Origin of the sequence: Bradyrhizobium sp. 159, from assembly GCF_023073795.1 — a bacterium.
Lineage (GTDB): Bacteria > Pseudomonadota > Alphaproteobacteria > Rhizobiales > Xanthobacteraceae > Bradyrhizobium.
Genome location: NZ_JADPKE010000032.1, coordinates 1 through 55686 on the forward strand (window position 1 = coordinate 1; position 55686 = coordinate 55686).

55 protein-coding genes and 8 pseudogenes are annotated in these 55686 nt (G+C 64.0%); 41 read left to right on the forward strand and 22 right to left on the reverse strand.

Going from position 1 to position 55686, the window contains the following annotated elements; genetic code table 11:
- A partial coding sequence (locus IVA96_RS07020; protein WP_247416347.1) for a tyrosine-type recombinase/integrase occupies nt 1–1192 on the forward strand: 1192 nt, incomplete at its 5' end.
- A gap of 220 nt (nt 1193–1412) precedes the next feature.
- Here the strand turns inward: IVA96_RS07020 and IVA96_RS07025 are convergent.
- The gene (locus IVA96_RS07025) at nt 1413–1634 is read right to left on the reverse strand and encodes a hypothetical protein (RefSeq protein WP_247416349.1); all 222 of its coding nucleotides are present in this window, start codon (nt 1632–1634) and stop codon (nt 1413–1415) included.
- Nucleotides 1635–1707: 73 nt separating this feature from the next.
- Between IVA96_RS07025 and IVA96_RS07030 the strand changes: the two genes are divergently transcribed.
- Nucleotides 1708–1869 carry a hypothetical protein gene (locus tag IVA96_RS07030; RefSeq protein ID WP_247416351.1) on the forward strand — a complete coding sequence of 54 codons (162 nt, stop codon included), beginning with the start codon at nt 1708–1710 and terminating at the stop codon, nt 1867–1869.
- A 164-nt stretch (nt 1870–2033) separates the two neighbouring features.
- On the opposite strand, the gene IVA96_RS07035 is transcribed toward IVA96_RS07030, so the two are convergent.
- From IVA96_RS07035 to IVA96_RS07050, 4 genes are read right to left on the reverse strand one after another with little or no spacing between them, the layout of a single operon-like run.
- Nucleotides 2034–2234, reverse strand: coding sequence for a hypothetical protein (locus IVA96_RS07035; protein ID WP_247416353.1), 201 nt, complete (start codon nt 2232–2234; stop codon nt 2034–2036).
- A 2-nt stretch (nt 2235–2236) separates the two neighbouring features.
- Nucleotides 2237–2461, reverse strand: a complete 225-nt coding sequence (locus IVA96_RS07040) for a hypothetical protein (RefSeq protein ID WP_247416355.1) — start codon at nt 2459–2461, stop codon at nt 2237–2239.
- Entirely contained in the window at nt 2461–2667 is a 207-nt protein-coding gene (locus tag IVA96_RS07045; RefSeq protein ID WP_247416356.1) for a hypothetical protein, read from the reverse strand. The genes IVA96_RS07040 and IVA96_RS07045 overlap by 1 nt, the downstream gene beginning before the upstream one ends.
- Nucleotides 2667–3068 carry a hypothetical protein gene (locus IVA96_RS07050; protein ID WP_247416358.1) on the reverse strand — a complete coding sequence of 134 codons (402 nt, stop codon included), beginning with the start codon at nt 3066–3068 and terminating at the stop codon, nt 2667–2669. The genes IVA96_RS07045 and IVA96_RS07050 overlap by 1 nt, the downstream gene beginning before the upstream one ends.
- A 726-nt stretch (nt 3069–3794) precedes the next feature.
- On the opposite strand from IVA96_RS07050, the gene IVA96_RS07055 reads away from it, so the two are divergent.
- The 4 genes and pseudogenes from IVA96_RS07055 (at nt 3795) to IVA96_RS07075 (ending at nt 6961) form a co-directional block, all read left to right on the forward strand.
- Nucleotides 3795–4163, forward strand: coding sequence for a hypothetical protein (locus IVA96_RS07055; protein ID WP_247416359.1), 369 nt, complete (start codon nt 3795–3797; stop codon nt 4161–4163).
- A gap of 2 nt (nt 4164–4165) precedes the next feature.
- Nucleotides 4166–4887 (forward strand): annotated as a pseudogene (locus tag IVA96_RS07060) (SOS response-associated peptidase).
- 127 nt (nt 4888–5014) lie between these two features.
- Nucleotides 5015–5287 (forward strand): hypothetical protein, encoded by a 273-nt coding sequence (locus IVA96_RS07070; protein WP_247416366.1) that lies wholly within the window; start codon nt 5015–5017, stop codon nt 5285–5287.
- 210 nt (nt 5288–5497) lie between these two features.
- A complete protein-coding gene (locus IVA96_RS07075) occupies nt 5498–6961 on the forward strand; it encodes an ATP-binding protein (protein WP_247416584.1) in 1464 nt (487 codons plus the stop codon).
- Nucleotides 6962–6967: 6 nt separating this feature from the next.
- Here IVA96_RS07075 and IVA96_RS07080 read toward each other — a convergent pair.
- Nucleotides 6968–7896 (reverse strand): annotated as a pseudogene (locus tag IVA96_RS07080) (Ku protein).
- Between the two features lie 251 nt (nt 7897–8147).
- Here IVA96_RS07080 and IVA96_RS07085 point away from each other — a divergent pair.
- Nucleotides 8148–9013 (forward strand): annotated as a pseudogene (locus IVA96_RS07085) (3'-5' exonuclease).
- Between the two features lie 149 nt (nt 9014–9162).
- Here the strand turns inward: IVA96_RS07085 and IVA96_RS07090 are convergent.
- From IVA96_RS07090 to IVA96_RS07120, 7 genes are all read right to left on the reverse strand, one after another.
- The gene (locus tag IVA96_RS07090) at nt 9163–9426 is read right to left on the reverse strand and encodes a DUF1330 domain-containing protein (RefSeq protein WP_247416368.1); all 264 of its coding nucleotides are present in this window, start codon (nt 9424–9426) and stop codon (nt 9163–9165) included.
- Between the two features lie 135 nt (nt 9427–9561).
- Nucleotides 9562–10032, reverse strand: a complete 471-nt coding sequence (locus tag IVA96_RS07095; protein ID WP_247416371.1) for a putative quinol monooxygenase — start codon at nt 10030–10032, stop codon at nt 9562–9564.
- A gap of 83 nt (nt 10033–10115) precedes the next feature.
- Entirely contained in the window at nt 10116–10883 is a 768-nt protein-coding gene (locus IVA96_RS07100) for a glucose 1-dehydrogenase (RefSeq protein ID WP_247416374.1), read from the reverse strand.
- Between the two features lie 77 nt (nt 10884–10960).
- Nucleotides 10961–11356: a cupin domain-containing protein gene (locus IVA96_RS07105; protein ID WP_247416586.1), complete on the reverse strand. Its 396-nt coding sequence runs from the start codon at nt 11354–11356 to the stop codon at nt 10961–10963.
- Nucleotides 11357–11472: 116 nt separating this feature from the next.
- Entirely contained in the window at nt 11473–12252 is a 780-nt protein-coding gene (locus tag IVA96_RS07110; protein ID WP_247416376.1) for a carboxymuconolactone decarboxylase family protein, read from the reverse strand.
- Nucleotides 12249–13457, reverse strand: coding sequence for an arabinose transporter (locus IVA96_RS07115; protein ID WP_247416379.1), 1209 nt, complete (start codon nt 13455–13457; stop codon nt 12249–12251). Before IVA96_RS07115 ends, IVA96_RS07110 begins: the two co-directional genes overlap by 4 nt.
- A 3-nt stretch (nt 13458–13460) precedes the next feature.
- Nucleotides 13461–13607: a hypothetical protein gene (locus IVA96_RS07120; protein WP_247416382.1), complete on the reverse strand. Its 147-nt coding sequence runs from the start codon at nt 13605–13607 to the stop codon at nt 13461–13463.
- 109 nt (nt 13608–13716) lie between these two features.
- On the opposite strand from IVA96_RS07120, the gene IVA96_RS07125 reads away from it, so the two are divergent.
- The 4 genes from IVA96_RS07125 (at nt 13717) to IVA96_RS07140 (ending at nt 17300) form a co-directional block, all read left to right on the forward strand.
- Nucleotides 13717–14616, forward strand: a complete 900-nt coding sequence (locus IVA96_RS07125) for a LysR family transcriptional regulator (RefSeq protein WP_247416384.1) — start codon at nt 13717–13719, stop codon at nt 14614–14616.
- Nucleotides 14617–14853: 237 nt separating this feature from the next.
- Entirely contained in the window at nt 14854–15054 is a 201-nt protein-coding gene (locus tag IVA96_RS07130) for a hypothetical protein (RefSeq protein WP_247416386.1), read from the forward strand.
- Nucleotides 15055–16737: a DNA polymerase/3'-5' exonuclease PolX gene (locus IVA96_RS07135; RefSeq protein ID WP_247416388.1), complete on the forward strand. Its 1683-nt coding sequence runs from the start codon at nt 15055–15057 to the stop codon at nt 16735–16737.
- Nucleotides 16737–17300 carry an MOSC domain-containing protein gene (locus IVA96_RS07140; RefSeq protein WP_247416389.1) on the forward strand — a complete coding sequence of 188 codons (564 nt, stop codon included), beginning with the start codon at nt 16737–16739 and terminating at the stop codon, nt 17298–17300. Before IVA96_RS07135 ends, IVA96_RS07140 begins: the two co-directional genes overlap by 1 nt.
- 180 nt (nt 17301–17480) lie before the next feature.
- On the opposite strand, the gene IVA96_RS07145 is transcribed toward IVA96_RS07140, so the two are convergent.
- A complete protein-coding gene (locus tag IVA96_RS07145) occupies nt 17481–17897 on the reverse strand; it encodes a hypothetical protein (protein ID WP_247416391.1) in 417 nt (138 codons plus the stop codon).
- A 13-nt stretch (nt 17898–17910) separates the two neighbouring features.
- Nucleotides 17911–18111 carry a hypothetical protein gene (locus IVA96_RS07150; RefSeq protein ID WP_247416393.1) on the reverse strand — a complete coding sequence of 67 codons (201 nt, stop codon included), beginning with the start codon at nt 18109–18111 and terminating at the stop codon, nt 17911–17913.
- A gap of 542 nt (nt 18112–18653) precedes the next feature.
- On the opposite strand from IVA96_RS07150, the gene IVA96_RS07155 reads away from it, so the two are divergent.
- The gene (locus IVA96_RS07155; protein ID WP_247416395.1) at nt 18654–18950 is read left to right on the forward strand and encodes a hypothetical protein; all 297 of its coding nucleotides are present in this window, start codon (nt 18654–18656) and stop codon (nt 18948–18950) included.
- 280 nt (nt 18951–19230) lie between these two features.
- Nucleotides 19231–20346, forward strand: coding sequence for a GGDEF domain-containing protein (locus IVA96_RS07160; protein ID WP_247416396.1), 1116 nt, complete (start codon nt 19231–19233; stop codon nt 20344–20346).
- Nucleotides 20347–20362: 16 nt separating this feature from the next.
- Here IVA96_RS07160 and IVA96_RS07165 read toward each other — a convergent pair whose 3' ends face one another.
- Together IVA96_RS07165 and IVA96_RS07170 are read right to left on the reverse strand one after the other, a co-directional pair.
- Nucleotides 20363–20614: a nuclear transport factor 2 family protein gene (locus IVA96_RS07165; RefSeq protein ID WP_247416588.1), complete on the reverse strand. Its 252-nt coding sequence runs from the start codon at nt 20612–20614 to the stop codon at nt 20363–20365.
- Nucleotides 20615–20957: 343 nt separating this feature from the next.
- The gene (locus tag IVA96_RS07170) at nt 20958–21431 is read right to left on the reverse strand and encodes a hypothetical protein (RefSeq protein WP_247416399.1); all 474 of its coding nucleotides are present in this window, start codon (nt 21429–21431) and stop codon (nt 20958–20960) included.
- Here IVA96_RS07170 and IVA96_RS07175 point away from each other — a divergent pair.
- The 18 genes and pseudogenes from IVA96_RS07175 (at nt 21421) to IVA96_RS07260 (ending at nt 40677) form a co-directional block, all read left to right on the forward strand.
- Nucleotides 21421–21864 carry a hypothetical protein gene (locus IVA96_RS07175; protein WP_247416402.1) on the forward strand — a complete coding sequence of 148 codons (444 nt, stop codon included), beginning with the start codon at nt 21421–21423 and terminating at the stop codon, nt 21862–21864. The genes IVA96_RS07170 and IVA96_RS07175 overlap by 11 nt on opposite strands.
- Entirely contained in the window at nt 21861–22415 is a 555-nt protein-coding gene (locus tag IVA96_RS07180; protein ID WP_247416589.1) for a sigma-70 family RNA polymerase sigma factor, read from the forward strand. Before IVA96_RS07175 ends, IVA96_RS07180 begins: the two co-directional genes overlap by 4 nt.
- On the forward strand, nt 22412–23053 hold the full coding sequence (locus IVA96_RS07185) for a DUF1109 domain-containing protein (RefSeq protein WP_247416403.1): 642 nt from the start codon (nt 22412–22414) through the stop codon (nt 23051–23053). The genes IVA96_RS07180 and IVA96_RS07185 overlap by 4 nt, the downstream gene beginning before the upstream one ends.
- A 461-nt stretch (nt 23054–23514) precedes the next feature.
- Complete coding sequence (locus tag IVA96_RS07190) at nt 23515–24012, forward strand: DUF411 domain-containing protein (protein ID WP_247416405.1); 498 nt, start codon at nt 23515–23517, stop codon at nt 24010–24012.
- 91 nt (nt 24013–24103) lie between these two features.
- Entirely contained in the window at nt 24104–24460 is a 357-nt protein-coding gene (locus IVA96_RS07195; RefSeq protein WP_247416408.1) for a hypothetical protein, read from the forward strand.
- A gap of 93 nt (nt 24461–24553) precedes the next feature.
- Entirely contained in the window at nt 24554–24961 is a 408-nt protein-coding gene (locus tag IVA96_RS07200) for a FixH family protein (RefSeq protein ID WP_247416410.1), read from the forward strand.
- The gene (locus IVA96_RS07205) at nt 24958–26394 is read left to right on the forward strand and encodes an efflux RND transporter periplasmic adaptor subunit (RefSeq protein WP_247416415.1); all 1437 of its coding nucleotides are present in this window, start codon (nt 24958–24960) and stop codon (nt 26392–26394) included. The genes IVA96_RS07200 and IVA96_RS07205 overlap by 4 nt, the downstream gene beginning before the upstream one ends.
- Nucleotides 26391–29576: a CusA/CzcA family heavy metal efflux RND transporter gene (locus IVA96_RS07210; protein WP_247416417.1), complete on the forward strand. Its 3186-nt coding sequence runs from the start codon at nt 26391–26393 to the stop codon at nt 29574–29576. The genes IVA96_RS07205 and IVA96_RS07210 overlap by 4 nt, the downstream gene beginning before the upstream one ends.
- Before the next feature lie 140 nt (nt 29577–29716).
- A complete protein-coding gene (locus IVA96_RS07215) occupies nt 29717–30436 on the forward strand; it encodes a cytochrome c family protein (protein WP_247416419.1) in 720 nt (239 codons plus the stop codon).
- 96 nt (nt 30437–30532) lie between these two features.
- Complete coding sequence (locus IVA96_RS07220) at nt 30533–31144, forward strand: class I SAM-dependent methyltransferase (protein ID WP_247416421.1); 612 nt, start codon at nt 30533–30535, stop codon at nt 31142–31144.
- A 285-nt stretch (nt 31145–31429) separates the two neighbouring features.
- Complete coding sequence (locus tag IVA96_RS07225) at nt 31430–31765, forward strand: hypothetical protein (RefSeq protein WP_247416423.1); 336 nt, start codon at nt 31430–31432, stop codon at nt 31763–31765.
- 58 nt (nt 31766–31823) lie between these two features.
- Complete coding sequence (ihpA, locus tag IVA96_RS07230) at nt 31824–33095, forward strand: divalent metal ion exporter subunit IhpA (RefSeq protein WP_247416425.1); 1272 nt, start codon at nt 31824–31826, stop codon at nt 33093–33095.
- Nucleotides 33092–34042 carry a divalent metal ion exporter adaptor subunit IhpB gene (gene ihpB, locus IVA96_RS07235; RefSeq protein ID WP_247416428.1) on the forward strand — a complete coding sequence of 317 codons (951 nt, stop codon included), beginning with the start codon at nt 33092–33094 and terminating at the stop codon, nt 34040–34042. The genes ihpA and ihpB overlap by 4 nt, the downstream gene beginning before the upstream one ends.
- On the forward strand, nt 34035–37244 hold the full coding sequence (locus tag IVA96_RS07240; RefSeq protein WP_247416430.1) for a CusA/CzcA family heavy metal efflux RND transporter: 3210 nt from the start codon (nt 34035–34037) through the stop codon (nt 37242–37244). Before ihpB ends, IVA96_RS07240 begins: the two co-directional genes overlap by 8 nt.
- Nucleotides 37241–37612, forward strand: a complete 372-nt coding sequence (locus IVA96_RS07245) for a hypothetical protein (RefSeq protein ID WP_247416432.1) — start codon at nt 37241–37243, stop codon at nt 37610–37612. The genes IVA96_RS07240 and IVA96_RS07245 overlap by 4 nt, the downstream gene beginning before the upstream one ends.
- Nucleotides 37613–37624: 12 nt before the next feature.
- Nucleotides 37625–38013, forward strand: a pseudogene (locus IVA96_RS07250) (hypothetical protein).
- 44 nt (nt 38014–38057) lie between these two features.
- The gene (locus tag IVA96_RS07255) at nt 38058–40211 is read left to right on the forward strand and encodes a heavy metal translocating P-type ATPase (RefSeq protein WP_247416591.1); all 2154 of its coding nucleotides are present in this window, start codon (nt 38058–38060) and stop codon (nt 40209–40211) included.
- Between the two features lie 61 nt (nt 40212–40272).
- Nucleotides 40273–40677, forward strand: coding sequence for a hypothetical protein (locus IVA96_RS07260; protein WP_247416435.1), 405 nt, complete (start codon nt 40273–40275; stop codon nt 40675–40677).
- An 84-nt stretch (nt 40678–40761) separates the two neighbouring features.
- Here IVA96_RS07260 and IVA96_RS07265 read toward each other — a convergent pair whose 3' ends face one another.
- Entirely contained in the window at nt 40762–40905 is a 144-nt protein-coding gene (locus IVA96_RS07265) for a hypothetical protein (RefSeq protein ID WP_247416438.1), read from the reverse strand.
- Between the two features lie 715 nt (nt 40906–41620).
- Here IVA96_RS07265 and kdpA point away from each other — a divergent pair.
- The 5 genes and pseudogenes from kdpA (at nt 41621) to IVA96_RS07290 (ending at nt 49690) form a co-directional block, all read left to right on the forward strand.
- Nucleotides 41621–43325, forward strand: a pseudogene (gene kdpA, locus IVA96_RS07270) (potassium-transporting ATPase subunit KdpA).
- 18 nt (nt 43326–43343) lie between these two features.
- Complete coding sequence (gene kdpB, locus IVA96_RS07275) at nt 43344–45458, forward strand: potassium-transporting ATPase subunit KdpB (protein WP_247416441.1); 2115 nt, start codon at nt 43344–43346, stop codon at nt 45456–45458.
- A 174-nt stretch (nt 45459–45632) separates the two neighbouring features.
- Complete coding sequence (locus tag IVA96_RS07280; protein ID WP_247416444.1) at nt 45633–46238, forward strand: K(+)-transporting ATPase subunit C; 606 nt, start codon at nt 45633–45635, stop codon at nt 46236–46238.
- Nucleotides 46239–46278: 40 nt separating this feature from the next.
- Nucleotides 46279–49001 (forward strand): annotated as a pseudogene (locus IVA96_RS07285) (sensor histidine kinase KdpD).
- The gene (locus IVA96_RS07290) at nt 48998–49690 is read left to right on the forward strand and encodes a response regulator transcription factor (protein WP_247416447.1); all 693 of its coding nucleotides are present in this window, start codon (nt 48998–49000) and stop codon (nt 49688–49690) included. The pseudogene IVA96_RS07285 and the gene IVA96_RS07290 overlap by 4 nt, the downstream one beginning before the upstream one ends.
- A gap of 655 nt (nt 49691–50345) precedes the next feature.
- Here IVA96_RS07290 and IVA96_RS07295 read toward each other — a convergent pair.
- Both IVA96_RS07295 and IVA96_RS07300 read right to left on the reverse strand, forming a co-directional pair.
- On the reverse strand, nt 50346–50810 hold the full coding sequence (locus IVA96_RS07295) for a hypothetical protein (protein ID WP_247416450.1): 465 nt from the start codon (nt 50808–50810) through the stop codon (nt 50346–50348).
- Nucleotides 50756–51415, reverse strand: coding sequence for an FAD-dependent oxidoreductase (locus IVA96_RS07300; protein WP_346347892.1), 660 nt, complete (start codon nt 51413–51415; stop codon nt 50756–50758). The genes IVA96_RS07295 and IVA96_RS07300 overlap by 55 nt, the downstream gene beginning before the upstream one ends.
- A 49-nt stretch (nt 51416–51464) precedes the next feature.
- On the opposite strand from IVA96_RS07300, the gene IVA96_RS07305 reads away from it, so the two are divergent.
- Nucleotides 51465–51668 carry a hypothetical protein gene (locus IVA96_RS07305; protein ID WP_247416608.1) on the forward strand — a complete coding sequence of 68 codons (204 nt, stop codon included), beginning with the start codon at nt 51465–51467 and terminating at the stop codon, nt 51666–51668.
- A gap of 684 nt (nt 51669–52352) precedes the next feature.
- On the opposite strand, the gene IVA96_RS07310 is transcribed toward IVA96_RS07305, so the two are convergent.
- Nucleotides 52353–52874 (reverse strand): phosphoribosylanthranilate isomerase, encoded by a 522-nt coding sequence (locus IVA96_RS07310; protein ID WP_247416453.1) that lies wholly within the window; start codon nt 52872–52874, stop codon nt 52353–52355.
- A 48-nt stretch (nt 52875–52922) separates the two neighbouring features.
- Between IVA96_RS07310 and IVA96_RS07315 the strand changes: the two are divergent.
- A pseudogene (locus IVA96_RS07315) lies at nt 52923–53237 on the forward strand (transposase); the annotation flags it as partial.
- Nucleotides 53238–54101: 864 nt separating this feature from the next.
- Here IVA96_RS07315 and IVA96_RS07320 read toward each other — a convergent pair.
- Complete coding sequence (locus IVA96_RS07320; RefSeq protein ID WP_247416457.1) at nt 54102–54338, reverse strand: hypothetical protein; 237 nt, start codon at nt 54336–54338, stop codon at nt 54102–54104.
- Nucleotides 54339–54366: 28 nt separating this feature from the next.
- Here IVA96_RS07320 and IVA96_RS07325 point away from each other — a divergent pair.
- The 3 genes and pseudogenes from IVA96_RS07325 to IVA96_RS07335 form a co-directional block, all read left to right on the forward strand.
- Nucleotides 54367–54660, forward strand: a pseudogene (locus tag IVA96_RS07325) (formaldehyde dehydrogenase, glutathione-independent); the annotation flags it as partial.
- A gap of 27 nt (nt 54661–54687) precedes the next feature.
- Complete coding sequence (locus IVA96_RS07330) at nt 54688–55167, forward strand: DUF305 domain-containing protein (RefSeq protein ID WP_247416459.1); 480 nt, start codon at nt 54688–54690, stop codon at nt 55165–55167.
- Nucleotides 55168–55226: 59 nt separating this feature from the next.
- The gene (locus tag IVA96_RS07335; RefSeq protein WP_346347888.1) at nt 55227–55589 is read left to right on the forward strand and encodes a carboxymuconolactone decarboxylase family protein; all 363 of its coding nucleotides are present in this window, start codon (nt 55227–55229) and stop codon (nt 55587–55589) included.
- Nucleotides 55590–55686 lie beyond the last annotated feature (97 nt).

Here is a 55686-nt window from a genome sequence, read left to right on the forward strand (position 1 = left end):
TCACTGGGACGAGAAGACGCAGCGGCAGGCCAAAAGCATCGCCAAACTGTTCGTCAAGTTCATGGTTCAGGATCAACGCATTCACGATCTGAACCTCGTGGGTCAGACGCAGGTCGGCAAGTTCGCCGATTTCCTCCGTCTCGAAATCTACAAGCACTACGGCAAATCGGTGCGGGACGAAGAGCGCACGATCGAAGAGCTGCGGGCGAAAGGACGATCGGTCGAGCCGAACAAGCGCGGCATCGGCGCCGATACCCTCAATCGGCACTGGACCTTCATCGGCCAGATCTTCGACTACGCGATTGCGCGAGGCTATGAGTGCCTTGAGGCGATCGACCTGACGAAGTTGCGCGCTAAGGGGCGCAACAAGAACACGCGGGCGCGCGACGAGAGGAAGAAGTTGCCGATCGAGCGCGCGACCTCGATCTTTCAAACGGCACCGTTCATCAACTGCGCCGGTTGGGACGATCTCGGCAAATGGGGCGAGGAGGGCGCCGCACGGGTGTTTCACTGCGCGTTGTATTTCGTTCCGATCCTCATCTACTACACCGGCGCGCGGCGCGAGGAGCTCTGTGGTGCGATGGCGGACGACGTCATCTTCGATCGTGAAGGCTGCAGATCCTACATTCACATCGCCGCCAATGAGCAGCGGCGCATTAAGAATCCGCAATCCAAGCGCAACATCCCGCTCCATCCGGAGCTGATCCGATTGGGCTTCCTCGACTATGTCCGCAAGATCAAGGCGCTCGGATACAAGCTGCTCTTCCCGGACCTCTACTCTCCCAGCAGCCGTTCACCGCTGGGCAATCGCTTTTACAAACTGTTCAAGCCCATCCTCCTCGCTGCCGAAATCACCGAGGAGGGGCTCGGCGCCCATGCCGTGCGGCATCTTTTTGGTGCGCAACTGAAGAAGAAACGGCTGACGAAGGAGGATCGTGCGGATCTCCTGGGGCACGGCGGCGACAGCGAAACCAGCGAGCGCTACTGCGAACCGCATGAGCTCGAAACGTTGTTCGAATTCATCATGAAGCTCGAAGTGATCACCGGCGGTCTCAAGCCGCACGCCATCAATCTCATTCCCTGGGTCGAGGCGAAGGAGGTCGCGCCGTTCTCTCAGCCGTCTCGATCGAAATCGGCTCTCAGTCGTGACTCGTCTTTACCGCGCTCCGCCGTTAGAGCACGGGAATCATAATCCTGGGGTCGGGGGTTCGAGTCCCTCCCTCGCTACCAACCTTTCCATGAATGAATTCAGACTCTTGCGCGTAATCGGCAAGGGCCTCTTTCTTGCCCGCAGCGGCCCGAAATCTCTCCTGTACCCACTTCTGTACCCAAGGATTCGCCGGCCGCCGTCGATACGAATTCCTACACCTGCGGTGCCGTGGATGCGGATTTCTCCACCTCGATGCGGATTTTTACACCTTGCGCTTCGGCAAGCGCCGGCCGCGCAGGAAGCCGCGCGACGCCTTGGCGTAGACGTCGGCGAGCTCGCGCTCGAGCATCGCGTTCGCGACGATCAGCGCGCGCACCGCGTCGACCGGATCTCCGCCGCACGCCTCGATCGCCTGGGCGACGGCGGCCTCCAACTCGGCGGCTTCATCGACGACGGGTTGTTGCTGCTCGACGGGCGCGGCCATGGCGAAGGATTCCTGATTGACGGAGAAACCATCTTGTTCTCTATTTGTTCTCTGGTCAAATGGAGTCTGAGTAGTGGCCGGAAGAAGGTGTGCGGAATGGCGGTTTCCGACCGCGAAGCAGCAGCGCGTGGAGGAGACGGCGCGCCGCCTTGCGGACGCGCAGCGGCGCCGCGTTTCCGTCGACGACGACGAGGCCTGGTGGCAGGCGGTGATCCGTGAAGCGGAGGAGCGCTAGACAGCGCCTTCCATGGCGCGCGCCATCGCTCGGAACACGTTTCCGTCGACGACAAACATCCACTCCATGTCGCGGCGGCTTGATCCTTTGATCTGCGGGTACGGCGGCGTGAGGTATCTGCAGGTCGACGGGCCAAGGAATGATGATGAAGCCCTGAGAGCAGATCAGTTCGGCGTACCTCTTGCCCCAGCCCTCGCGTCGGCGCCGGCGTTCGCGGCGGCGTGGCGGGCTGCGTCGAGCGTCAGGTCTTCGTCCGTGAAGTCGAGATCGCACTTCTTGCAGCGATAGACAGGAAGTCCGTTGCTGGCGTCGTGCAGAGAGGTCGTGTCGAACTCGTCGTGGTCGCAGAGACAGTCTTCGGTCATGATCAGACCCTGAAGTGCCAGTGGGGCAGTAGCGTGTAGGCGACGGTGTCGCCCATGGTCAGCGGCGGACCATCGTACGGAAACATGTCCAGCATGCGCTTCCTGGCTTCGATGATCGCCTTCCGGCGTTCGATGACGTCGTCGACCGTGCACGTCACGGCGTCGATCTCCGGCGCGGGCGGCGGCGTCATGGAGCTGCTGTCGAACAGGCGGCGGTCGGCGGGCATCAGGCGGTCTCTCCTTCTCCGTTGGGGCCGACCAGATAGAACCAGCCGTGTTCTTCCTCGCCATCCCAGGTCTCGTCGTACGACATCTCCAAGTCGGCGCCGCAGCTTCCACACTGGAAGGTCTCTCCCAGCTTCTGGAAATCGCCACCGCTATCGATGCCGGACGCCTTGCGGCAGATAGGACAGCTCAGTCCCTTCAGAGCCATCACCGCGCCCCCACCATCCGCTTGCCGGTCTCGCTCTTGAGCATCTTCGCCATCATCCAGCAGCTACCGGCCGTCGTGGCCGCGACGTAGACGATCGCGGCGGCGGCGATCAGGCCGTAGGTGCCGCTCTCGATCGCCTCCCAGACGCTCGAATAGATCAGGATCTGCGTCGCGAACCAGACGCCGTTGCTGGCGACCGACCACTTCGCGTGATGCGCCACGTCGCCGCTATTGCGCGAGCGGCTGACGGCGGTGAAGGCCGCGTTCTGGATGAAGGACACGGCCGCCAGGGCGGCGGAGCGCGCCGAAGGGTCGGCCTCCTTGAACTTCGGCGCCCACGCGCGAACTGCGTCCGTAATCTCGAACGGCTTGTCTTCCTCTTCCCAGCATCCCAGGCACATGTTTCCCTCCGTTTGAAACGCGGGCACCGTCCCCATACGGAAGACGGCGCCCGCGATTGGCCCCGACCTACCTGGTCGGCTTGGCCGTCACCTTGCGGTGCCGGCGGCGGACTCGACCCCGCGCTTCTCACCTGATCTCGGCCAGCGAGGAGGAATTGAACCTCACCACCGAGCGGAATCATCGCCGCCGCTCCGGCAAAGACGAAGCGCAAATCTGCTCGGGCCGTCGAAAATTTTTCGGAGGGCGCTGACGGAAGCCTGCAGTGAATGGGAAGCTAAGCCGTCATACGTATCCTACGGCGCCTGCCACTGGGTCTCGGTGAGCACCGCGACCCGCGCGCCGCCGAGCGCTTCGGAGACCGCGCGCTCGATCTGAGCCAACGTGTTCCGCATCATTCCTCGTCTTTGGACGACGATAACTAGCTGACCATTCACGACTTCTGAGTGAACGATTTTCACTGAATGCGCGTTCATTCGGTTTCGATCCCGTCGATGCCGATCTCGTCGCCGCGCTGCCGTCGAGATCCAGAAGGTCGACGCGGTCCGGCTGTACGGTCCGGACGCGATCTGGAAGGACGTCGGCCAGCGCCTGCTGGACAACACCTGCACGAACCGGACCGGCCGTCATGAGGAAGACGGCTGCTGGCCGCAATTAAGCACCACCCGACCCCCTTGTCCGGAGGCGACCGCAAGGCCCTCGCCAAAGAACTCGGTCGCGCTCGCGCCATGACTTCGATCCTTGCGGCGCAGTCCGCCGAGGCCCGGGCCAAGGGCGAGGCCTTGATCCGCCAAGCCGACAAGCTCCTGTGCGAATCTTGGAACGAGCGGATTTGGAGCGACGGCGAGCCGATCGACCCGTCGCCGACGATCGATCAGGCACTGAATGGTGGCTACCCATGGATCGAGATCGAGTGCTCCCGCTGCAGGACCAAGCGGGACGTCGACTTGGCCGCGCTGCGCCATCCGCCGACCACCTTCGTCCACGACTTGGCGAGCCGGCTCCGCTGCAGCAAGTGCGCCAAGGCCAATCGCCGACCTGCTGCCACGCTGCTACACTTGGCGCAGCGCCCACGCCAGGCCGCTCCGGAGACCTGACGATGTGCAATCTGTATTCGATCACCGCCAACCAGGCCGCGATCAGCGCGCTGTTTCGCGTCGTCAACCGCTACGTCGGCAACCTCGCGCCGATGCCCGGCGTCTTCCCGGACTACAAGGCGCCAATCATCCGGGCCGGCGCCGACGGCCGTGAGCTCGCGCTCGCCCGATGGGGCCATGCCATCGTCGTCGAAGGCGTTGATGGACGCGACGAAGAAGCGCGCCGAGAAACTGCAGGCCAAGGGCAAGCCGGTGGATTTCAAGGAATGCTACGGATGGAGCCGGACGGCGGCACGACGAACATCCGCAACGTGAAGAGCAAGCACTGGACGCGGTGGCTCGGTCCGGAGCACCGCTGCGTGGTGCCGTTCAACAGCTTCAGCGAATTCAACAAGGCCGAGGGCGGCGACATCTGGTTCGCGCTCGATGAGACCCGTCCGCTCGCCTGTTTTGCCGGCATCTGGGCCAACTGGACGTCGGTCCAAAAGGTCAAGGAAGGAGAGACCACGAACGACCTCTACGCGTTTCTGACGACGGAGCCGAACGCCGAAGTCGGCGCGATCCATCGAAGGCGATGCCGGTAATCCTGACGACGCCCGAAGAGGTCGAGACCTGGATGACCGCGCCCGTAGAGGAAGCCTTGAAGCTGCAGCGGCCGCTTCCGGACGGGGCCCTGCGGATCGTCGCGCGGGGAGTGAAGGAAGACGCCGCGCCGAGCGCCTAGCATTCTCCACAGGCCCGCGGAACAGGTGGACAAGCTCGAGCCCTGCCGATTGCGAATCCCTGACCCGTGCTAACCGCCCGGAACGAGCAGGTGGGCGGAAGGATTCGTCCGGGCAGGAGCTATCTCGATGCTGATGATCAAGGACCGACGGCCCGCGATCCGGACGCTACGCGGCTGGGCGATCGGCGTGCTGCAGGAGGCTGGTGCCATCCACGAATGCGAGGAGCACGGCTGGGCCAAGGATCGGGCCGATCCGCACGCACGCGAGCGCGCTATCGCTATCGCCCGTCAGGATCATCCGGAAGGAATCTCCGCCGCCGCAGCAGTGGCAGAAGTCCGCGACGTCCTCGACTCGATCGGCGACACCTGTCCCGAGTGCCCGCCTCCCCCGGCGGAATAGCGGCTGCGTCGTCTCCGCGCCGATCCGCGATCTTGCGCGACTCGGACATCCTCCGTAGCAACGGAGGCCAACCATAATTCATAAACACCGGGATCGGGCCGCCGCTTCTCAGGTCGCGGCTGGTGCGACTTGGCGGTCCCGCGCGCGGGGGAGGGGAGCGTGGCCAAAAAGCGGAATCTTTCCGACGCCGAGATCGGCATTGTGAAGGCGATGCTCCGCAGGGGGTGGCGGAACGACGTCATCCACTTCCATTTCAACAAGCCGGATCGCTTGATCAGCTCCGGACGCATCACCCAGATCAAGAAAGGAGTATACGGGGCTTCCGTCGAGGAAGCCCAGCCCGAAGAGCTTGAGGCCTTCCTCGCTGCCCGGCATGATGCGGATGCCAAGTCGCCTCCTGCCCCGTCCCCTATCGAGGTAAGGGTTCTTCGCTCTCTGTTCGTCCGCGACACCGGCACTTGGCGGCTGGTCGGCGGCGAGACCGACCGGATCGAGTGCAAGGCAGGTTTTCGCCTTCAGCCGGAGGACCGGTTCTCGAAGGCGCTCCGCGCGATCGCGGGTTTGGCCAACAACAAGGGCGGCTATCTCCTGTTCGGCATCACTGACGCGACCTACCAGGCGGACGGACTTTCGGACGACGTCTTCACGAAGTCGGACATCTCGCTTCTCAACAGAATCCTGGCGGGGGCGCTCGATCCCGTTCCTCACGTCACAAAGGGCCTCATCGAGCTCGGCGGCAAGCAGGTCGGTGTACTCTACGTGGAGAAGCACGATCATGGACCCGTCATCGCGATCAAGAACGTCGGCCAAGACGTCAAGGAAGGAGGAATCTATTTCCGGTACGTCGGAGAGACGCGCCTGATCAAGCCGGGAGAGCTCAGGCAGATCATCGCCGCGCGCGAACAACGGGCCATCGCCGAGTTCAGCGCCCGCATGAACCGCGTGGCCATCGGCAAGGAAGCCACTATCGATCTCGATACCGGAGAAGTGGCCGGTACCAGCGGCAAATTCCTCATCGACAAATCCCTCCTCCCGAGCATCCAGTTCGTGCGCGAGGGCGAGTTCGACGAGAAGAAGGGCGCCCCGGCGCTCAGACTCATTGGCGACGTCGAGCCGGTTTCGGAGGTGGAAAGGGAGCGAACGCGGATCATCCGCGAGAACGTGACCCCCGACGCGGTCGTCCGCAACTTCCTGCGGAATGAAAAGGTCGCGGAGCCGATGCAGTACATCCACTCCCAAGCTCATGCCCAGCGGAAGTGGTTTCCCGTCTGGTTCTACATCGATCAGACCCAGTCGACGACGGCCGATGTCGCGGAGGACCTGCGCAAGCAGGTTGCCACCTATCCATCATCCCGCGACGCGTTGGTCGACCGGCTCGCGGGAAAGGAATCGGCCTTTCGGCAATCAACCGGAAAGGCCGAAGCCCTACGGGCGAAACTGGCGCGAAGCGAAATCAAGGCGCCGACCGACATCGACGAGGACGTCGTTTTCGCGGGCGCGGTTCAAGCGCTGTCTGCGACTGTGAAGACGAAGGATCTCGAGAGTATCAGGACGATCCTCCTGGGATGTCTCGATCGAGCTCAAGGGAATGACTCTCGCAGCAGCAATCGTCGCGGAGCAATCTATCGGGCCGCATGCCGCCTCGACGAGTTGCTCTACTCGAAGAAAAAGTGATGGGCATCAAGCGGATTTTCGCGATTTCGCGGAGATCTTCTTCACCGGCGCCTCTTTGGCGGCCGCCTTCTTGCCTGCGATCGGCATCAGCATCTCTTCTGACCCGCAACGGCTTTCTTCGCCTTCTTGGCCGGCTTCTTCGCAGCCTTGCTCTCCGCCGCAGCGCCTCCGACGCTCTGCCGCAGCGCCTCCATCAGATCGACCACGTTCTCACCGCGGGGACGCTCCTTCGGCACGATCGGCTTGCCGGCCCGCTTCTGGTTGATCAGTTCGACCAGGGCGCTTTCGTACTGGTCCTCGAACTTGCCGGGCTCGAACGAGCCGGACTTCTGGTCCACGATGTGCCGGGCGAGATCCAGCATGTCCTCGGTGACTTTGACGTCCTGTATCTCGTCAAAATATTCCTTCGGATCCCGCACTTCGTACGGGTACCGCAGCAGCGTGCCCATGAGGCCCTTGTCCAGCGGCTCCATCGCGATGATGTGCTCGCGATTGGTCAGCACCAGGCGTCCGATCGCAACCTTGTCCATCTCCCGAATCGTGTCCCGGATTACCGCGAAGGCGTCATGGCTGACCTTGCCATCCGGACGCAGATAATAGGGGCGGATCAGATATCTCGGGTCGATGTCGCTGCGGTCGACGAACTCGTCGATCTCGATGGTCCGCGTCGATTCGAGGGCCACGTTCTCGAGCTCTTCCTTCGTCACCTCGATGAACGTGTCGGTGTCGACTTTGTAGCCCTTGACGATGTCCTCGTTGGGCACCTCGTCGCCGGTGTCCGCGTCGACCTTCAGGTACTTGATGCGGTGACCGGTGGACCGGTTGAGCTGGTTGAAGCTGATCTTCTCGGACTCGGACGTCGCCGGGTATAGCGCCACCGGGCAGGTGACCAGGGACAGCCGAAGAAAACCTTTCCAGTTGGCGCGGGGGGCCATGCACGCGGAACTCCAAAGCGAGCTAGTCGGATTCAAGACGAACGGGGCCTGCCGGTTCCGACATAGGCCTAGCCGACCAACAGGAAAATCGACCAACGGCCCGCAGCGCCCCCAGACACCTCCGAAAACGTCGTGAATCGCTTGTTTTATAGGTACCTCGTGGAGATTTTGACCGGTATCATGGATCCATGGACGCGCTGACCCAGCCCCTTAGAACCGCGCTGCTTCAGGATCCGGCAGATTTGGCTGAAATGGCGGACGCGCTGGCCCGCTCGCCCGACTACCGGGTCCTGCGGCGCCTGGTTGCCCGACCGACCTACATCCCGACTGCAGGACTGGAGGTCAGGACCGGCATTCTGCTCGACACCGAGACGACCGGCCTCGACCACGCCAAGGACGAGATCATCGAACTCGCAATGGTCAAATTCGACTACACGCTTGAGGGACGGATCGTCGGCGTCCGTGACACGTTCTCCGCCTTCAACGAGCCGAGCGCGCCGATCTCCGCGGAAGTGACGGCGCTCACAGGCATCACCGACGAAATGGTCGCGGGACACAAATTCGATGATGCCGCCGTCACGGCCTTCGTCGAAAGCGCAGTCATCACGATCGCGCACAACAGCGGCTTCGACAGAAAATTCGCCGAACGCTACTGGCCCGTGTTCGAGCACAAGGCCTGGGCTGCAGCATGAGTGAGGTCGACTGGCGCAAACACGGCTTCGCGGGCACCCAACTCGCCTACCTGCTGCACGGAGCCGGTTATTTCCACCAGGCCCACAGGGCCGTGGACGACTGCCACGCGTTGCTGGAGATACTGGACTTCACGCTGCCGCCGACAGGATCGTCGGCGCTCGCGGCCCTACTTGACACGGCACGCCGGAAGACCGTCCGCATCTGGGCGGAGCAGTCACCCTTCGAGCTGAAGGATTCCTTGAAACGGCGAGGTTATCGGTGGAGCGACGGCACGGACGGCCGTCCGAAAAGCTGGTACATCGACGTCTGCGAGACCGCGCTGGACGCCGAGCTCGCGTTCCTGAAGGCGGAGATCTACCTGCGCGACGTCGAGCTGCGCCTGCAGACGCTGACCGCCTTCACTCGCTTTTCTTGCAGGGCATGAAGCCGGCCACTGTACCGATAAGCGTCGGCCTTCGAAGTCACGTTCGCTGCAACTGAAAGTGAGGTGGACCTGACATACACGCCGACAACAAGGGCGGCTGCTGTGCTGAACTGCGATGCGGAAGTCAGTTGAAATTGTCCGTTGTGGGATCACTGCGGCACGCCATCGACTGCGAAGATACGAAAACGCCCAAACCTTTCGCCGACGGCACGGGCAGCAGTGTATTCCGACGAATGCCGCCACTTCATCATTTGTTCGACCGAGTCCCAGCGAACGAGAACGACACGTCCCTTCGGCGGATCTCCGTCGATTGAGACCCCACTGCCGCCCCCAAGATAGTGTCCTCCATATGTCTTGAGGCTCTCGCGCGCCAGAGGAGCGAATTCGTTGGCGAATGAGGCGGGATCGATCACCGTATTGTCTTATCATATAGACGGGGGGCTTCGACTGCGCATGAAGTGCGTGAACGCCAAAGCTTCCAATGCCGATCCCCGCTGTGAGCGCGGCGGCCACCGCCAATGAATCCTTCATGATACGTTCTCCTCGTCTCACGTCGTTTGGGCCCCGAGCATGATCGGCGTCGTCTGGATTAGCTTGAGCGATCTAACCATCTTCTCGACCGTGGCCTTGTATTTCCTGAAATGATCCGATGCGAGGTGAGCTTCGTAGGCGGCCCTGTTTCGATAGATCTCAAAGACCTTCACGTTCGTAGGATTGTCCTTCTCGGATACAGCGTACAGAACCAGGACGCCGGGCTCTTTGCGAATTGCCGCATCGATCTGCTCCTGCACCGCAGCCCTATATGCATCCAATTGGACGGGATCGACCTCGATCTCCGCCATCTGGACGTAACGTTCGTCGGCCTGCTGGGCGACGGCACCGCCGGCGAGCGTCGAGGCCAGTATGGATGCGCCGAGAACAAATAGGTGCTTTACAGTCATCGTCTCCTCCTCGAAGGACGCCTTTCTGAACTTCAATCCGTTTACGTCATAAGTCGACTTCGTTCGCGTCGCGCTCATGATCTTAATCGTCGCGCCGCGCCGTCTCTGACCTCGCATCGAGGCCCCTCGGCCAGAAGGTGGCATCCTCACGCTCTCCGCGGTCAGTGAGCAGTGAACCCGCCGTCCACCGGCAGACCGACGCCGATGACGAAACTCGCGGCCGGGCTGCACAGCCAGAGCACCGCCGCGGCGACTTCCTCAGGACGACCGAGGCGCCCGATCGACTGCTGCTTCATGATTTCGGCCATCGCCTCGGACTGACCGTGCAGCATGTCCGCGACCATCGGCGTGTCGATGGTCCCCGGACAAACAGCGTTGATCCGAATTCCACGGGGCGCATATTCCACGGCAGCGCTTTTGGTCATGCCGAGCACTGCATGCTTGGTCCCGTGATAGGCCGCCCGCTGAGGCAAGCCGACGAGCCCTCCGAGCGAGGAGCAATTCACGATCGCCCCCGAGCCCTGTTCGCGCATGATCCGGAGTTCATGCTTCATGCAAGTCCAGACGCCGCGCTGATTGACGGCGACCACCCGATCGAACTGTTCGATCGGCTCGTCCGCGGCGTCGGACGGGGGCACCTGGATCCCCGCGTTGTTGAACGCCATATCCAGCCGCCCGTATTCGGTAACCGCTCGGTCGACGGCCCCCGCGACCTGGGATTCGTCGGCGACATCACACTGCAATCCGATCGCCAAGCCTCCGCCGCGCACGATATGATCCGCTTCTTCTGCAGCCAAATCGCCGTTCAGATCGCAAAGGACGACGGAGGCACCGCCGTCGGCGAACATACGCGCGGTCGTCAGTCCCATGCCCATAGCAGCGCCTGTAACGAACGCGACCTGGCCCTTGAAATCGTAGCGGGGGTTCATCACGCTCTCCTCTCTTGCAGTCGGGCGGGCTCGAGCCCATCGCGGACAGTCAACGGATTCTTCCCAGGCCTAGGCGGTCAATTGCGATATTGCTCATCTGTGACTTTCTCCATCCAGTCGACGTTCTTGCCCCCGACGGATTCCTGGATCGCGATGTGCGTCATCGCCGTTGTCGGCGAGGCACCGTGCCAGTGCTTCAGTCCAGGCGGAAACCAGACCACGTCCCCTGGACGAATTTCTTCGACAGGTCCGCCCTCGCGCTGTACCCACCCGAGCCCCGCGGTCACGATCAGCGTCTGTCCAAGCGGATGCGTATGCCAGGCGGTGCGGGCGCCGGGTTCGAAGGTCACCTGGCCGGCGCCGACGCGGCCCGGATCCGGCGCCTGAAACAGAGGGTCGACGCGCACGTTCCCGGTAAACCAATCGCTTGAGCCCTTCTGGGAAGGACGGGATCCATTCCGTTTGATATCGATGTCCATTTTCGTGTCCTTGTGATCGGGGGCAGCCGCTGAGGTGCCAGCAGTCTTCATCGATGCGGCAATACCTGCGATGAGTAAGGCCCGGCGAGAGATCATTGCGCGCCCCCAGCTCAGTGCGGACGCTTTTCGATGACGTCCTTGATGACGGGCGCCGCGGAAAATGCGTTGGGCCAGCCGGCGTAGAACGCCAAGTGCCCAAGCACCTCGCCGGCCTCCTCCTTCGTCAGTCCGTTGTCCATCGCGCGGTTCAGATGGTAGGTGATCTGCGCGACCTGACCAGTCGCGATGAGAGCGCTGACGGTGACGAGGCTGCGGTCGCGCGGCGCGAGCGCCGGCCTTAGCCATAGATCGCGGAACAACGCGTCCGTCGTGTACTGGACAAGGCTCGGGGTGATCTGGCCGAACTGCTCTCCGACCCGCGTGGCCCGCTGCTTCTCGGCGGCTTCGTCCAGCGGGAGCTGCGGCCCCGAGGCTGGCGGGAGCTGATCGGCTCCGACGTTGCGCCCCTTGAACACCTCGCGCGCCGCCGGAATCGCGTCCATGGCATTCCCCCAGCCGGTATAGAAGGCCAGATGGGTAATGATTTCCGATATCTCCGACGGCTTCACGCCGTTGTCGAGAGCGAGGTTCAGATAGTACGGCATTTCGACGGTTTGGTCGCGGGCGATCAGCGCGGCAACGGTCACGATACCGCGGTCACGGCGGGATAGTCCCTGTCGCTTCCACAAATCTTCGACGACGAATTTCTGCGCATAAGCTTCGAGGGCCGGCGCGACCGCGCGGACGTCTTCGGGCTTGAGCATGGCATTGGCTCCTTGGTTAGACGGCTGCGCTCCGGCCGCGCCGGCGAACAAGCAGAGTGAGATCATGATCGCTGCGAGAGTTCTCATTGCGATGGTCCTTCCGGTGATGAGGGGTTCGCGATCAGCCACCAGGCGACGAACGAAGCGCATAGCACCGTGGCCGAACTGACGAGAAACAGGGCGTTCAGTCTCGCGCCCGCTGCGATCAGTCCGAGCGCGGGGCTGGCGAGGCCTTGGGCCAGATCGAGGAACGCTGTGTAGGCGCCCATGGCGAGACCCCGGCTCTGTGCCGGCACGCGACGGACCGCTTCGACGCCGAAGCCAGGATAGACCAGCGAGAAGCCGAAGCCCGTAAGCGCTGCGCCGGCGAGCGCCATCTCGGGGCGGACGGCAAGCCAGATCAGCGCCTGGCCGAGGGCTTCGATCGCCGCGCAGACCAGCGCGATCTTCGCGCCGCCGATCTTATCGGCGAGATGACTGAAGAACACTCGCGCCATGATGAAGGCGACCGCGTAGGCCGTGTAGGCGGACCACCCGTTAGCCCAGCCTCTGGTCGCGAACAGCAGAGCGACGAACGTGGTCACGGCACCGAAGCCCACCGAGCCGAGCGCGGATCCAAGGCCCGGCACCCAGACGGCACCGACCACTTCGACGAAAGAGGAGCGGGCGTGCTTCGCCGGCGTCACGGCCGGCAGAAGAGCGACCAGCGGCAGCGCAACGAGCGGAGCCAGCGTGGTCGCCAGCGAAATCGCGGCGAAGCCGTGGGCCGCATACAGAGCGGAGCCAGCCGGCGCACCGATCGCGAAGGCCGCGAACATGGCCGATCCCACCCAGGCGATGACCTTTCCTGTGTTCCGGGAAGGGGCGAGCGCCAATCCCCAGCTGACCGCGGCCGTGATGATGAAGCTCTCCGCTCCGCCGAGCAGGGCCCGGCCCGAAAGGAGGACGGCTACCGAGACCAGCGGGAATCCGCTGAAGGCGAGCGATAGCAGATAGAGCAGTCCCGCGGCGGCCGCCGCCAGCAAGCCGGCTACGACCCCGCGCTTCGCTCCACGCGCATCGGAGAAGTGGCCGGCCCACGGACGGGAGATCAACGATGCGGCGAATTGGCTGCCGGCCACCAGACCCACCACGAAGGTGCCGAAGCCCAACCCGTCGTGCACATGCAGAGGGAGTACAGGCATCGCGAACCCGATGACGAGGAATGCGGCGAACACCAAGCCCATGATGGGCAGCAGGGTGGCGGTGATGCCGTGGGCAGAGACTGGCTCCTGCATGGCGGCGATCGACATGACTCAGAGCTCCTGGTTCGTCGGTCGGTAGAGAATCTCGTTGATGTTGACTTCCGGAGGTTGGTTCAGCGCGAACGCGACGACCCCCGCGAACGCCTCGGCAGGCACGGCGACCTGACCGTAGAACGACCGGATAATTCCTTGCGTCATAGGTTCGTGCCTTCTGGAGCCTCCGCCCGATGCTGATCAGAACCTAAGCCTTCCTAGCCTCCCCGATTAGGTGATAAATTGTGAATGCAGTCATTAGCGGGCCTTATGGATGAAGCGGGACGACGCCAGCGATCTCATCGCCTTCCTCGCGGTCGCGAGAGAGCGCAACTTCACCCGGGCTGCGGCCAAGCTCGGCATGACGCAATCCGCGCTAAGCCAGATCGTGCGGGGTCTCGAGGAGCGCCTCGGAGTTCGATTGTTGAACCGCACGACCCGCAGCGTCACGCCGACCCAGGCCGGTGAACGCCTGTTCTCCAGCGTGGGGCCGAAGTTCACCGCGATGGATGCCGATCTAGCCGAGCTGAGCAAGTTGCGCGAGAAACCCGCCGGAACCATTCGGTTGACGGCTACGGAGTACGCCGCCGCCGAAATCCTTCTCCCGGCTCTCGGGCACTTCCTGCCCAAGTACCCCGAGGTCCATGTCGAGGTGATCATCGACTACGGGCTCACCAACATCGTCGCGCAGCAGGTCGATGCCGGCATTCGGCCGGGGGAACTCGTCGCGAAGGACATGATCGCAGTGCGCATCAGCCCCGATCTCCGGATGGCCGTCGTCGGATCGCCGTCCTACTTCGCCGCCCGCAAACGGCCGAAGACGCCGCAGGACCTGACGCAGCACAACTGTCTCAACCTCCGCCTGCCGACGCACGGCGGCAGCCTCTACGCGTGGGAGTTCGAGAAGAACGGACGGGAGCTCAACGTGCGGGTCGACGGGCAGCTGGTGTTCAACAGCGCCGGCCTTCTCCTGGACGGAGCGCTGAAGGGTCTCGGTCTCGCCTACCTCACGGAGGGACAGGTTCATCCACACGTATCGGAAGGTCGGCTCGTCCGCGTGCTGGCGGATTGGTGTCCGCCGTTCTCCGGGTACCACCTTTACTACCCCAGCCGGCGGCAGCCATCGCCGGCTTTCACGCTACTGGTGGAGGCGCTGAGATATCGGAGAAAATAGAGAGTTACTTCGCTCTTCCGAGAGAAAGGCGTTTTGAGGCCACTCTTGCCAGGATTGAAGCGGGCGACGCCTTGAGGTCCCTAATGGGACATCCGAGCGGACCTCGATCCCGGCCGACGTCAACCGAACCATGGGCGGAAGTCGGCGTTTACCTGTATCATGTCAGACGCATTCGACCATTTCCGGGCGTACGCCGTCCAAGCTCTCTGCAAGGCGCGGTCTATGCCGAAGGGCCGGATGAAGCACGTGCAGCTTGTGGTCAGCCGGATCTATAACCTCCTCAAGAAGGAGGCTGCTTACGGCCCCAATATCCAGCACCTGGACGACTTTCGCGCAGCCCAGAAGCTGGAGAGCTCTCTCGATCGCCCGTCAAGTGACCGCTCCGCAGATCACCTTGGTCCGGCGGCGCAGCAAAGCGCGCACCGGGAGGCCCGCTGAATGCCTTCGCTCGACGCTCGCCGCGTGGCAAGTCTCCTGCGTGAGTACGCGCAGCGCACCGCGTTGCGAGGCGGCAATCCCTACCGGGCGAAAGCCTACTCTCGAGCCGCCGACAGCCTGGCGACCCTTGCCGTTCCTCTGAACGTGCTAGTCGCCGAGGATCGTCTTAGGGAGGTCCCGGGGATCGGCGAGGCTATCGCCGACATCGTCGCCAAGCTTCACAAGACGGGCAGTCATCCCAGCCTCGAAAAGCTGCGGAAGGAGATTCCTGAGGGTGTGCTCGAGATGCTCTCCGTGCCCGGTCTCCGCCCCGAGAAGGTGCTGCGTCTCTACGAGGATCTCGGCATCACGTCCCTTGCCGAATTGCAGGCCGCGGCGAAGGACGACCGCATCAAGAAGGCCAAGGGACTGGGTGCATCACTTCAGACGAAGATTCTGCAGAATCTGGCCATTGCAAAAAGCGGAGAAGGCCGCCTCCATCTGCACCGGGCCGCCGCCCTGCTGGCGCACGCCAAGGAGTCGATCCGCAAGTCGTGGCCCGAGCTGAAGCGCGTCACCATCGCCGGCGACTTCCGGCGGGGCTGCGAACTCGTCGGCGATCTCTCGATCGTTGCTGAGGCCCCAAAGGCCGGCAAGGCGGCGAAGCCGTCTCCGACGGACGGCCTGCAGATCCACCTGTCTGACCGCAAGCACTTTGGCGCCGCGCTCATGTTCGCGACGGGCTCCGCCGCCCACATCGAGCAGGTGCAGACGCTGGCGGCCGAAAAGGAGATGCGTTTGGAAGCCGACGGCTTGCACAAGGGGCGCACCCTGATCGCCGGCGAGGAGGCCGAGATCTACCGCGCCCTCGGTCTGCCCTTCATCGACCCTGAGCTCCGGGAGGGGCGAGGTGAGATCGAGGCGGCTCTGAAAGGCAAGCTCCCGAAGCTCGTCACCGACCAGGACCTGCACGGCATCCTTCACTGCCACACCGATGCCTCCGACGGCACCGAGACCCTGGAAACCATGGCCAAGGCCACGCGCCAGCGCGGCTTCGAGTATTTTGGCGTGGCCGACCATTCCAAGTCCGCCCACTACGCCGGCGGTCTCTCCGTCGAGGAGATCGCCGAGCAGCACCGGGAAGCCGACCGCTTGAACAAGCGCTTCGGCAAGGACTTCCGGATCTTCAAAGGCATCGAGTCGGACATCCTGGCCGACGGCTCGCTCGACTATCCGGATGACGTGCTGGAGCGTTTCGATTTCGTAGTCGCCAGCATCCACGGCCGCTTCAAATTGGACCGCAAGGCGCAGACGCAGCGACTGCTTCGGGCCATCTCCGATCCTCATACCAGCATCATCGGCCACATGACCGGGCGGCAGCTTCAGCGGAGGCCCGGCTACGAGATCGAAGTCGAGAAGGTGCTGCGGGCCTGTGCCAAGCACGACGTCGTCGTCGAGATCAACGCCCACCCATGGCGGCTTGACCTGGACTGGCGCTGGCACCAAGCTGCGCTCGAGTTCGGCTGCATGCTGAGCATCAATCCGGACGCACACTCGATCCCCGAACTCGACCACATGCACTGGGGCGTCCAAATGGCCCGGAAGGGCGGCGTCCCTGCCGATCGGGTCCTGAACGCGATGAAGCTTCCCGAGATCACGCGCTACTTCCGCCAGAAGCGGCGCTCGCTCGCCCGCGCCGCCTGATGCCGCAGGCGCACGATCTCTCGCTTGCGGGAAAGGTGACGGCGGTCGCCGCCGACCCTGGGCACCACTTCAGCAAACCGGTCCAGGATCGCATCGTTCTGGTGGAGGGCCACGGCGTCCAAGGCGACGCCCATGCCGGCCCTTTCGTCCGGCACCGCTATCTCGCCCGCCGCCGGCCACGCCTGCCCAATCTCCGGCAGGTCTACCTGATCCCGGCCGAGCTCTTTGCATTCCTCGCGGAAGCCGGCTTCGAGGTCGCAGCGGGAGACTTGGGTGAGAATATCACAACGACTGGCCTGGACCTGGAGCGGATGCCGCTCGGCACGTTCATCGAGTTGGGCCCGACGGCCATCGTCGAGCTGACTGGTCTCCGGACGCCCTGTGTCCTCATCGACCGCTTCCGGGCCGGCCTGAAGCGACAGATGCTCTCGTCGGCGGAAACGGGCCCTCCGTTCAAATCCGGGGTGCTGGGTGCGGTACGGGCCGGCGGGATGGTCGCGGCTGGTGATACCGCGCGCGTCCGGCTCCCGTCCTCCTCGTTTCGGCCTCTGCCGGCCCTGTAGAAGGACACGTGCACAAGTCCGCGGTCCGATAGCCGAATCGCGTCGCCTTCTGTAGGTCGGACCTGCATGGCCGCAAACAAGGTAACGGCGGTACGCTTGGGGCTGGGGAGGCAAGCGACAGTCCGGGACTGATTAAGCCGCCAGCGCAGTTGGCGGCTTCTTCTTTGGCCTCGGTCTCTGTCAGGATGCGTTCGCTCTGGCCCGTTCGCGGGCCTCGCGACGACGTTCGCGGCGCTCGCGCCGCCTCTTGGCTCTGTCGGCGGGCTGCCGCAGCGGAGGAACGGCACCTGCTTCCGGCGCCGCTCCGTCTTCGGCAGGCATCGGCTCGACTGGTAAGGAGGTCGTCGGCCGGGCTTCCATGAACTCGAGCACCTCCCGCCCGCGGGCGGTGATCTTCCAGCCCCCGCTGATGCGTTCGACGTGGCCTTGCGAAAAGATATCGAGATCGGGAACGCGCGCAGCGAGGCGCCTAGTCCGGTCGGCCCACTCCCGCCCACTGGTCGCCAGAATGGCCATGTCTCGTTTGAGGTCCGCCATGACGGCAAATCCGTCCGGATAGGCGGACAGGATCTTCAGCACCGTGACCTGGAAGTTCACGCCGGCCCCGCGATCAGCGCCACATCGTCGGCGCGTGCGAGAGGGCATCGCGGCCAACCTGCCTGAGACCCTCGGGAGAGATCTCCCCTCTCGCCGCCGCCTCCAGAATCTTCGATGCGACGTGGGTACGTGCTCCGATCTCGCCTTGCGAGACGCTTCTACAGACCTCCTCGAGGAGCGCGCGCAAAAGCGCGGTGGTTGCCGTATCGAACATGAAATGCCCCCGTACGGGAAAGCTTCATCTTAGCTCGGTTTTTCCGGCTTGGGGATTCAAACATGTTAAGCCACCTCCGGAGATCACGCTCGGATCGGGTGGACAACGGGCGCTGCGGGGATACGGGCGCGGCGGCGCGAGGCCGACGAGACCCTAACGGCTACCAGTCTGGATGATTTAAGTGGCGGGACGCGCACGGGGGCAAATACCCGGTGGAAGGCGTGCAGCCCGGACCAGGACCGAAGTCCACGCGGGCCAAACCGTGCCTCGTCGGTAAGGGTGCCGGACGACGGAACGAAACATCGGGATGAGGCTTGGTCGCAAAAGGAGCGAACGACATGAAGTTCTTCCTCATCGCCGTAGCCCTCGCCGTACTCATTTCGTGCTCTTCTTTCGCTCAAAGTGGCGGAGGCGGAGGGGGTGGCGGCGCCGGCGGATCGGCCGGCGGCGCGGGCGGCGCTGCGTCTTCAGGCGCCGCAGGCACAGCTTCGACATCTGCCGCGACTGGAGCCGGCAGCGCTCGGACGGGCGCGAATGGAAACGTGTCGACCACCGCAGCGCCCCCCGGTAGCCCCGGCACGAGCGGAAACGCAGCCGTCGACAGCACCGGTCAGCAGACCGGCACCGGCAATCGGCCGAGCACAGGACCGGCGCCGGGCACCAATGCGGCCGGCACCGCGGCCCCCTCGGGCTCGCCTGGCGCCAACGCGCAGAATACCGCCCCCGCCGGTGGCATCGGCAGGCCGACGACTACGAACGAGCAGGACAGCGACGCCAAGATCGATCGGGAGAACGAGAAGGCCGACAAGACGATGGGGAAGATTTGCAAAAATTGCTGAGAGTCCTTTCGTTGACCTTGACGGTCTTTGTTGCTGCGCTCGTCGCGGTACAGTCGGCCGAAGCAAGGAGCAAGCGGCGCGATCATCGCTCGGTCGCGCCAGCGGCGGAGCAGCCGGCCGTAGGGAAGTCCGCCCGCGAGCAGCCGCGCGATCCGGCCGACATAGCATTGGAAAAGAAGATCAAGAGCATCTGCCGAGGCTGTTAGTCCCTCGCCGGGAGCTTTCCGAGAAGTGATTCTTAACCGATCTGCGTCTTCCTGTGGGCCGGGAAAACGATGCAATGGCACAGGCCCTCTCAGAGTTCTCGGTTCCTGCTCAAGCCGCCAAGGACGCCGTCAAGCGCGCGCGCCAGCGACGCCCGACCTATGTCGCCCAGTCGGCCAGCTACGTTCTGGATGCCGCGATCCTTTGGCTTTATCACCTGGCCGGCACGACCGATGGGTGGATCGGCGTGGGGTACGGGGCGGCCGGCGTTGGCTGGACCGGTCTGATGCTGGCCGCATCCGAGCTGCATTTCACGGACCGTTTTCGCGATCACTATCTTACGGTGCCACAAAGCTTCGGCAGCATCGCCATCCAGCTGACGGCGATCTACCTGGCGCCGGAGGTGGGGTTCTACTTCGTCAGCATCCTCTTCATCGTCCTGGGCTTCGGCGCGCTCCGCATGAGCGCGAAGCAGACCGGTGCGGTATGGACCTTCGCCGCAGTCGGCCTGACGTTTCTGTTCGTATGCACCGATCGGCCGATCGCGATGCCAATGGGTACTCCGGCGGAGCGGCAGCTGGCCCTTCTGTGTTTCGTGACCGCCCTGGGGCGCTGCGCCTTCACAGGGCTTTATGGAAGCTCCCTTCGCGAGATGCTGTACAAGCGCGGCAACCAACTGAAGGAGGCGCACGCGCGCATCGAGGAGCTGGCGCAGGTCGACGAGCTCACGGGAGTTCTGAACCGCCGGTACGTCATGCGCGCCCTGAACGAGGAGATGCTTCGCGCGCAGCGGAGCGGCTCGCCGTGCTCGGTTGCCATCGTCGACCTGGACTTCTTCAAGAGGATCAACGATCGACACGGACATCCCGTCGGAGACGAGGTGCTGAGGAGCTTCGCGATCTGCGTCGCGGCCAACATCCGAGCGGTCGACAAGCTCGGGCGATACGGCGGCGAGGAGTTTCTTCTGGTTCTTCCTGGCGCTCCGCAGGACGAAGCGGTGCAGGTCGTCGACCGGATACGACGGAACGTGGCCGAGATGAACTGGGATGCGCTCGGCGAGGGCGTGGCGGTGACGATGTCCGCCGGCGTCGCTCAGGTGAGACGCGACGAAGCGCCGGACGAGATCTTGAGCCGGGCGGATCTGGCCCTCTATCGGGCAAAGAACGCCGGTAGAAATCGCGTGTGCAGCTGAAGGCAACCCGTCGGTCCTATTTCGTTGCGATCGGGCTGCAGATCACCGACACGATCTTCCCATCCGCATCGAAGATCATGATTGCGCTCGCCAAGCCGGCAGGAACACGGTACGCGATCAAAATGCCGACCCCGGACGGCTCGAGGATTTCCAGCTCCGACGCCGGGTACCGACGAAAGCGGTCGACCCAGAATTCGCGCAGAGCCGTCCTGCCGGAGATCGCCGCACCGCCGCAGCGAAAGTGCACCACGGCATCATCGGCGTACATGTCCAAAAAGCTTTCGATATCGCCGGCGCGGTGGCGTCGAGCCAATCGACCGCGCCGGCCATGGGGTCGAAGGGCATCGGCCTACCTCACGCCATGAGCGTGGGCGGATTAGCCCGCGCCGAATGAACCGGGTGTGAAAGCGGAGTTATCGCGGGTTCATGATGACTGGGGCCACGGGGGCGACTAGTCTGCCGACATGGCAGAAAAGGAACCGAAGGAGCCTGCTCCCGATCCGCAACGCGACGCCGAGGCTCGCAGAATCGTGCAGGAGTACATCGACGAATTGCGGGAGATGATGAAACGCTCCGCCGCAAGCTCCAGTGATCCGTCAGTGGAACGAGAGCTATCTGCCCCGAAGCGACAGGCTGATGCGCGTGACGATGTCGTCCCATTCGTGCTCTTCGCTGGCCGGATAGTTGATGAGCACGCAGTGCACGGTCGTTGCGGAGAAGTTGCACCGGTCGTACCAAACCTTGTCTCCCTTGTAGCTGGAGACCGCGAAGAACCGCGAGGTCACCCGCTTGTACTGGATGCGGGGCGGCGGCTGCTTCTTCGCCAGGAACGCGGCGGGTGAATCCTTCGAGACGTTCGGCACGGCCTGAACGGTCAGGTCGGCCCGCCCGTCCGGCGTCCGAAAGCGTTGACCGCGACCATCGGGCTTGCCTGCTTCAACCGTGAAGATCGAGGTAGGAACGTCGACCGAGGTACCGGTCTCCGGGATGGTGTACGTTGCCCATCTTGCGGGCTGGGCCAAGACCGCGGAGGTCCAGGCCACCAGCACAAGCGCTGCGGCTGGAGCCGACGGTTTGAAGCTCATCTCTTGCCTCCTCCACTGGACGGTGGGAGAAGACCGCAAACCCTTTCACGTTCCAGGTCCCGTCACGAAAACGGCTCCGGATCTCGTCCGCTCGGCGAAGTCGTCCGGCTGGAGCCACGACAGCGGCCTCGACCTTCGCCAGGAGCCGCTCCAACTCCTCGCGCTGGTTCGGGTCAACCTCGTCCTCGAGATGCGCCAACAGCCTTTGTTTCTGGGCAATCAAATTCGCGACGGTCGACATTTGCGCCTTCTGCTCGGCCAATCGACGCTCTGCGGAATGGTTTCTACGATCACGCAAATTTTCGGTCTGAACGACCCCCGTACTGGTGCGGAAAACTGCGGTCCCCGCGTTGTTCCTGCAGTAAAATTTTCCGATGTGGGCTGTAACCGAAATGATCGAGCGATCGAACTAGAGCGTAGATGGCGAGCATGACCGCGGAAACGGAGCTGAAGGCGCTTATGCTCGCCAGTCAGGAGGGTGACGCGGCCGCGCATCGCATGCTGCTTGAGCGGCTGAGCCGGCACTTGCGTGCCTATTACAAAGGCAAGCTCGCGAAGATCGGCCGCGGTGCGACGGACGCGGAGGATCTGGTTCAGGAGGCCGTATTGGCCATCCACATGCAGCGACACACGTACGATCCGGGCGAGCCGCTGACGCCCTGGGTGCACGCGATTGCGCGCTACAAACTGATCGATTTCCTCCGCCGGGACCGGGCATCCATGGCCGATGTGCCGATCGACGAAGCCAGTGAAGTCACGGCCCGCGACGATCACCTGAGTGCAGAGGGCAGTTTTGACCTGGCGCGTCTGCTGAAGCAGTTGCCGGACAAGATGGCATGCGCGATCGAGGCGGTGAAGGTCGAGGGCCTGAGCGTGGCCGAAGCCGCAAGGCGGTGCCGCATTTCGGAATCGAGCGTGAAGGTCAATATCCATCGTGGATTGAAGGCGTTGGCGGCGTTGATCGCCCAGAGGGCGCAAAGATGAAGACAGACGAGTTGATCGCCGCACTCAGCACGAACGTGGAGCCGGTCAATCGGCGGCTGGTCGGTCGAAGCCTAGGCATCGCCCTTGCGGTTGGAATTGCCGTTGCGATCGGGATCACGTTCATCGCGCTGGGCGTCCGCCCGGACCTGACTGCGCCCCGCGCCGTGATTTTCCTGTTCCTGAAGCTCGCGTTCGCTATCGGCACGGTGGGTGCCGCTTCCGTCTATCTGACCCGACTTGCCCGTCCGGGAGGAGAGCGAAAGGTTTCTGCTGGCCTCGCCGCGCTACCGTTCGTGGCGGTCCTGCTGCTCGCGGGTGTCCGCCTTGGACAGGCGCCCAGCTCGCACTGGAGCAAGATGGTGATGGGGGAAGACTGGCTTGAATGCCTTATTTCCATCCCGATCATCGCGGTCGTTCCCTTTGCAGTGGTCATCTGGGCGGTGCGACAGGCGGCTCCGACCAATCTGGTGCGCACAGGCGCCTTCAGTGGGTTGGTCGCAGGTGGCGTGAGTGCGATAGGCTATGCGCTGCACTGCACCGACGACTCGCTGCCCTTTGTCGCGCTCTGGTATGGCGGCACGATCGTGCTGTGCACGCTCGCAGGCGCAATCCTGGGACCGCGGCTGCTGCGATGGTAACTACCGCTAGTCTTGCCTCTCACGTCGGTGTGAGCGTGTAACCGCCGGACGATTGATCCCGAACTCCTCATTAGAAGCGCAACGCATGCGTTTCAGCAAAGATGATGGAGCCGGGACCATGTTGACGAAAAGCCTTCTCGCAATCACGCTTCTGGCGGCGTTGTCCGCCGACGCCCAGGCGGGCTCGACGATCTCAGACAAGAGCTATTGGCCAGACGAGGCCAGGCAAACGGCGCAAGCGAGACCGTCTCTTCCGCAGCGCAGTCCATATTCGGCGTTCGCCTATGATCGCGGAACGCCGGAGTATCAGGCCGTGACCACTCCGATGGCCGGTGGATCCGCTTGGCGGTATCAGGGAGGACCCAAATCCCGCTAGATTTCGTTCGTTGATTGGCCGACGAGGGAATCGCGGAAGACAAACCCCCCGCGATCCCCTCGTCTTCTTCACGGAGAGGTGTCCGATGAGCTACCAAGAACGAGGCGCGGAGAAGGCGTGCTTTGCGCGACGATCCTTTCTGGCCCTGGTCGCTGGCGCGACAGTTGGAGCGGCGGTGCGCCCCGCCGTTGCCGCTGAACCCATGATCAAGGTCCATAAGGATCCGAGCTGCGGCTGTTGCTCGGGCTGGGTACAACACTTGCGCGACGCCGGATTCACGGTCCAGGTGGACGATGCTTCCGACCTCCCGAACGTGCGGAGGCGGCTGGGCGTGCCGGCCGATCTGGCCGCGTGCCACACGGCACAGGTGGACGGCTACATCCTTGAGGGACACGTACCGGCGTCCGCGGTGCGGCGGTTGCTGACGGAGCGCCCGAAGGGTCTGGGGCTTGCCGTGCCCGGCATGCCTGTAGGGTCGCCGGGGATGGAAGGTGGACACCCTGAGCCTTACACGGTCGTGCTGTTCGGACCGGCTGGTCGTGCGACCTTCATGCGGTTCGTCGGCAAGGAAGCCATCGGCTGACCCTTGAGATGGTTAACCACTAGACGCCCGGCTCGCGCATTTGTGAACCGGGGGACTTTCCAGCATTCCGGGCCTGTGAGACTGTGACACCATGAATGCTCGCCGCCTCCTCAGACTTCTGCTCGCGGTCCTCGTGACCGCGGGGCTGACGGTCGCACCGCTGGTGACGCCGGCGGCGGCGGGGCATTCGATGGGCGCGATGCAGATGGCGGACGCGCAGGACATGCCGGATGGCATGGCGTGCTGTCCCGACAAGCAGAACAACAAGCAATGCCAGGACTGTCCTCTCATCGCGATCTGCATGTTGAAGGTGCTCCAGACTGGACCTTCGGCGGCGATAGTGGGCATCGAGCAGGCTGCGCGCGAACTGCTGCGGCCGCTCGATGACGTGATCGCGGACGGCCTGGCCCGCCCCCCTCCAGACCAGCCCCCTCGATCGATCGTCTGACCGGCGCTGAGGCGCCGGAACGTTGCCGCGCGTCCATCGCGTGTTTCGCATGCCGCTTCGGCGGCTCAACAGACGTTTCGAGGAACAGACATCATGAAGATCGCAAGTGCAGCGCGCGGCTTGGCCGCCGCGCTGGTCGGCCTTTCGCTCACGGCCACGCCGAACTCCGCCTTCGCGGACATCAAGGACTACGAATTCCAGCTCGTCGAGCCGGCGGTTCAGGCGGGCCCCGACAAGGTCGTGACGGTGCGGCTGGTGAACAAGAAAACCGGCAAAGCTGTGCCGGACGCGGTCATATTCGCCTCCCGGCTCGACATGGCGCCGGACGGCATGCAGGAAATGGTCACCAAGGTGACCTCGATGCCGGGGACCGAGCCGGGGACGTACCGGTTCAAGGCCAACTTCAGCATGGCGGGCCGCTGGCAATTGTCCCTCGGCGCCAAGGTGCAGGGCGAGACCGGCACGGTCGAAAACAAGCTCGTCGTCACGGCGAAGCAATGACCCGCGCCATCACGATAAGTGCGGCCGCTGCGGTTTGCGCAGCGGCCGCCGCCCTTTACGCCGGCGCGATCCCGCGCGCAAATCCGTTCGCCGGACCGGTGACGGCCGCTGCGGCGGCCGAGAGCGGCGCGACGATCTACTACCAGGATCCGGACGGGAAGCCGTTCTATTCGCTCGGGCCGAAGAAGGCGCCGGATGGGCGCGCCTGGCGCGCCGTGCCGGCGGGAGCCGACGTCAGCTTCGACGAACCCGAGGAGCAACCGGCCGAGACCAAGGAGGCAGCGGCAAAGACCGAACGCAAAGTCAAATACTACCGCAATCCGATGGGCCTGCCGGACACCTCGCCGGTGCCCAAGAAGGACTCGATGGGGATGGACTACATCCCCGTGTACGAAGGCGAGGACACCGACGACGGATCGATCAAGCTCTCGTCCGGGAAAATACAGCGTACAGGCGTAAAATCTGAGGCGGTCGTCAAAAGACCCGTGACCTCCTTGATCCGCGCTCCAGGCACCGTCCAGGAGGACGAGAGACGCGTCTCGGTCGTCGCCCTACGCTTCGAGGGCTTCGTCGAGAGCGTCGCCAACGTCACAACCGGCGACCACGTCCACAAGGGCCAGCCGCTTCTGAACGTGTACAGCCCCGCTCTTTCCAGCGCCGCCGCCGAATATCTTTCGGCCTTCAACGCCGGCGCGACCGGAAAGGACCTGAAGGGCGCGCGCCGGCGACTGGAGAATCTTGCTGCCCCGGAAGCGGCCATCAAGGAGCTTGAGCGCACACGGGAGATATCTCTCTCGATCCCGTGGCTCGCGCCTCAGGACGGCGAGATCCTCGAGCGCAACGCCGTGCCTGGCATGCGCGCGGGGCCCGGCGACGTCCTGTTCAGGATCGCCGACCACCGCCTCGTCTGGGTCCTGATCGACGTCGCCGAGCGCGATCTGCCGCAGGTCGCGGCTGGGACGAAGGTGACCATCAGGCCACGCGCGTTCGCCGGCCAAAGCTTCGAGGGCACTGTGGCGTTGATCTATCCCCATCTCAACGCCGCGACGCGCACCGCGCGGATCCGGATCGAGGTACCCAATCGCGACGAACTGCTGCGGCCGGAGATGTATGTCGATGCCGAGATCGAGGCCGGCGCGCCGGGACCGGTGCTGGCGGTGGCGGAGAGTGCCGTGCTCGACAGCGGAAGCCGCCAGGCCGTGCTGGTCGACAAGGGAGAGGGCCGCTTCGAGCCGCGTGAAGTGAAGCTCGGCCGGCGCGGCGGCGGCTTCGTCGAGATCACGAATGGCCTATCCGTGGGCGAAGCGGTCGTGACCTCCGCCAACTTCCTGATCGATGCCGAGAGCAACTTGAAAGCGGCGCTCAAGGGATTTGCCGAGTCCAACAGCATGCCGCCCGGGGCGCCAACCAGCGGATCGGGAGCGCGCCCATGATCGCCCGCGTCATCGCCTGGTCGGCGCGCAACCTGCTGCTGGTCCTGTTCGGCACCGGCTTCGCCGCAGCGGCCGGAATTTACGCGCTGGTCCATCTGCCGCTCGACGCGATTCCGGACCTCTCCGACACGCAGGTCATCGTCTACACCGAATACCCGGGGCAGGCGCCGCAGGTGATCGAGGACCAGGTCACCTATCCGCTCGCGACCGCCATGCTGACGGTGCCGAAATCCAAGGTGGTGCGGGGCTTCTCGTTCTTCGGGGTCTCGTTCGTCTACGTCATCTTCGAGGATGGCACGGACATCTACTGGGCGCGCTCGCGGGTGCTCGAATTCCTGAACGCCGCCACATCGCGCATTCCTGCCGGTGTCACGCCCACCATCGGTCCGGACGCCACGGGAGTCGGCTGGGTCTACCAGTATGCGGTGGTGTCGAAAGAGCTGAACCTCGCAGACACGCGAACCATCCAGGACTGGAATCTCAAATTCGCCCTGGCCAAGGCGGAAGGCGTGGCCGAGGTCGCGAGCGTCGGCGGCTTCGTCAAGCAGTACAACGTGATCCTGGACGCGCAGCGGATGCGCGACCTCGGCATCAGCATGCCGAAGATCCGGGACGCGATCCGCGCCAGCAACGCCGATGTCGGCGGGCGTACGGTCGAGCTGTCGGAGTTCGAATACGTCATCCGCGGCCGGGGCTACCTGAAAAGCATCGACGATCTCGGCAACATCGTCCTAAAAACGGACAAGGGGACGCCGGTGCTGCTGCGGGACGTCTCCCGCGTCGAACTGGGGCCAGACGAGCGGCGCGGCATCACCGAACTCAACGGCGAGGGGGAGGTCGCGAGCGGGATCGTGCTGCAGCGTTTCGGGATGAACGCGCTGGACGTCATCGAGAACGTCAAGAAGCGGTTCAAGGAAATCGCCACCAGCCTGCCGAAGTCGGTCGACATCGTGCCGGTCTACGACCGGTCGAACCTGATCTACGCCGCCATCGACACCCTCAAGCACACGCTGGTCGAGGAGAGCCTCGTCGTCGCGCTGGTCTGTATCGTGTTCCTGCTGCACGTCCGCAGCGCGCTGGTCGCCATCCTGATGCTACCGGTCGGCGTGCTGATGGCGTTCGGGGCGATGAAGCTGCTCGGGATCGGCTCCAACATCATGAGCCTCGGCGGCATCGCCATCGCGATCGGCGCCATGGTGGACGCCGCCATCGTCATGATCGAGAACGCCCACAAGCACCTCGAGCGCGCGGAACCGGGCAAGTCGCGGGTCGCGATCCTGATCGAGGCCGCCTCGCAGGTCGGGCCGGCCTTGTTCTTCAGCCTGCTGATCATCACGGTATCGTTCATGCCGATCTTCACGCTGGAATCGCAGGAAGGGCGGCTGTTCAGCCCGCTCGCCTTCACCAAGACCTTCGCGATGGCGGCAGCCGCGTTGCTCTCGGTGACTTTGGTGCCGGCGTTGATGGTGATCTTCGTCCGGGGGCGGATCGTTCCGGAGCACCGCAACCCGATCAACCGTTTCCTGATCTGGATCTACCGCCCCGTCATCAAGGGCGTGCTGCGCGCAAAGACCTTGGTCATCCTGCTCGCGCTCGCCGCGCTCGCGGTCACGATCTGGCCCGCCCGTCAGCTCGGCACCGAATTCATGCCGAACCTCAACGAGGGTACGCTGCTGTACATGCCGACGACGCTGCCCGGCATCTCGGTCACCAAGGCCGCCGAACTGATGCAGACGCAGGACCGCATCATCCGCTCCTTCCCGGAGGTCGCGTCGGTCTACGGGAAGGCCGGCCGGGCCTCCACGTCGACCGATCCGGCGCCGACCGAGATGTTCGAGACCGTGGTCAACCTGAAGCCCAAGCAGCAGTGGCGGCCGGGGCTCACCATCGACGGCCTGATCGCCGAGATGGATAAGGCGCTGCAGTTCCCGGGCGTGTCCAACGCCTGGACCATGCCGATCAAGGCGCGCATCGACATGCTCTCGACCGGCATCCGCACTCCCGTCGGCGTCAAGGTGATCGGCACCGACCTCGCCGAGATCGACAAGCTCGCCAAGCAGATCGAGCAGGTGCTGCGGACCGTGCCCGGAACATCGTCCGCCTACGCCGAACGAGCCATCGGGGGCTACTACCTGGAGATCACGCCCGACCGGTCGGCGCTGGCCCGCTACGGCATCATGGTCCAGGATGTCCAGGACACGATCGCGACCGCACTCGGTGGTCAGGCGGTCACGACCACCGTGGAGGGCCGGCAGCGCTTCACGGTCAACATGCGCTACCCCCGCGACCTCAGGGACAATCCGAAGAAGATCGCAAGCGACGTCCTCGTTCCCATGCCCGCCGGCGGTGCCGTACCGCTCGCGGAAGTCGCGACCGTCCAACTCACGCGCGGTCCGACCTCGATCCGGACGGAGAACGCCCAGCTTGCGACCTACATCTACGTCGACATCCGCGACCGCGATCTCGGCGGCTACGTCGCGGACGCCCAGCGCGCCGTCCAGGCCAGCGTCCAGTTTCCGGCGGGCTACTATGTGGTCTGGAGCGGCCAGTACGAATATCTGGAACGCGCGATGGCGCGCCTGAAGATCGTCGTGCCGGCGACGCTCCTCATCATCTTCCTGCTGCTGTACCTGAATTTCAGGTCGGTGACGGACACGATGATCGTCATGCTGTCGCTGCCGTTCGCGCTGGTCGGCGGGCTTTGGCTGATGTGGTGGCTCGGGTTCAACCTCTCGGTCGCTGTCGCCGTCGGCTTCATCGCGCTCGCGGGCGTCGCCGCCGAGACCGGCGTGGTGATGCTGATCTACCTCAACGAGGCGCTTGCCGAGATCAGGGCGCGCCGCGCCGCCGAAGGTTGGACCTTGGATCGGACCGATCTCCGCGAGGCCATCATGGAGGGCGCGGTCGAGCGCGTTCGGCCGAAGATGATGACAGTGGTAGCCATCATGGCGGGACTGCTGCCAATCATGTGGAGCACCGGGACCGGGTCCGAGATCATGCAGCGGATCGCGGTGCCGATGATCGGCGGCATGATCTCGTCGACCCTGCTCACGCTGATCGTGATCCCGGCAATCTTCGGTCTGGTCAAAGGCTTCCGGTTGCCGCCTGCGGGCAAACCGCGAGTGCCGGCGAAGTCGAAGGCTGTCGTCACGACACTCCGAATCCCGGAGCCTGCCAAATGAGGTGAGCCAATGATGGATGGCATGATGTCTGGAATGATGGGCGGCATGGCGCTGATCTGGGTCCTGATCGTCGTCGTGCTCGCGCTGGGCGCGGCCGCGCTGATCAAATACCTATTCTTCTCGGGCCGAGGAGATTGATCATGCATCGCATTCTACTTGCGGCTCTCGCTGCTGTCCTCGTCTCCCCGCCGGCTGGCGCGCAGCAGGACAGCGTAGCTCGCGGGGAGCAGGATTTTCGGGCCTGTGCAGCATGTCACTCCCTCGAGCCGGACCGCAACATGACGGGGCCAAGTCTTGCAAACGTCTGGGGGAGGAAGGCCGGCAGCTTGCCGAGCTTTGACCGCTACTCCGACGCGCTGAAAGCTTCGGGGATCATTTGGGATGACCGCTCGCTGGATGTCTGGTTGACGGACCCGGAACGCATGGTGCCGGACAACGCCATGCCGTTCGAGGGCATCAAAGACACGCGCTCGCGCGCTGATCTGCTCGCCTTCCTGAAGGAGGCGACCAAGCCAGGCGCAGCGCCGCGGCAATCGGCGCAAGGGATGGGGGGCATGATGGGCGGCGGCATGATGGGCGGAATGATGGGAGGTGGGCGCGTTCCAAATCTGAGGAGCATTCAAGCTTCCGAGCGCGTCACTGGCATCACTCACTGCCGGGACACCTATCGCGTGACTACGGCCGACGGCAAGACGCGCGCGTTTTGGGAACGCAATCTTCGGATCAAGACGGATTCCAGCAGGGACGGTCCGGAGAGCGGGGCTCCGGCCATCGTGCCGGCCGGAATGATGGGCGATCGCGCCGATGTGATTTTCGCGGCGCCCGAGGAGATCAGCAAGATGATCGAGCCGCGGTGCTGAGCCTTGCCGGCATTCCGAACGCGGCGGTCTGGGCGCGTTGGTGGTGCACACTCCAATCCTCGCCAAAACCGCGGTTACAAGCTCCGGGAGCGTTCGATGGGTTTCTACAACGACTTCGTGCTGCCTAGGCTTCTCGATCTCGCGATGAGCAACAAGCAGCTTCTGCCTTTTCGCGAACGCGTGATCAGTGCCGCCGAGGGCCGCGTGTTGGAGATCGGCGTTGGCTCGGGCCGCAACCTGCCGTTCTATCGTTCGCCGGCGAAGGAAATATTGGCGCTTGAACCTTCTCCGAAGCTGGTCGCCATGGCTCGCGGAGCCGTGCATGCGGGCTTGCCCGTGCAATTCCTAGAAGCTTCCGCCGAAGCCATTCCGCTCGACGATGGCACCGTCGACAGCATCGTGACCACCTGGACCTTGTGCAGCGTTCCGCAGGCTGTTGTAGCGCTTGCCGAGATGCGTCGGGTGCTTCGCCCCGGCGGCAAGCTCCTGTTCGCCGAGCATGGCCTGGCGCCTAGTGCGAGCGTGCGTTGGTGGCAGGACCGCCTGACGCCGCCATGGCGGCGCATCAGCGGCGGCTGTCACCTCAACCGTCCGATCGGCTCACTCATCGAGGATGCAGGGTTTCGGATCGACCGGATCGAGACCGGCTACATAGCGGGACCGAAGCCCATGACCTTCATGTACGAAGGCAGCGCCCGGCCAGGCTGATTCAAGCTCGCGCAACGCATGGAGCGGTTCTGGCCAATCTGATCGTGCGTTCGGTTCTCCATATCCGCGGCAAATACGACGGGCTGAAGATGGCCGCATTCCTGTTCGCCCACGCTGGAGATGTCGGGAAAGATGGACCGACGGGCCGAGGGGCCCGCCGGTGGTTTGCCCGATCGTGTGAACCGCGCCTTACAATCGGGAATTTGTGATAGTGTTCGGTCCCGGTCCTTGCTATCCGTGGCCTCGATGATACGGCAGATTGGCCATAGCTCCTTCGCTTTCGGCTTGCGCGGCCTGCTCACCGTGCTGCTCACGCTCGCCTATGTCATGGTCGGATTTGCGGGGGAAATCGCGTGCGCCGGCGAAACGCTCGAGAGCGCCGATCGGATCGAAATTTCTGACGCACTTGCCAGCTCAGACCAAGGCAAGGGGGACCAAGGACCGAAGAAGACGGTTACCGTCGTCGATCATTGCTACACCTGCGTCCCCCTGCTGATTCCGCCGCCCGTCCTCGTTGCCGAGCCGGCCTCAAAAGCCGTTCCCCCGGCATACGCTACGCCGACGTTCCTGCTTGAGGATCACTCGGGACTCGATACGCCGCCCCCCAAATACCGGACCTGAGAGCGTCTTCTCGGAGCGCGCGAGCGCTCGATTGATCTGCTTGGTCAGGTAACTGCTCATGTTTCGGACGAAGGCCACGCGAGTTGCGTGTGCGATGGCGTTTCTGGTCAGCCCGTGGCTCACGGGCGGGGCGCATTCGCAAACCCTGACGATGAAGGCCGCGCTTGCGCGAGCGCTCGCCGCCAGCCCTCGTCTAACTGCGGCCGAGCGTGATGTTGGGATCGCGACCGGACAGCGCATCCAGGCCGGAGTGCTGCTGAATCCCGAGGTCTCCTACGAACAGGATGATTCATTAGGCACGGGCAAGTATCGGGGCACGAAGTCCGCAGAGACAACACTGCAGATCAGCCAGGCTTTCGAGTGGTTCGGAAAGCGGGAGGCCCGCATAGCGGCCGGTGCGGCCGGTGTCGAGGCGGCGGCAGTCCAGCGTCAGGCCGCCCGGCTCGAGGTCCTCTCCGAGGCCGCCATCGCCTTCCTCAACGTGCTGGGCGCACAACGTCGAATCCAGGTGCTCGACGACCAGGTCGCCGCCATCGACCGGCTGACCCCGCTGCTGCAGCGGCGCGTCGAGGCCGGCGCGTCCTCGCCGGCGGAGACGGGGCGGGCGGAAGTTGCCTCCGCACTGGTCAAGGCGGACCGGGAGCGGCTCCGATCGACGCTCGCGAGCGCGCGGCGCGAACTGGCGGTGCTGATGGGAGACGCCGCGCCCAAATTCGCCTCGGTCTCCGGACGGCTCGATGCCACCGGGCGGCCGCCTTCGTTTCAGTCGGTCGTCGCCGCGATCGACGCGAACCCGCAACTGGTCCGCTGGACCGCGATCTACGCGCAACGGAATGCGGAACTGCTGTTGGCCCGGCTGAAGCCTTATCCCGACGTCCGGATCGCCGCCGGATGGCGCCACTTCAACGAGACCAACGATGATGCCGTCCGGTTGACGCTCTCGGTACCGATCCCGGTGTTCGACCAGAACCAGGGCAACATCCTCTCGGCGCAGGAGAGCCTGGCCAAGACCAGGGCGGAGCGGGAAGCGAACCGGAGTGCGCTGATCGTGATCGCGGGACGCGCCTACGACTCGCTGCAGGGGTCGCTGCGGGAGCTTGCCATCCTGCGCGAAGTTGCGATCCCGAAGGCGGAGCAGGCGGCACAGGCCATATCGGATGGATACGGGCAGGGCCGGTACACACTTCTGGAGGTTCTGGACGTCCAGGCGAGCCTCGCACAGGCGCGACTGCGCGAGCAGGAGGCACTGCAGAACTTCCACGTTGCCGTCGCGACAATCGAAGGATTGGTCGGCAATCCCTTTTCGCTCGCGCGCGAGAGCTCAAGATGATCCGGTCACTCACCCGATTTTTGGTCTTCTTTCTGGTTGCCGGGGCCCTCGCCTACGCGGGCTATCGGATGCTGACACCGGCGACCACCAAGACGGTTGCCACGGAGAAGTCCGAAAAGGAAGAAGAGCATTCGGACAGCGTCGCCATGAGCGACGCCAAGGTCGCCGGCGCCGAGATCGAGCTTGCGAAAGCAGGGCCTGCAGTGCTGCACGACAGCCTGCTGCTGAATGGCATGGTCCAAGCCAACCAGGAATCGCTGGTTCAGATCACCCCGCGCTTTCCGGGCCTCGTTCGCGAGGTTCGCAAGCGAATTGGCGACCGGGTCGAAAAGGGCGACGTTCTCGCGATCGTCGAAAGCAACCAAAGCCTGACGCCTTACGAACTGAAGGCCGCTCTGGCGGGCACGATCATCGATCGGCAGACCACGCTCGGCGAATACGTCTCCGAGCAGAAGCCGGCGTTCGTAATCGCCGACCTCTCGACCGTGTGGGTCGATTTCTCCGTGTACCGGCGCAACCTAAGCCGCGTGAGGATCGGCGACCAGATCCTGATCGATCCGGCGGACGGCGGAGCCAAGATCGAGGCCAGGATTTCGTATGTGTCGCCGGTAGGCAGCAGCGAGACCCAGAGCGCGCTGGCCAGGGCCGTCGTACCGAATGCCGGACAACGCCTGCGACCCGGCCTGTTCGCCACCGGCCGATTGATCCTGTCCGAAAAGAAGGTGGCGGTAGCCGTGAAATCCTCGGCCTTGCAGACCGTCGAGAACCGCACCGTCGTGTTCGTCCGCGACGGGGAGAAGTTCGCAGCCCGCGACGTCGAGCTCGGCGAGCGCGATCCGGACTTCGTGGAAGTCACGTTCGGCGTCCTCGAAGGCGATCTGTACGCGGCCCGGAACAGCTTCATCGTCAAGGCCGAAATGGCGAAAGGGGGAGCGGACAATGATTGACGGCATTCTCTCCTTCGCCATCCGCCAGCGCTGGCTGGTGATGATCGGCGTTCTCGCCATGGCCGGCTTCGGCGCCTGGAATTTCACGCGTCTGCCGATCGATGCGGTTCCCGACATCACCAACGTCCAGGTGCAGATCAACAGCAGGGCCCCCGGCTACTCGCCCCTTGAGGTCGAGCAGCGGATCACGTTTCCGATCGAGACCGCCATGGGCGGACTGCCCCGACTCGAGAGCACGCGGTCCCTGTCGCGCTACGGGCTCAGCCAGGTCACGGTGATCTTCAAGGACGGCACCGACATCTATTTCGCCAGGCAGTTGGTCAACGAGCGGATTCAGCAGGTCAGGGATCAGTTGCCGACCGCCATAGAGACCGCCATGGGACCGATCTCCACCGGGCTCGGCGAGATCTACATGTACACGATCGAGGCCAAGCCGGAGGCCCGCAAGATAGGCGGAGAGACGTACACTCCGACCGACCTGCGCACGATCCAGGACTGGATCGTCAGGCCGCAGCTACGGACCGTTGCGGGCGTTAGCGAAGTCAATTCCGTCGGCGGGTTCGAACGGCAGTTCCAGGTGCTGCCGGACCCCGCGCAACTGATGGCCTACAAGCTCAGCTTCCGCGACATCATGGCGGCGCTCGCCTCGAACAACGCGAACGTCGGCGCCGGCTACATCGAGCGCAACGGCGAGCAGTACCTGGTCCGCACGCCGGGTCAGGTCGCGAACGTCGAGGAGATCAAGGATATCGTAATCGGTTCTCGAAACGGTTTTCCGGTGCGGGTATCCGACGTTGCCGACGTCAGGGAGGGAACGGACCTTCGCACCGGTGCGGCGACGTTGAACGGGACGGAAGTGGTGTTAGGCACCGCCATGCTGCTGATCGGCGAGAATCCCCGCACCGTCGCGCAGCGCGTCGCCGCGAAGCTCAAGGAGATCGGACGCTCGCTGCCCGAAGGAATCATCACGCACACGGTCTATGACCGCACACGCCTGGTCGAAGCAACGGTCGCGACGGTAGCGAGGAATCTCTTCGAGGGCGCGCTGCTGGTGATCGTGGTGCTCTTCCTGACGCTCGGAAACTTCAGGGCCGCGGTCGCGACCGCGTGCGTGATTCCGCTGTCCATGCTGTTCGCGATCACCGGCATGGTGGAGAACAAGATCAGCGCCAACCTCATGAGCCTGGGCGCCATCGACTTCGGCATCATCATCGACGGTGCGGTGATCATCGTGGAGAACTGTCTCCGCCTGCTGGCGCTGGAGCAGCGCCGTCTGGGCCGCGTTCTCACCCGAGAGGAACGATTCGAGACCATCCTCGCCGGCTCGCGCGAGGTCATCCGCCCCAGCCTGTTCGGCACCTTCATCATCGCCGTCGTCTATTTGCCCATCCTCACGCTCACCGGCGTCGAAGGCAAGATGTTCACGCCGATGGCTTTGACGGTGCTGATGGCGTTGACCGGCGCCAGCATCCTGTCGCTGACGTTCGTGCCGGCGGCCGTGGCGCTCGTCGTCACCGGCAGCGTCTCCGAACACGAAAATATCTTCATGCGAACGGCGCGCCGCATCTATTCGCCGCTGCTCGCGGCATCGATCCGAAACAGGTTCGGCGTGGCGGTCATCGCGGCGCTGCTCGTCGCGGTCTGCGGAATCGCGGCATCCCACATGGGCGGTGAGTTCATCCCCGGCCTCGACGAGGGAGATGCCTCGGCCGAGGTCGTCCGCATCCCTAGCGTGAGCCTTACTCAGTCGGTGGCGATGGAATCCATGCTGGAGAAGCGATTGACCAAGCTTCCAGAGGTCAAGGAGGTGTTCGCCCGCACCGGCACGGCGGAGGTTGCGACCGACCCCATGCCGCAATCCACCTCGGACAACTACGTCATGCTCAAGCCGAGAAAGGAATGGCCCGATCCGCATAAGCCGAAGGCCGCCGTCGTCGCGGAAATCCAGCAGGCCGCGGAAGGCGTCCCCGGCAGCGCCTATGGGTTCTCGCAGCCCATCCAGCAGCGCATGAATGAACTCATCTCCGGCGTTCGGAGCGATGTCGCCGTCAAGATATTCGGCGACAACCTAGACGAATTGATCCAGGCCGCGAGCCGGGTCCAAGCGGTCCTGCAGAAAGTAGAGGGGGCCGCCGACGTGAAGGCCGAGCAAGCGGCTGGATTGCCGGTGCTCACGGTCCAACTGAACCGGCAGGCCCTTGCGCGCTACGGGATCAACGTTGCCGACGTCCAGACGCTCGTCGAAATGGCCGTGGGCGGCAAGAGCGCCGGCCGTGTTTTCGAAGGCGACCGTCGCTTCGACATCGTCGTTCGACTGCCGGACAATCTGCGTTCGGACGTCGACGCGATCAGGTCGTTGCCGGTGCCGCTACCCCCGGTCGAGAACCCGGCCAAGGCGACTACCGCCCTGTGGGCCGGTTCACCGCTCGCGCAAATCCGCTACGTGCCCCTGTCCGAGCTCGCTCAGGTCGATGTCACGCCGGGTCCCAATCTGATTACCCGCGAGAATGGCAAACGGCGGATTGCCGTGACCGCCAACGTGCGGGGGCGCGATCTCAGTTCGTTCATCGCCGATGCCCAAGGCCAAGTCACCAGCAAGGTGAAGCTTCCGGCCGGTTACTGGATCGGTTGGGGCGGCCAGTTCGAACAGCTCATCTCCGCGACGCAGCGTCTGATAATCGTCGTGCCGCTCGCGCTGTTCCTGATCTTCCTGCTGCTCTTCATCAGCCTCGGATCGGCGCCCGACGCATTGCTGGTGTTCAGCGGAGTGCCGCTCGCGCTCACCGGCGGCGTCGTCGCGCTCCTGCTGCGCGGGATTCCGCTCTCGATCAGCGCCGGAATCGGCTTCATCGCGCTCTCCGGGGTCGCCGTGCTCAACGGGCTCGTCATCATCACCTTCATCGAGAAGCTTCGGCGGGAAGGCCAAGCGCTGGTGGATGCGGTCCGGGAAGGCGCGCTGACGCGGCTGCGGCCGGTCCTGATGACTGCGCTCGTCGCCTCTCTCGGCTTCGTCCCGATGGCGATCGCCACCGGCGCCGGCGCGGAGGTCCAGCGGCCCTTGGCGACGGTCGTCATCGGCGGAATCATCTCATCCACCATTCTCACTTTGCTGGTGCTGCCCGCGCTCTACGTCCTGTTCAGGCGTGAACAGCCGGCCAACGTCACGCAGAACCCATCCGCAATCCAAGGAGCAACTTCATGAAGTACATAGTTTTGCTGATCGCAACGATCCTGTTCGCCGCGACTGCTTCCGCCGAGGAATACGAAAAAGGCCCCAACGGCGGCCTGATGCTCGACGTCGCCGGCATCGACGCCGAATTGATGACCTCGGGAAACACGGTCACGTTCAACATCTTCGTTCCGAACACGCCCAAGCCGGTTTCCACCAAGGGCTACTCCGGCGCGGTCCTGATCGCGGGCGGCAGCGGCCGGGAGACCGTGACGCTCACGCCGGAGGGGGAGAATTCGCTGAAGGGCGATGCGAAGAACCCGATCCCGGCCGGCGCCACGATCACGCTGACCATCAAGACCGCCGAGGGAAAGTCCGGTCAGGCGAAGTTCAAAAAGTGAGGCCTAGGTCGGATGTCGGATCCGCGTCGAATGAAGTCGCGCGGCGCGAGCCTGGTGCTCGCTGGGCTCCTTGCGGCGGGTGCCGCATGCGACGCCGGGGCGCAACCGATGAAGGCGACGATCGTCGGGCTAGGAGCGGCGACTTGCCAGCAGTTCAACGACGACATCGGAACCCACTGATCCGGAGAGACTACCTTGGCTGGGCGCAAGGTTTCATGAGCGGAATCTTGTCCAGCAGACCGCCAGGCGTGGACGAAGGGCTCGATCTCGCCCCACCGACGTTCCCTCTCATGCGCCAACTGGATTTCCTGGATGATTTCTGCGCACGGAACGCGTCGCTTGATTTTTCGGACGGCGTGGCCGCCCTCTACAAGCGGTTGCGTCCGGAGGGAAAGACGTGAAAGGGGCGGGCTCTAGACGTCTCGCCGCACTGAAGGGAACTATGATGAAACAGGCCCTATCAAGCGCAAAGATGCGATTTCAGGTCGAGGGGATGGACTGCGCCTCCTGCGCGACCAAGATCGAGAACGCCGTGCGACGAATGCCCGGAGTCATCGACGTATCCGTTTCCGTCGCCGGCGGCACCATCACTGTCGGGCACGACGGCATCGATCGCGACGACATCGGCAATCGGATTTCCAGCCTTGGTTATCGGGTGGCTCGGGCCGAGAGCGACCGTTTTGCGGGCGAGGGAAGTAAAGCCTCTCCCGGGCCCAGTTCGGGCGACGATGGTGCCGCCCCTTGGTGGCGCACCCGAAAGGGAATGCTCGCGGTCGGATCGGGCATCGCTCTCGCTGCGGCATTCGGGCTGGGCAAGGCCGTACCAGCCACCGAGCACTGGGCTTTTCTGGTTGCGATGCTGATCGGCCTCGTTCCGATCGCGCGCCGCGCCATCGTCGCTGCGAGCGCCGGGACGCCGTTCTCAATCGAAATGCTGATGTCGATCGCTGCCGTCGGCGCGGTGATCATCGGGGCGACCGAGGAGGCCGCGACCGTCGTCTTTCTGTTTCTGATCGGAGAACTCCTGGAAGGAGTTGCCGCAGACCGCGCCCGCGCCAGCATCCAAGGGCTGACGGCACTCGTTCCGAAGACCGCTCGCATCGAGGAGGACGGTCGGGTCCGGGACGTGCCCGCCGACAGCCTCGAAATCGGAGCGACGATCCAGGTCAGGCCCGGCGACCGCGTCCCTGCCGACGGTGTCGTCCTCTCCGGAGAGAGCACAGTCGACGAAGCGCCAGTCACCGGCGAGAGCACGCCCGTCCGGAAGGGTGCGGACGCGAGCTTGTTCGCCGGCACGGTCAACGGCGACGGCCTGCTGCGGGTGCGGGTGACCACCGGGGCGGCCGACAACACCATCGCGCGCGTGGTACGCCTGGTCGAGGAGGCGCAGGAGTCCAAGGCGCCGACCGAGCGCTTCATCGACAGGTTCTCACGGTACTACACACCCGGGGTGGCCATGGTTGCGGCCCTTGTCGCTGTCGCACCTCCGCTTCTGTTCGGCGGTGACTGGGTCGGCTGGATCTACAAGGGGCTGGCCGTCCTCCTGATCGGATGTCCCTGCGCTCTCGTCATCTCCACGCCCGCGGCGATCGCCGCCAGCCTGTCCGCCGGCGCCCGCCGGGGACTTCTGCTCAAGGGCGGCGCGGTTCTCGAGCAGATCGGCCGGATCACCGTGGCCTGTTTCGACAAGACTGGCACGCTCACCGCGGGCAAGCCGCAGGTGACGGACATCGTCGGCTTTGCCCATAGCGAGAAGGACGTTCTGCGGATGGCCGCAGCGCTCGAATCCGGATCGAGCCATCCGCTTGCGACCGCGATCCTGTCCAAGGCTGCGGCGGAGAAGACGCGGATCCCGCCGGGCTCCAACGCCTCGGCCATCGGAGGCAAAGGCGTGCGCGCTATCGTGGAAGGAATGGAGGTTTTTCTCGGTTCGCCCAAGGCGGCTGCGGAATTGGCGGCCGTCACGGATGCTCAGCAGGCGCGGATCGCGGTGCTAAACGACGAGGGAAAGACCGTCTCTCTGCTCGTCCTGGACGACAAGATCGCAGGCGCCGTCGCCATGCGCGACGAGCCCCGTCCGGACGCGGAGCAGGGCCTCAAGCTGCTGTCCGATGCCGGCATCCGCACGGTGATGCTGACGGGCGACAACCGGCGGACCGCTGCCGCGATCGGCGAGCAACTCGGGATCGATGTCGAGGCCGAGCTCTTGCCCGAGGACAAGCAGCGCATCGTGGGCCGGCTCCAGAAGCAGGGCTTCGTGGTGGCGAAGGTCGGCGACGGCATCAACGACGCGCCGGCGCTCGCCGCCGCCGACGTCGGCATCGCGATGGGCGGCGGCACGGACGTGGCCCTCGAGACGGCCGATGCCGCCGTGCTGCACGGGCGGGTGGCCGACGTGGCGGCCATCATCGACCTCTCCAAACGCACCATGACGAACATCCACCAGAACATCGCCGTCGCGCTGGGGCTGAAGGCCGTCTTCCTGATCACCACGGTCGTCGGGATCACCGGCCTTTGGCCGGCCATCCTGGCCGATACCGGGGCGACCGTGCTGGTGACCCTGAACGCGCTGCGTCTGCTCAAGCCCTCGGGAGGGTAGCATGAAAGCGCCGGCTGCCACCTTTGCGAACTCTATCCTAGCTCTGTTGCTCTCAGCGACGATGATCGGCCAAGCCAACGCCCGCGGCAGCATGGCCAGTGAAAGACCCTGGGCAGCCGAACACATCGAGGGACTGCCCAAGGATCTCCGCCGTCACGTCGAGGGGCACGCCAACGCCTGCGGCAATCCGCCGGCCGCGGCGCACTATTTTTCGGTGTTCATCGAAGCCTCGGGAATGCGCTTTAGGGCACAGCACTTCGAAGACTTCGCCTGCGCCAGGCCGTCTCTCGTTTGCCACCCGAGCGGCTGCCTCCACGAAGTATTCGTGGATGACGGAAGGCACCAGCGGCTCGTCTTCAGCGTCTACGCGTGTGACATGAAGTTGACGAACGAGGGCGGGACGGCGGGCATCCAGGTCGGCGATGCCGCGGGTGTCAGGTCGTTCGCTTGGAACGGCCGGCGCTGAGAGCAACGAAAACCGACCGGTAGGCTGTCCCAATGTCCTCGGCGTCGAGCAGGGGGCTCCCTGTCGGCGGCATCTGTGCGGCAGTTACGCTCGCGCCAATGGGTCAAGCTCCGAGGCCGCGCGCAACGAGCGTGATCCGGTCAGGATCGCACCCCAGACCATGCCCAGTGTCATGACCAGGATCGTCGTCGTGACCGCATGCTCGAGTTTTCCCTTGAAGAGCTGCACACTAGTCGTCCGAAACGGGCGCCCCGGAGCGGACGTGGTGTGACGGCCGATCGTGCCGTCGAAGAGCGGCGATAGTCATGTCTGGCCTCCTGGATTCGTTGTCGGTCCGTCGGCCGGCCTCTCCAAGATGGCCAAAGCGGCATTTGAAAACCAGATGAGGCGGGGGCGAGAGATATAGGAATTTCATAAATAAGGGGGCTTGCCCGCCCGGCCGTCATCGCTGTCCGCGCCCCGGGGCTTTATGAGATTCCTATAACTTCGCCACAGGCTTCATCTCGAAAACCTATGACCGAGCTGGCATCTCAGCGCGGTCAATAGTCCCGGCCGGCATCCGGGGACATGCGTCCATGTCTTCCGCGAGCCCGTCGGGTCTCTGAGAGAAGTTGCACCGCATTCCAGGCGCAACGAGGAGCGATCCGATGATGGACATTCTGATGTTGGCGCTGGGTCTTGGCTTCTTTGCGCTCGCGATCGGCTACACCTACGTCTGCGAACGGCTGTGAGGGGGCGGATCATGGTCTTCGACTATGCGCTCGCCGGCGCCGTCTCGTCGGCCTGCTGGTCTATCTCACCTACGCGCTGCTGCGGCCCGAACGGTTCTGAGCCGTGCTGCTGCTCATCGAATTACTGCTGGCGGACGCCGTGCTCGTCGCCGGCTTGCTGACGGTGCTGCTGCCGCTGCTGCGCCCGGCACCAAGCTTGAAGGGTTGATTCCATGACCATGGTCGGTTGGCTCCAGATCGTTCTGTTCTGCGTCATCATCGTCGCACTCACAAAGCCGCTCGGCTGGTACATGACGCGCGTGTTCGCCGGCGAGCGGACATTCCTGTCGCCGGTGCTGCGGCCGATCGAGGCCGGTATCTACTGGGTGTCCGGCGTCGACGAGAAGCGCGAGCAGCACTGGCTGAACCTACACGGTCGCCATGCTGCTGTTCCATGTCGGTGGCTTCCTCGTCATCTATGGCGTGATGCGACTGCAGGCCATGCTGCCGTTCAATCCCGCCGGGCAGGGCGCGGTTGCCGAAGATCTGTCCTTCAACACTGCCGTCTCCTTCATCACCAACACCAACTGGCAGAACTACGGCGGCGAAAGCACGCTGTCCTATCTGACCCAGATGGTCGGCCTGACGCATCAGAACTTCCTGTCGGCCGCGACCGGCATCGCGCTGGCGCTGGCTCTGATCCGCGGCTTCTCGCGCGCCTCGATGCGCACCGTCGGCAATTTCTGGGTCGACGTCACCCGCTGCACGCTCTACGTGCTGCTGCCTATGTGCGTCGTCTACACGCTGTTCCTGGTCTGGGAGGGCATACCGCAGACGCTCGGAGATTACGTCGAGGCGACCACGCTCGAAGGCGCCAAGCAGACCATCGCGGTCGGCCCGGTGGCTTCCCAGGTCGCGATCAAGATGCTGGGCACCAACGGCGGCGGCTTCTTCAACGCCAACGCGGCGCATCCGTTCGAGAACCCGACAGCGCTGTCGAACTTCGTGCAGATGCTGTCGATCTTCGCGCTCGGTGCCGCGCTCACCAACGTGTTCGGCCGCATGGTCGGCGACCAGCGCCAGGGCTGGGCGATCCTCGCCGTGATGGGCGTGCTGTTCGTCGCCGGCGTCGCCGTCACCTATTGGGCGGAAGCCAGCGGCACCTCGACGCTCCAGGCACTCGGCCTGACCGGCGGCAACATGGAGGGCAAGGAGGTCCGCTTCGGCATCGTTGCCTCCTCGCTGTTCGCCGTCGTCACCACTGCCGCCTCGTGCGGCGCCGTCAATGCCATGCATGACAGCTTCACCGCGCTCGGCGGCATGATCCCGCTGATCAGCATCGAGCTCGGCGAGATCATTGTCGGCGGCGTCGGGGCCGGCATGTACGGCATGCTGCTGTTCGTCATCCTCGCGATCTTCGTTGCGGGCCTGATGGTCGGGCGCACCCCCGAATATGTCGGCAAGAAGATCGAGGCGCGCGAGGTCAAGATGGCGATGCTGGCCATCCTGGTTCTGCCGCTGATGATCCTCGGCTGGACCGCGGTCGGCGTGGTCTATCCGGCGGCCGTCGCCTCCACGGCGAATGCCGGCCCGCACGGTTTCACCGAAGTGCTCTACGCCTACACCTCGGCGGCCGGCAACAACGGCTCGGCCTTCGCGGGTCTTACGGGCAATACCTTCTTCTACAATCTGACGCTGGCCAGCGCGATGTTCGTCGGCCGCTTCTTCATGATCGTGCCGGCGATGGCGATCGCGGGATCGCTGGCGGAGAAGAAATCGATCCCGCCGTCGATGGGCACGTTCCCGACCACCGGAGGCCTGTTCGTCGGCCTCGTCGTCGGCGTCATCCTGATCGTGGGCGGCCTGACCTTCTTCCCGGCGCTGGCGCTCGGCCCGATCGTCGAGCATCTGGCGATGAACGCCGGCAACCTGTTCTGATTGTCTGGAGTGACTTCCATGGATACGACCAAAATGCAAAAGCGTGGGGCCGTCTCGGCGATGCTCGATCCCAGGATCGTGCTGCCCGCAATCCGCGCCTCCGTCACCAAGCTCGATCCGCGCCTGATGATCAAGAACCCCGTGATGTTCGTGGTCGAGATCGTCGCTGCGCTCACCACCGTGATCTTCCTGCGCGACCTCGTCACCGCCGGCGCCGGTCTCGGCTTCACCTTCCAGATCATCGTTTGGCTCTGGTTCACGGTGCTGTTCGCCAATTTCGCCGAAGCCGTGGCCGAGGGTCGGGGCAAGGCGCAGGCCGAGACGCTGCGCAAGACCCGCACCGAGAGCCAGGCCAAGCTCCTGACCGGCGTCGGCGCGGCCTTCAGGCTCGTGCCGGGCACCAGCCTGAAGGTCGGCGACATCGTGCTGGTCGAGGCCGGCGACACCATTCCGTCCGACGGCGAGGTGATCGAGGGCGTGGCCTCGGTCAACGAGGCCGCCATCACCGGCGAGTCCGCGCCCGTGATCCGCGAATCCGGCGGCGACCGTTCGGCGGTCACCGGCGGCACGCAGGTGCTGTCCGACTGGATCCGGGTCCGCATTACCGCCGCCCAGGGCTCGACCTTCATCGACCGCATGATCAAGCTGGTCGAGGGGGCCGAGCGGGCGAAGACGCCGAACGAGATTGCGCTCAACATCCTGCTCGCCGGCCTCACCATCATCTTCGTGTTCGCCACCGTCACCATTCCGAGCTATGCCGCCTATGCCGGCGGCTCGATATCGGTGGTCGTGCTGGTCGCGCTGTTCGTGACGCTGATCCCGACCACGATCGGTGCGCTGCTCTCGGCGATCGGCATCGCCGGCATGGACCGCCTGGTGCGCTTCAACGTGTTGGCCATGTCCGGCCGCGCCGTCGAGGCGGCCGGCGACGTCGACACGCTGCTGCTGGACAAAACCGGCACCATCACGCTCGGCAACCGTCAGGCGACCGCGTTTCGCCCCGTCCGCGGCGTCACCGAGCAGGAGCTCGCGGACGCGGCGCAACTCGCTTCGCTCGCGGACGAGACGCCGGAAGGCCGTTCCATCGTCGTGCTGGCGAAGGAGAAATACGGCATCCGCGGCCGCGACATGGCCGAGCTGGGCGCGACCTTCATCCCGTTCACGGCGCAGACCCGGATGAGCGGCGTCGATGCCGGCGGCTCGTCGGTGCGCAAGGGTGCGCTCGATGCCATGCTGAACTATGTCGGTGGCTGCGGGCCGCTTGCGGTTGCTTCCGGCAACACGGCGCGGGCGATGCAGCCTGCCGCGCTTTCCGAGGTCGGCCGTGAGATCCAGGCGATTGCCGATGAAGTCTCGAAATCCGGCGGCACGCCCCTTGCCGTCGCCAAGAATGGCAAGCTGCTCGGAATCGTGCAGCTCAAGGACATCGTCAAGGGCGGCATCCGGGAGCGCTTCGCCGAGCTGCGCCGCATGGGCATCCGCACCATGATGATCACGGGCGACAATCCGATGACGGCGGCGGCCATCGCGGCCGAGGCGGGCGTCGACGACTTCCTGGCGCAGGCAACGCCCGAGGACAAGCTGAAGCTGATCCGCGACGAGCAGGCCATGGGCAAGCTGGTCGCGATGTGCGGCGACGGCACCAACGACGCGCCGGCGCTCGCGCAGGCCGACGTCGGCGTCGCCATGAACACCGGCACTCAGGCCGCCCGCGAGGCCGGCAACATGGTCGACCTCGATTCCAACCCGACCAAGCTGATCGAGGTGGTCGAGATCGGCAAGCAGCTGTTGATGACGCGCGGCGCGCTGACGACGTTCTCGATCGCCAACGACGTCGCCAAGTATTTCGCGATCATCCCCGCGATGTTCCTGGCGTTCTATCCGCAGCTTGGCGTGATCAACGTCATGAACCTGTCGAGCCCGCAGAGCGCCATCCTGTCGGCGATCATCTTCAACGCGCTCGTCATCATTGCGCTGATCCCGCTGGCGCTGAAGGGCGTCGCCTACCGCGCGGTCGGTGCCGGCGCGCTGCTCCGGCGCAACCTCCTGATCTACGGCCTCGGCGGCATCGTCATTCCCTTCATCGGCATCAAGGCGATCGACCTCGCGGTGACCGCCTTGCACCTGGCTTGACATGTCGATGCCAGCGACGAAGCGGTCCTGCCAGACCCTCATCCTGAGGAGCGCGGTACGCGCGACTCGAAGGATGAAGGCGCGGCTGGTGGCCTCGCCCTTCGAGACGCCGCGCAGGCGCGGCTCCTCAGGGTGAGGCTCTGGCTTCAAAGACGAAATAACTGGAGATCCAACATGCTCAGAGAAATCCGCCCCGCCGTCGTCCTGTTGCTGGCGCTCACCGCCATCACCGGCCTTGCCTACCCGCTCGCGATGACCGCCATTGCCGGCACGTTGTTTCCCGTGCAGGCACAGGGCAGCCTGATCGAAAAGGACGGCAAGGTCGTCGGCTCCTCGCTCATCGGGCAGGAGTTCAGGGACGACAAATATTTCCACGGCCGCCCCTCGGCGACGGTCGCCCCCGACCCGAACGATCCGACCAAGACGGTGCCGGCCCCCTACAACGCCGCCAATTCGGGCGGCTCCAATCTGGGCCCGACCAGCAAGGCGTTGGCCGACCGGCTGAAGGAGGATGTGGACAAGCTCAAGACCGAAAACCCGAACGCGGCGGTGCCTGTCGATCTGGTCACCACCTCGGCCAGCGGCCTCGATCCCGATATCTCGCCGGAAGCTGCGGAATTCCAGGTGCCGCGGGTGGCGAAGGCGCGGAATATGTCGGAAGACGCCGTGCGCCGGCTCGTGGCTTCCAACGTTCAAGGCCGAATGCTCGGCTTGCTCGGCGAACCCAGGGTTAACGTTCTGGCGCTGAATCTCGCCCTGGATCGTTCCTCGGCGAAGTAGCGGTCTAGGCTCGGAATGCCCGGATAATTATATTGTCCTGATGGTTCAACAGCGCCGCGATCCCGAACAACGTCCGTCGCCCGAGGCGCTGCTGGAAGCTGCGCGCCGGGAGGAAGGTGGGAGCGGCAAGCTGAAGATCTTCGTCGGCGCAGCGCCCGGCGTCGGCAAGACCTACGAGATGCTGCAGAGCGCCCACGCCAGGTGCAAGGCCGGCGTCGACGTCGTGGTCGGCTTCGTCGAGACGCACGGCCGCGCCGAAACCGAGGCGCTGGTGCGCGGGCTCGAAGTGATCCCGCGCAAACGGCTCGACTACCGCGACCAGATCGTCGAGGAGATGGATCTCGATGCGGTGATCGCGCGCCGGCCGCAGATCGCACTGGTCGACGAGCTCGCCCACACCAACGCCGCCGGCAGCCGCCATCCCAAGCGTTATCTCGACGTCGAGGAATTGCTGTCGCACGGCATCGACGTATATACCGCCGTCAACATCCAGCACATCGAAAGCCTGAACGACGTCGTCGCCCAGATCACCCATGTCCGGGTGCGCGAGACGGTGCCCGACTCCGTGTTCGACCGCGCCGATGCCATCGAGCTGATCGACCTCACGCCAGACGATCTCATCCAGCGGCTGAAGGAGGGCAAGGTCTATGTGCCCAAGCAGGCCGAGCGGGCTCTGGAGCACTATTTCTCGTCGGGCAATCTGACCGCCTTGCGCGAGCTTGCGCTGCGGCGGACCGCCGAGCGGGTCGACGAGCAGCTGCTCACTCACATGCAGGCAAATGCGATTCCCGGGCCCTGGGCTGCGGGCGAGCGGATCCTGGTCTGCGTCAGCGAGGATCCGCGCGCGGCTGGCCTCGTGCGCTACGCCAAGCGGCTGGCCGACCGGCTGCATGCGCCGTTCACCGCGCTCTCGATCGAGACCCGGCGCTCGCTGCAATTGTCCGACGAGGAGCGCGACCGGCTCGCCGACACGCTGCGGCTGGCGGAATCGCTCGGCGGCGAGGCGCTGACGATTCCCGCGGTCGGCCGCCGCATCGCTGACGACCTCGTCAGTTTCGCACAAGGCAACAACGTCACCCAGATCGTGATCGGAAAATCGACACGCTCGCGCTGGTTCGAATTGACGCGCGGCTCGGTCGTGCATGATCTGGTCCGCCGCGCGGGCAATATCAGCGTTCACGTCATCCCCGGCGATGAGCTTCCAGCCGAGGATGCACCCAAGACGGCGGTGCAGACCGGTGCGCGATCCGAACCATTCGATGCCATGCCCTATCTCAAGGCGCTCGGGATCGTCTTGGTCGGCCTTGGTGCCGCCGAGTTGATCCGGCCCTATTTCGGCATTGAGAACGTCGATCTCGTGCTGCTGACCTCGGTCGTGGCGGTTGCCGTGCGCTACGGCCTGTGGCCGTCGCTGCTGGCGACGGTGACGGCGTCGCTATGCTACAATTTCTTCTTCATCCCGCCGATCTACACCTTCACCATCACCGACCCGACGAACGTCGCCGCGTTCTTTCTGTTCATGGTGGTGGCCATGCTGGTCTCCAACGTCGCCGCGCGCGTGCGCATCCAGGCCGACACCGCCATCGGCCGGATCAGGATGACCGAGCAGCTCTACGCCTTCAGCCGCAAGCTCGCCGGCACTGCGACGCTCGACGACGTGCTGTGGGCCACCGCCTACCAGATCGCGCTGATGCTGAAGGTCCGCGTCGTGCTGCTGCTGCCGGAAGAGGGCCTGCTCACGGTGAAATCCGGCTACCCGCCGGAAGACGATCTGGACCAGGCCGACCTCGCCGCGGCGAATTGGGCCTGGAGCAACGACCGCACGCAGGCCGCGGCTCGGACACGCTGCCGGGTGCAAAGCGGCTGTTTCTGCCGATGCGCACCGGGCGCGGCCCGATCGGCGTGATCGGCATCGACGACGACCGCACCGGGCCGCTGCTGACGCCGGACCAGCGCCGGCTGCTCGACGCACTGGTCGACCAGGGCGCGCTCGCGATCGAGCGCGTGCTGCTGGTCGAGGACATGGATCGCGTCAAGCGCACCGTCGAATCCGAGCGCCTGCGCTCGGCGCTCCTGACCTCGATCTCGCACGATCTGAAGACGCCGCTCGCCTCGGTTTTGGGCGCGGCTTCGACCATGCGCGATCTCGCCGGCGCGCTCTCCGACACCGAGAAGCGCGATCTGCTGGCGACCGTCATCGACGAATCCGAGCGGCTCAACCGCTTCATCGCCAATCTACTCGACATGACCAAGCTCGAATCCGGCGCGATCGTGCCGAACACGGCGCTGCACGATCTCGGCGAGATCGTGGGCAGTGCGCTGCGGCGCGCGGCCAAGATCCTCGGAAGCCACAGGGTCGAGCTGGCGCTGGCCGCCGATCTGCCGATGCTGGAGCTGGACGCCGTGCTGTTCGAGCAGGTGTTGTTCAATCTGCTCGACAATGCCGCCAAATATTCGCCTCCGGACACGACGATCTCGCTCCGCAGCCGGCGCGATCGCGATCATGTCGTGCTCGAGATCGCGGACGAGGGCGCCGGCATCCCGCCGGACGAGCTCGAGAGCGTGTTCGACAAGTTCTACCGTGCGCAGAAGGGCGATCACGTCCGTCCCGGCACGGGGCTCGGTCTTGCCATCTCGCGCGGCTTCGTCGAGGCGATGCGCGGCACGATCTCGGCCGCCAACCGCAGCGACCGGAGCGGCGCCATCCTCACCATCCGTCTTCCCGTTCCGGCGCAGAGCCGCGCACTGGATACCGCCGCATGAGCGCTGCTGCCCCGATCAAGGTCCTGGTCGTCGACGACGAGCCGCCGATCCGCAAATTGCTGCGGATGGGGCTAACCACGCAAGGCTATGAAATTCTCGAGGCGTCGAACGGAAAAATGGCGCTGGAGAAGCTTGAGGAAGCGCCGGCGCTGATCATTCTCGATCTCGGCCTGCCCGACGTGCAAGGACACGAACTGCTGCGCACCATCCGCGCCCGCAACGAAAGCGTGCCCATCGTGGTGCTGTCGAGCCGCGGCGACGAGGCCGGCAAGGTCAAGGCACTCGACCTTGGCGCGGACGACTATCTGACCAAGCCGTTCGGCATGGAGGAACTCCTGGCCCGCCTGCGCACCGCGCTGCGCCACCAACTACAGGTCCAGGGCGAACGCCCGGTATTCCGCACCGGCGATCTCTCGGTCGACCTCGTCCGCCGCATCGTCAAGGTCGGCGAACGAGACGTCAAGCTGTCGCCGAAGGAATATGACCTCCTTCGCGTGCTGGTGCAGCACGCCGGCAAGGTGCTGACCCACCGCTTCCTGCTGAAGGAGCTGTGGGACGAACTGACCGATGCGCAATACCTGCGCGTCTATGTCCGACAGCTCCGGCAGAAGATCGAGGCTGATCCGGAACGGCCGCAGTATTTGCTCACGGAAACTGGCATTGGATACCGGTTGCGGGCGGCCGAATGATGCAAGCTATTGGCTGGCTTCTGCCGAGCGCGCTCCGATGTCTGCTTTTGAGAAGTAGCTGACCCGGGTCTTGGCGGTCGAGAGCTTCCTAGACCATACGACCCGTTCCCGCCTATGCCGTCCTCCCTGCGAACGGCTGTCTTAGGAAGCCTCCAAATCGTCCGAGATTGACGGCCGAATCGGGCGGTGCGGTGGTACACAGCGGTGGTCACAAAACTCGACCGAACTTTTCGGGAATCCTTGCTTTCCGCGGGTTTTCGCGCGTTCGCGGCATAGGGGATGAGAGTCCCACTCTCTCCTCCACCCCTATTGGACAGCGCAGAAGTCCTTCGAAATCAGGCATTTCTCGAACCGCCGGAAAATGACGGTGTAGCATCACGGTGTAGCACCGCGGCGGCCCAAGTTTGCCATCATTGAGACGCCGGTCAAAGGTGAATCGGATCTCCCCAGTCATCCGGCTGGCCCGAGCAGCCGATGGCCTCGCCCGAACAGTGAGCCAATCGCAACCTTGTTGACCAACCACAGCGCCAAGGTGGAGGTTCGTCGGGTCGGGAGCGGCCATACCGCGTCTCGATCGCTCCGCGCCGATTCTCTCCTTTTCCCTTTCTCCGCGGCTTCGCTCGCTTCTTGTATGACGTGGGGAGACGCCGCCGGCTTATCGCGTGTCCGTGCCCGGCCTTCGCGGCGGCTCGGGAATGAGGCGCGAGCTGCGCTGGCCGGTGAAATACGACCAGAGCCACTGCCGCTGCACGCGGAGGCGGTTCTGCAGCTGCGGCAAGAAGAGGACATGAACGAACGCCCACAACAGCCACGTCAGGAAGCCGCTTGTGCGCAGCCAGCCCCGCTCCAGCACTGCGTAATTCTTGCCGACGACGGCCATGTTTCCCTTGTCAAAATACCGGAACGGACGTTTGGCCTCACGCCCTGCCACCTCTTTCGCGATCAGCCCCCCTACGTACCGCCCTTCCTGAATCGCCGCCTGCGCCACGCCGGGCACCGGACGTTCGTTTTGCATGACCGACGCAGCGTCGCCAACGACGAATACTCCGGGCGCGTCCATGACCTTCAGGAACGGGTCAACGATCGCCCGCCCCACGCGGTCGGTACTGGCACCCAGCATCTTGGGAATCGGCGTGCCGCGACCCCTGCGGTCCACAGCACCGTCGCGCTCGGGATCCTGTTCCCGCCGGCAGTTACGCCCTTGTCGTCGACTGTCTCGACCTTGACGTCTGTCACGACCCTCACACCAAGCTTCTCGAGGCGCCTGGCCACTCTGCGCGACACGGCCTCAGAAAAAGTAGGCAGAATCCGCTTAGCCCCGTCGAGTAGAATGATGCTGGCCTTCACCATGTGCGCCAGGGATGCCGCGAGTTCCACGCCGGTGGGACCCGCGCCGACCAGGACGAATGTCATCTGTCGTGCGCGTTCGCGCTCGTCCTCCGTTGTTGCGGCCAGTTCGAACGCGCCCAGGATTTTGGCCCGGATCGTCTCGGCGTCACTGAGGTTCTTGAGGCTCGGTGCATATCGGGCGAACTCGTCGTGCCCGAAATAGCTCGGGCGCATGCCGGTCGCGACCACCAGATAATCGAAAGGGACTTTGCGGACGCCGACTCCCGGCGAGGACGCCTCGATCGTGCGGCGAGCAAGGTCGACGCCGGTGACCTCCGCAAGCAGGACAGTGAGGTTTCGCTGCTTTACCTCGAGCTGACGGATCGGCGCGGCGATTTCGGCAGGAGGGGATTTTCATCTACCAGGGGCCCCGTCTTGATCATCCATGGTGCTGCCGCGGGACACGAAGATCGACCGCGACATCCCGATTCCGCGGCGGCCGATCCTGCCCGATCTTCACGGAGCGACGTTCCTCGCTTCCGACCACTCTTCCACCATACCGGTCGCCGCCGCCGAGCTCGTCAGACGTCAAATGTACGGTCGCGGGAAAATCGATCTGCTTCAAGCCAGACTAATCGGCGCAGAATAGTCGGAGCTGCACCAAAATTGCGTCAGAGCCCGATTTTGACCCCTTCGTGCGGCGGGGTTTCTGATAGCGCTCGTCTCGTCGGAGCTGGCCGGGATAGCGGAGGCGAGACGAGCGCGCGGCGTGATCGTCGTCTCGGCTTTTGAACCGTCAGCTGTCGTTGCCGGTCAAAATCAGATGAACTTTAAGGATTCGTTTCAAGGATTCCTTTTTTAAGGATTCGATTTTCCAAGGATTCGAGTTGCTGGAAATCAGAATTTCAAGATTCGATTTCAAGGATGCTTTTTCAAGGGTTCGACTATCGGCGGGAGCCACCGGCGCGCCCTTCGGCGGCCGCCGGCACCGAACCCGGACCGGCGCTCGGCGAATGCCGCACAATGCCGAAGCTCCGTTCTATCTTCGAGGCGGCCCTGTCGCCGCCGAGAGGGCTGGCGGAAGCGTCAACTGATGCGTGTGCACCACCCTCTCTCACTGCCCGCGCGCCGCCGGCTGCGACCACGGGTGGTTTCGGCAGCTTGCTCCAGAATTTCGGCGTGGGAGTTCAGGGTCCGCGGCGGCGCGCGCACCGCGTCCGTACGGGATGCGTCGGCCCGCCGGAACAGGGCGCGCCCGCCGGGCGAGGCGCACCAAGCCTCGTCAAGACCGGACACGGCCGGTTCGCCAAGTCGGCCGAGAGAAGTGCGAGACCTAACCGCTCTTTGCAGCGCGATGGAAAGCTTCGACCTTCACCAGGTCTTTCGAGTGAGTGCCCTCGCGATCGGTCTTGGTCTTCGAGTCCACGCCGGCAGGTCGTACCGACCCGATGGCCTCTGCGACATTATCCGGTCCGAGGCCGCCGGCTAGTATGACCGGGGTGCGAACAGTCTCGACTATCCATCGGCTGATGCTCCAGTCGTGCGTCACGCCCTGCGCACCGATCTGAGGATCACCAGCGCGATGACTGTCGAGCAGAATCCATTCGACAATTCCATCGTACGCGCGCGCCAACTCCAGCGCCTCTCGTCCCGTCACAGGTACGCTGCGCATGAACTTCATGCCCGTTAGAGACCTTCGCAGCGCCACAACGTGATCAGGCGTAAGCAATTCGTTCGACGCGCCAAGGTGCACGATCGGCGGATCGATCTCCCCCGCCATCCGTTCGATAAGAGCGAGATTCGACGAGAGGAACAGCGCCGATACTACAGACGGCGCTCGGATCGCCTTCGTCACGGTCGCTGCCTTGTGAACCGCAAGCTCGCGAGGGAATGCGCCATCGCGGCCTGTCAAGATTGTTCGCTTAAATCGCAGTGCACGACAGGACCAGAGCGGCGGATCCCACGATGGGAGCATGAGCATCTGCTCGAAGCAGTTCAGCAGCGCCTTGATGCAAACCCACAAGCCATGCGCCAGCGTCGCGAGACGGTCGAGCATCCGTTCGGCACGATGAAGGCACGCATGGGCGCGACGCACTTCCTGACCAAAACGCTTCCAAACGTAGCGGCCGAGATGGCGCTCTCGGTTCTGGTCTACAATCTGACACGGGTCATGAACATCATCGGAACGAAACGGCTAATCACTGCGATCGCGGCCTGAGACGTCCTCGGCACCTGGCTCTCTGAACCGACCTCCGTGAGACCGTTTTTACACGACCAAGACCCGTTGCTGACGTCGTTGAGATCTTCGTTTGCACCTCAGCGATCGCAGTTGGTAAGGTCATCCGATATGTTTGGGCGATCTAACCACCTTGTCTCACACTATCGAGAAATTGCTCCTTTTCGCCAGGCGCGTAACCCTGCGAAGCACCATAATATGGTTCATTGTAGCCATGGTCGGGTGCGGGCCGGTATTGGATCGGCGGCCCGGATGGTGCGTAGGCAAAACCCGAAGCGGGATCTGAGGCCACCATCCCGCGATCGGCACGAACAACAACGTGCGGCCGGTGCGGGTGGTGCACCGTAGCCGCGTTCGCGGATGCCGCTAGGGTGATCAAAAGGCTCAACGCCAAAATAGAACGCATTGCTTTTTCTCCAATCGAGAACCACGCCTTCTTAGCTAGGAATCGGGTCGCGCCGTCCCAACGAGTGCGGCTTCACGATTAGTCAAATCGGTGGCATCACGCGCGCCGGGCCTCTACTTCATCCTGGTTGGGCAAATCCTATGACCGGTCCGGCGCCTGCGAGAACGCGATTGTCTCAAAACGATTTGAGCCCTGCGGCCGGCCGGTTTGCAGTTGGCCCGTTTGAGACCTTGCGATGGGCCTTGAAGATGTCCGCTCATCGGGGATGACCGGAAGCCATCGCGGGAGGAGTAAATCGACGCGATTGAACCAAACCGGACTCGAGCATCCACCGAAGTGACGTCTCGTAACCGATCTTGCATTTCAGCCGGAGACCTCCAACCAAAGTTACCGATACCCACCGTGCGATTGTGAAAGTATTTCTGCTGATCAGAACGATCTCATCTCATATCTCGTTGGAATAAGTCGGCGGCTTGGTTCGTTCTCATCACGTGCCGGTTTTGCCGGATACCTTCGCAGCGCGCGGAAACAGCTCGCAATAATTCTGAGCACACTGCTGGAGACGTTTTATCATGAGCAAAAATCGTGGCGTCGTCTCCACCAAGCCCGGAGAAGTCCAGGTTCAGGACATCGCCGATCCCAAGTTCGAGGACCCGCGAGGCCGCAAGATCGAACATGGCGTTATACTAAAGGTCGTTTCGACCAATATCTGCGGATCCTGGCGCGCACGACAAGGCGGCCAAGACCGGCAGCCTCAGTCTTCGCCTGGGCCTTGGCTGGTCCAAGTCCAACTCCTTCCACACCGGCCAGACGCCGGTCCTTCGCTACAATGGTCAGCTCATGATGGCGCTGCTGAACGGCCGCCTACCGATCGCGAAGATTGTCAATGCCAAGGCGATCAGCCTGGAAGATGCGCCGAAGGGCTACGCCCAATTCGACAAGGGCGTCGCCGCCAAGTTCGTGCTCGATCCACACGGCTTGTTGCCCAAGGCTGACTGATTATCCTCAATTAGGAGTTCGACTGTCATGATGGCAATGAAAAAGTCGGCGATGAAGAAAACATTCATCAGCGGCGCCCTCGCATTGCTGGTTTTGGCTTATCCGGCTTACGCCTTGGCGCAACAGCCGCCGGCGGCAGCCTCGGCTGCCAAGACCGAACAATCCACTAAGCAAACTGCGGAAGCGTCCTTCATGGCCAAAAACCAGGCCGCCATGAGCAAGATGATGAAGGACATGGCGGCGAAGCCAACCGGCAATGTCGATGCTGACTTCATAGCGATGATGATTCCTCACCACCAGGGCGCCGTTGATATGGCAGAGGCTGAGTTGCAGTACGGCCATAATAAGAAATTGCGCGCGATCTCGAGGAACATCATTGCCATGCAGCGCAAGCAGATCGGCGCAATGAGGGCGGCGCTCGATCAGCCAGTTTCCGTGGCGAACTCATCCGCGGCGCAGTCCGGTCACGCCTCTCAAAACGGCGCCCGATCCGACGCGACGCGCTGAAGCCAGGCAATCCACCCACTGTTCCGCGTTTCACATCGCGCATCGAAAAGGAGAGCGTAATGCACATGCTGGATTGGAACACCTATCGACAGCAGCTTGTCGCCGGCGTCGGCGGCTTCGGGAAACTCAACCCAGATATCGTCAGGGGCTACACCACCCTGAGTCGGGCTGGCCAGAAGGCCAGTCAGCTCGATGAAAAGACGCGCGAACTCATAGCGCTCGCGGTCGCCATCACATTGCGCTGCGACGGCTGCATCACGGTGCATAGCGCCGCGGCCCGAGAACGGGGCGCGACCAAGGAAGAGATCGCCGAGGTTCTGGGCGTGGCGGTCTCTGTCAATGCCGGCGCAGCCGTCGTCTATTCCACCCGCGCGCTCGACGCATTCGACGCCGCCGAAACAGCGCCTGCAGAGAATTCATGATCGGCTGACCGCTAAGACGGTCTTGAACGAATGACTTATTCTATCGCCATCAAGCGCCCTTGGCGTTTTCACACAGCCAAGACCCTAAGCTGACTCC

What these genes read in the sequence shown, in the direction of transcription:
- IVA96_RS07025 (WP_247416349.1), bottom strand. Translation starts at nt 1,634, where the DNA reads ATGGCCGCGCCCGTCGAGCAGCAACAACCCGTCGTCGATGAAGCCGCC.
- IVA96_RS07035 (WP_247416353.1), bottom strand. Translation starts at nt 2,234, where the DNA reads ATGACCGAAGACTGTCTCTGCGACCACGACGAGTTCGACACGACCTCT.
- IVA96_RS07040 (WP_247416355.1), bottom strand. Translation starts at nt 2,461, where the DNA reads ATGCCCGCCGACCGCCGCCTGTTCGACAGCAGCTCCATGACGCCGCCG.
- IVA96_RS07045 (WP_247416356.1), bottom strand. Translation starts at nt 2,667, where the DNA reads ATGGCTCTGAAGGGACTGAGCTGTCCTATCTGCCGCAAGGCGTCCGGC.
- IVA96_RS07050 (WP_247416358.1), bottom strand. Translation starts at nt 3,068, where the DNA reads ATGTGCCTGGGATGCTGGGAAGAGGAAGACAAGCCGTTCGAGATTACG.
- IVA96_RS07055 (WP_247416359.1), top strand. Translation starts at nt 3,795, where the DNA reads ATGACTTCGATCCTTGCGGCGCAGTCCGCCGAGGCCCGGGCCAAGGGC.
- IVA96_RS07070 (WP_247416366.1), top strand. Translation starts at nt 5,015, where the DNA reads ATGCTGATGATCAAGGACCGACGGCCCGCGATCCGGACGCTACGCGGC.
- IVA96_RS07075 (WP_247416584.1), top strand. Translation starts at nt 5,498, where the DNA reads ATGCTCCGCAGGGGGTGGCGGAACGACGTCATCCACTTCCATTTCAAC.
- IVA96_RS07095 (WP_247416371.1), bottom strand. Translation starts at nt 10,032, where the DNA reads ATGAGCGCGACGCGAACGAAGTCGACTTATGACGTAAACGGATTGAAG.
- IVA96_RS07100 (WP_247416374.1), bottom strand. Translation starts at nt 10,883, where the DNA reads ATGAACCCCCGCTACGATTTCAAGGGCCAGGTCGCGTTCGTTACAGGC.
- IVA96_RS07110 (WP_247416376.1), bottom strand. Translation starts at nt 12,252, where the DNA reads ATGAGAACTCTCGCAGCGATCATGATCTCACTCTGCTTGTTCGCCGGC.
- IVA96_RS07115 (WP_247416379.1), bottom strand. Translation starts at nt 13,457, where the DNA reads ATGTCGATCGCCGCCATGCAGGAGCCAGTCTCTGCCCACGGCATCACC.
- IVA96_RS07120 (WP_247416382.1), bottom strand. Translation starts at nt 13,607, where the DNA reads ATGACGCAAGGAATTATCCGGTCGTTCTACGGTCAGGTCGCCGTGCCT.
- IVA96_RS07125 (WP_247416384.1), top strand. Translation starts at nt 13,717, where the DNA reads ATGAAGCGGGACGACGCCAGCGATCTCATCGCCTTCCTCGCGGTCGCG.
- IVA96_RS07130 (WP_247416386.1), top strand. Translation starts at nt 14,854, where the DNA reads ATGAAGCACGTGCAGCTTGTGGTCAGCCGGATCTATAACCTCCTCAAG.
- IVA96_RS07135 (WP_247416388.1), top strand. Translation starts at nt 15,055, where the DNA reads ATGCCTTCGCTCGACGCTCGCCGCGTGGCAAGTCTCCTGCGTGAGTAC.
- IVA96_RS07140 (WP_247416389.1), top strand. Translation starts at nt 16,737, where the DNA reads ATGCCGCAGGCGCACGATCTCTCGCTTGCGGGAAAGGTGACGGCGGTC.
- IVA96_RS07150 (WP_247416393.1), bottom strand. Translation starts at nt 18,111, where the DNA reads ATGTTCGATACGGCAACCACCGCGCTTTTGCGCGCGCTCCTCGAGGAG.
- IVA96_RS07160 (WP_247416396.1), top strand. Translation starts at nt 19,231, where the DNA reads ATGGCACAGGCCCTCTCAGAGTTCTCGGTTCCTGCTCAAGCCGCCAAG.
- IVA96_RS07165 (WP_247416588.1), bottom strand. Translation starts at nt 20,614, where the DNA reads ATGTACGCCGATGATGCCGTGGTGCACTTTCGCTGCGGCGGTGCGGCG.
- IVA96_RS07170 (WP_247416399.1), bottom strand. Translation starts at nt 21,431, where the DNA reads ATGAGCTTCAAACCGTCGGCTCCAGCCGCAGCGCTTGTGCTGGTGGCC.
- IVA96_RS07180 (WP_247416589.1), top strand. Translation starts at nt 21,861, where the DNA reads ATGACCGCGGAAACGGAGCTGAAGGCGCTTATGCTCGCCAGTCAGGAG.
- IVA96_RS07185 (WP_247416403.1), top strand. Translation starts at nt 22,412, where the DNA reads ATGAAGACAGACGAGTTGATCGCCGCACTCAGCACGAACGTGGAGCCG.
- IVA96_RS07190 (WP_247416405.1), top strand. Translation starts at nt 23,515, where the DNA reads ATGAGCTACCAAGAACGAGGCGCGGAGAAGGCGTGCTTTGCGCGACGA.
- IVA96_RS07195 (WP_247416408.1), top strand. Translation starts at nt 24,104, where the DNA reads ATGAATGCTCGCCGCCTCCTCAGACTTCTGCTCGCGGTCCTCGTGACC.
- IVA96_RS07200 (WP_247416410.1), top strand. Translation starts at nt 24,554, where the DNA reads ATGAAGATCGCAAGTGCAGCGCGCGGCTTGGCCGCCGCGCTGGTCGGC.
- IVA96_RS07205 (WP_247416415.1), top strand. Translation starts at nt 24,958, where the DNA reads ATGACCCGCGCCATCACGATAAGTGCGGCCGCTGCGGTTTGCGCAGCG.
- IVA96_RS07210 (WP_247416417.1), top strand. Translation starts at nt 26,391, where the DNA reads ATGATCGCCCGCGTCATCGCCTGGTCGGCGCGCAACCTGCTGCTGGTC.
- IVA96_RS07215 (WP_247416419.1), top strand. Translation starts at nt 29,717, where the DNA reads ATGCATCGCATTCTACTTGCGGCTCTCGCTGCTGTCCTCGTCTCCCCG.
- IVA96_RS07220 (WP_247416421.1), top strand. Translation starts at nt 30,533, where the DNA reads ATGGGTTTCTACAACGACTTCGTGCTGCCTAGGCTTCTCGATCTCGCG.
- ihpA (WP_247416425.1), top strand. Translation starts at nt 31,824, where the DNA reads ATGTTTCGGACGAAGGCCACGCGAGTTGCGTGTGCGATGGCGTTTCTG.
- ihpB (WP_247416428.1), top strand. Translation starts at nt 33,092, where the DNA reads ATGATCCGGTCACTCACCCGATTTTTGGTCTTCTTTCTGGTTGCCGGG.
- IVA96_RS07240 (WP_247416430.1), top strand. Translation starts at nt 34,035, where the DNA reads ATGATTGACGGCATTCTCTCCTTCGCCATCCGCCAGCGCTGGCTGGTG.
- IVA96_RS07245 (WP_247416432.1), top strand. Translation starts at nt 37,241, where the DNA reads ATGAAGTACATAGTTTTGCTGATCGCAACGATCCTGTTCGCCGCGACT.
- IVA96_RS07255 (WP_247416591.1), top strand. Translation starts at nt 38,058, where the DNA reads ATGAAACAGGCCCTATCAAGCGCAAAGATGCGATTTCAGGTCGAGGGG.
- IVA96_RS07260 (WP_247416435.1), top strand. Translation starts at nt 40,273, where the DNA reads ATGATCGGCCAAGCCAACGCCCGCGGCAGCATGGCCAGTGAAAGACCC.
- kdpB (WP_247416441.1), top strand. Translation starts at nt 43,344, where the DNA reads ATGGATACGACCAAAATGCAAAAGCGTGGGGCCGTCTCGGCGATGCTC.
- IVA96_RS07280 (WP_247416444.1), top strand. Translation starts at nt 45,633, where the DNA reads ATGCTCAGAGAAATCCGCCCCGCCGTCGTCCTGTTGCTGGCGCTCACC.
- IVA96_RS07290 (WP_247416447.1), top strand. Translation starts at nt 48,998, where the DNA reads ATGAGCGCTGCTGCCCCGATCAAGGTCCTGGTCGTCGACGACGAGCCG.
- IVA96_RS07295 (WP_247416450.1), bottom strand. Translation starts at nt 50,810, where the DNA reads ATGCTGGGTGCCAGTACCGACCGCGTGGGGCGGGCGATCGTTGACCCG.
- IVA96_RS07305 (WP_247416608.1), top strand. Translation starts at nt 51,465, where the DNA reads ATGGTGCTGCCGCGGGACACGAAGATCGACCGCGACATCCCGATTCCG.
- IVA96_RS07320 (WP_247416457.1), bottom strand. Translation starts at nt 54,338, where the DNA reads ATGTTCGATCTTGCGGCCTCGCGGGTCCTCGAACTTGGGATCGGCGAT.
- IVA96_RS07330 (WP_247416459.1), top strand. Translation starts at nt 54,688, where the DNA reads ATGATGGCAATGAAAAAGTCGGCGATGAAGAAAACATTCATCAGCGGC.
- IVA96_RS07335 (WP_346347888.1), top strand. Translation starts at nt 55,227, where the DNA reads ATGCACATGCTGGATTGGAACACCTATCGACAGCAGCTTGTCGCCGGC.